The 57671-nt window shown below is 63.3% G+C and carries 51 protein-coding genes (2 of these 51 cut by a window edge); 43 read left to right on the top strand and 8 right to left on the bottom strand.

What is annotated here, in order from left to right; genetic code table 11:
• The 4 genes from YQ44_RS00255 to YQ44_RS00270 form a co-directional block, all read left to right on the top strand.
• Nucleotides 1-443, top strand: the 3' end of a protein-coding gene (locus tag YQ44_RS00255) for a molybdopterin-containing oxidoreductase family protein (RefSeq protein WP_071321660.1). Its footprint begins 1633 nt before the window's first position; the window shows 443 of its 2076 coding nt (coding positions 1634-2076); its start codon lies off the left edge, out of view; its stop codon occupies nucleotides 441-443.
• A 1-nt stretch (nucleotide 444) separates the two neighbouring features.
• Nucleotides 445-1494 (top strand): aminopeptidase, encoded by a 1050-nt coding sequence (locus tag YQ44_RS00260; RefSeq protein ID WP_232251015.1) that lies wholly within the window; start codon nucleotides 445-447, stop codon nucleotides 1492-1494.
• 275 nt (nucleotides 1495-1769) lie between these two features.
• A complete protein-coding gene (locus tag YQ44_RS00265; RefSeq protein WP_071321661.1) occupies nucleotides 1770-3452 on the top strand; it encodes a long-chain fatty acid--CoA ligase in 1683 nt (560 codons plus the stop codon).
• Nucleotides 3453-3512: 60 nt separating this feature from the next.
• On the top strand, nucleotides 3513-5195 hold the full coding sequence (locus YQ44_RS00270; protein ID WP_071321662.1) for a long-chain-fatty-acid--CoA ligase: 1683 nt from the start codon (nucleotides 3513-3515) through the stop codon (nucleotides 5193-5195).
• Here YQ44_RS00270 and YQ44_RS00275 read toward each other — a convergent pair.
• Nucleotides 5192-6364 carry an acyltransferase family protein gene (locus YQ44_RS00275; protein ID WP_071321663.1) on the bottom strand — a complete coding sequence of 391 codons (1173 nt, stop codon included), beginning with the start codon at nucleotides 6362-6364 and terminating at the stop codon, nucleotides 5192-5194. The two genes, YQ44_RS00270 and YQ44_RS00275, sit on opposite strands and share 4 nt — an antisense overlap.
• Before the next feature lie 161 nt (nucleotides 6365-6525).
• On the opposite strand from YQ44_RS00275, the gene YQ44_RS29240 reads away from it, so the two are divergent.
• Nucleotides 6526-7068, top strand: coding sequence for a hypothetical protein (locus YQ44_RS29240; protein ID WP_198043849.1), 543 nt, complete (start codon nucleotides 6526-6528; stop codon nucleotides 7066-7068).
• 18 nt (nucleotides 7069-7086) lie between these two features.
• Nucleotides 7087-7398 (top strand): LytTR family DNA-binding domain-containing protein, encoded by a 312-nt coding sequence (locus YQ44_RS29245; RefSeq protein ID WP_198043850.1) that lies wholly within the window; start codon nucleotides 7087-7089, stop codon nucleotides 7396-7398.
• Nucleotide 7399: 1 nt separating this feature from the next.
• Here the strand turns inward: YQ44_RS29245 and YQ44_RS00285 are convergent, their stop codons facing one another.
• On the bottom strand, nucleotides 7400-8992 hold the full coding sequence (locus tag YQ44_RS00285; protein ID WP_071321664.1) for an alkaline phosphatase D family protein: 1593 nt from the start codon (nucleotides 8990-8992) through the stop codon (nucleotides 7400-7402).
• Between the two features lie 24 nt (nucleotides 8993-9016).
• A complete protein-coding gene (locus YQ44_RS00290; RefSeq protein WP_071321665.1) occupies nucleotides 9017-9457 on the bottom strand; it encodes an acyl-CoA thioesterase in 441 nt (146 codons plus the stop codon).
• Between the two features lie 61 nt (nucleotides 9458-9518).
• On the opposite strand from YQ44_RS00290, the gene YQ44_RS00295 reads away from it, so the two are divergent.
• The 12 genes from YQ44_RS00295 to YQ44_RS00345 all read left to right on the top strand — a co-directional run bounded on the left by YQ44_RS00295 (nucleotide 9519) and on the right by YQ44_RS00345 (nucleotide 21600).
• Nucleotides 9519-11372 (top strand): ABCB family ABC transporter ATP-binding protein/permease, encoded by a 1854-nt coding sequence (locus YQ44_RS00295; RefSeq protein WP_071326159.1) that lies wholly within the window; start codon nucleotides 9519-9521, stop codon nucleotides 11370-11372.
• Between the two features lie 196 nt (nucleotides 11373-11568).
• A complete protein-coding gene (locus tag YQ44_RS00300; protein ID WP_071321666.1) occupies nucleotides 11569-12525 on the top strand; it encodes an amino acid ABC transporter substrate-binding protein in 957 nt (318 codons plus the stop codon).
• A 99-nt stretch (nucleotides 12526-12624) separates the two neighbouring features.
• Entirely contained in the window at nucleotides 12625-13374 is a 750-nt protein-coding gene (locus tag YQ44_RS00305; RefSeq protein ID WP_071326160.1) for an amino acid ABC transporter permease, read from the top strand.
• Between the two features lies 1 nt (nucleotide 13375).
• On the top strand, nucleotides 13376-14068 hold the full coding sequence (locus YQ44_RS00310) for an amino acid ABC transporter permease (protein ID WP_071321667.1): 693 nt from the start codon (nucleotides 13376-13378) through the stop codon (nucleotides 14066-14068).
• 41 nt (nucleotides 14069-14109) lie between these two features.
• Nucleotides 14110-14835, top strand: a complete 726-nt coding sequence (locus YQ44_RS00315) for an amino acid ABC transporter ATP-binding protein (RefSeq protein WP_071321668.1) — start codon at nucleotides 14110-14112, stop codon at nucleotides 14833-14835.
• Between the two features lie 39 nt (nucleotides 14836-14874).
• Nucleotides 14875-16335 (top strand): amidohydrolase family protein, encoded by a 1461-nt coding sequence (locus YQ44_RS00320; protein WP_071321669.1) that lies wholly within the window; start codon nucleotides 14875-14877, stop codon nucleotides 16333-16335.
• Nucleotides 16336-16486: 151 nt separating this feature from the next.
• Nucleotides 16487-17551, top strand: coding sequence for a dihydroorotase (gene pyrC / locus YQ44_RS00325; RefSeq protein WP_071321670.1), 1065 nt, complete (start codon nucleotides 16487-16489; stop codon nucleotides 17549-17551).
• Nucleotides 17552-17558: 7 nt separating this feature from the next.
• A complete protein-coding gene (locus YQ44_RS00330) occupies nucleotides 17559-18362 on the top strand; it encodes a DUF3025 domain-containing protein (RefSeq protein WP_071321671.1) in 804 nt (267 codons plus the stop codon).
• A 34-nt stretch (nucleotides 18363-18396) separates the two neighbouring features.
• Nucleotides 18397-19386 carry a Gfo/Idh/MocA family protein gene (locus tag YQ44_RS00335; protein WP_071321672.1) on the top strand — a complete coding sequence of 330 codons (990 nt, stop codon included), beginning with the start codon at nucleotides 18397-18399 and terminating at the stop codon, nucleotides 19384-19386.
• Between the two features lie 11 nt (nucleotides 19387-19397).
• Nucleotides 19398-20612 carry an MFS transporter gene (locus tag YQ44_RS00340; RefSeq protein ID WP_083411566.1) on the top strand — a complete coding sequence of 405 codons (1215 nt, stop codon included), beginning with the start codon at nucleotides 19398-19400 and terminating at the stop codon, nucleotides 20610-20612.
• Nucleotides 20612-20737, top strand: a complete 126-nt coding sequence (locus YQ44_RS29650; RefSeq protein WP_257786871.1) for a hypothetical protein — start codon at nucleotides 20612-20614, stop codon at nucleotides 20735-20737. Before YQ44_RS00340 ends, YQ44_RS29650 begins: the two co-directional genes overlap by 1 nt.
• Nucleotides 20738-21108: 371 nt before the next feature.
• On the top strand, nucleotides 21109-21600 hold the full coding sequence (locus YQ44_RS00345; RefSeq protein WP_071321673.1) for an REP-associated tyrosine transposase: 492 nt from the start codon (nucleotides 21109-21111) through the stop codon (nucleotides 21598-21600).
• Between the two features lie 296 nt (nucleotides 21601-21896).
• Here YQ44_RS00345 and recG read toward each other — a convergent pair whose 3' ends face one another.
• The gene (gene recG / locus YQ44_RS00350) at nucleotides 21897-23987 is read right to left on the bottom strand and encodes an ATP-dependent DNA helicase RecG (RefSeq protein ID WP_071321674.1); all 2091 of its coding nucleotides are present in this window, start codon (nucleotides 23985-23987) and stop codon (nucleotides 21897-21899) included.
• A 199-nt stretch (nucleotides 23988-24186) separates the two neighbouring features.
• On the opposite strand from recG, the gene queA reads away from it, so the two are divergent.
• The 9 genes from queA to YQ44_RS28515 all read left to right on the top strand — a co-directional run bounded on the left by queA (nucleotide 24187) and on the right by YQ44_RS28515 (nucleotide 32582).
• Nucleotides 24187-25242, top strand: a complete 1056-nt coding sequence (gene queA / locus YQ44_RS00355; RefSeq protein ID WP_071321675.1) for a tRNA preQ1(34) S-adenosylmethionine ribosyltransferase-isomerase QueA — start codon at nucleotides 24187-24189, stop codon at nucleotides 25240-25242.
• A 1-nt stretch (nucleotide 25243) separates the two neighbouring features.
• A complete protein-coding gene (tgt, locus tag YQ44_RS00360) occupies nucleotides 25244-26383 on the top strand; it encodes a tRNA guanosine(34) transglycosylase Tgt (RefSeq protein WP_034745502.1) in 1140 nt (379 codons plus the stop codon).
• Nucleotides 26384-26578: 195 nt separating this feature from the next.
• Complete coding sequence (gene yajC / locus YQ44_RS00365) at nucleotides 26579-26911, top strand: preprotein translocase subunit YajC (protein ID WP_071321676.1); 333 nt, start codon at nucleotides 26579-26581, stop codon at nucleotides 26909-26911.
• A 96-nt stretch (nucleotides 26912-27007) separates the two neighbouring features.
• Nucleotides 27008-28873 carry a protein translocase subunit SecD gene (gene secD, locus YQ44_RS00370; RefSeq protein WP_071321677.1) on the top strand — a complete coding sequence of 622 codons (1866 nt, stop codon included), beginning with the start codon at nucleotides 27008-27010 and terminating at the stop codon, nucleotides 28871-28873.
• 90 nt (nucleotides 28874-28963) lie between these two features.
• The gene (gene secF, locus YQ44_RS00375; RefSeq protein WP_071321678.1) at nucleotides 28964-29986 is read left to right on the top strand and encodes a protein translocase subunit SecF; all 1023 of its coding nucleotides are present in this window, start codon (nucleotides 28964-28966) and stop codon (nucleotides 29984-29986) included.
• 73 nt (nucleotides 29987-30059) lie between these two features.
• Nucleotides 30060-30809 carry a hypothetical protein gene (locus YQ44_RS00380; RefSeq protein ID WP_156894638.1) on the top strand — a complete coding sequence of 250 codons (750 nt, stop codon included), beginning with the start codon at nucleotides 30060-30062 and terminating at the stop codon, nucleotides 30807-30809.
• On the top strand, nucleotides 30806-31507 hold the full coding sequence (locus YQ44_RS00385) for a helix-turn-helix transcriptional regulator (protein WP_071321680.1): 702 nt from the start codon (nucleotides 30806-30808) through the stop codon (nucleotides 31505-31507). Before YQ44_RS00380 ends, YQ44_RS00385 begins: the two co-directional genes overlap by 4 nt.
• Nucleotides 31508-31581: 74 nt before the next feature.
• Complete coding sequence (locus YQ44_RS00390) at nucleotides 31582-32208, top strand: glutathione S-transferase family protein (protein ID WP_071321681.1); 627 nt, start codon at nucleotides 31582-31584, stop codon at nucleotides 32206-32208.
• Between the two features lie 203 nt (nucleotides 32209-32411).
• Nucleotides 32412-32582: a hypothetical protein gene (locus tag YQ44_RS28515; protein WP_156894639.1), complete on the top strand. Its 171-nt coding sequence runs from the start codon at nucleotides 32412-32414 to the stop codon at nucleotides 32580-32582.
• On the opposite strand, the gene YQ44_RS00395 is transcribed toward YQ44_RS28515, so the two are convergent.
• From YQ44_RS00395 to YQ44_RS00405, 3 genes are all read right to left on the bottom strand, one after another.
• On the bottom strand, nucleotides 32579-33427 hold the full coding sequence (locus YQ44_RS00395) for an HDOD domain-containing protein (protein WP_071321682.1): 849 nt from the start codon (nucleotides 33425-33427) through the stop codon (nucleotides 32579-32581). The genes YQ44_RS28515 and YQ44_RS00395 overlap by 4 nt on opposite strands.
• 232 nt (nucleotides 33428-33659) lie before the next feature.
• Nucleotides 33660-33944: a hypothetical protein gene (locus YQ44_RS00400; protein ID WP_070290811.1), complete on the bottom strand. Its 285-nt coding sequence runs from the start codon at nucleotides 33942-33944 to the stop codon at nucleotides 33660-33662.
• A 44-nt stretch (nucleotides 33945-33988) separates the two neighbouring features.
• Nucleotides 33989-34423 carry a MarR family winged helix-turn-helix transcriptional regulator gene (locus tag YQ44_RS00405; RefSeq protein ID WP_071321683.1) on the bottom strand — a complete coding sequence of 145 codons (435 nt, stop codon included), beginning with the start codon at nucleotides 34421-34423 and terminating at the stop codon, nucleotides 33989-33991.
• Between the two features lie 132 nt (nucleotides 34424-34555).
• Between YQ44_RS00405 and YQ44_RS00410 the strand changes: the two genes are divergently transcribed.
• The 10 genes from YQ44_RS00410 to YQ44_RS00455 all read left to right on the top strand — a co-directional run bounded on the left by YQ44_RS00410 (nucleotide 34556) and on the right by YQ44_RS00455 (nucleotide 49545).
• Nucleotides 34556-35500 (top strand): GlxA family transcriptional regulator, encoded by a 945-nt coding sequence (locus tag YQ44_RS00410; protein ID WP_071321684.1) that lies wholly within the window; start codon nucleotides 34556-34558, stop codon nucleotides 35498-35500.
• Between the two features lie 140 nt (nucleotides 35501-35640).
• Nucleotides 35641-36882, top strand: coding sequence for an acetylornithine/succinylornithine family transaminase (gene astC / locus YQ44_RS00415; protein ID WP_071321685.1), 1242 nt, complete (start codon nucleotides 35641-35643; stop codon nucleotides 36880-36882).
• 94 nt (nucleotides 36883-36976) lie between these two features.
• Complete coding sequence (locus tag YQ44_RS00420; RefSeq protein WP_071321686.1) at nucleotides 36977-38008, top strand: arginine N-succinyltransferase; 1032 nt, start codon at nucleotides 36977-36979, stop codon at nucleotides 38006-38008.
• 13 nt (nucleotides 38009-38021) lie between these two features.
• The gene (gene astA, locus YQ44_RS00425; protein ID WP_071321687.1) at nucleotides 38022-39074 is read left to right on the top strand and encodes an arginine N-succinyltransferase; all 1053 of its coding nucleotides are present in this window, start codon (nucleotides 38022-38024) and stop codon (nucleotides 39072-39074) included.
• Nucleotides 39067-40548: a succinylglutamate-semialdehyde dehydrogenase gene (gene astD / locus YQ44_RS00430; protein ID WP_071321688.1), complete on the top strand. Its 1482-nt coding sequence runs from the start codon at nucleotides 39067-39069 to the stop codon at nucleotides 40546-40548. The genes astA and astD overlap by 8 nt, the downstream gene beginning before the upstream one ends.
• Before the next feature lie 24 nt (nucleotides 40549-40572).
• Nucleotides 40573-41913, top strand: coding sequence for an N-succinylarginine dihydrolase (gene astB, locus YQ44_RS00435; protein ID WP_071321689.1), 1341 nt, complete (start codon nucleotides 40573-40575; stop codon nucleotides 41911-41913).
• A gap of 148 nt (nucleotides 41914-42061) precedes the next feature.
• A complete protein-coding gene (locus YQ44_RS00440; protein WP_071321690.1) occupies nucleotides 42062-46789 on the top strand; it encodes an NAD-glutamate dehydrogenase domain-containing protein in 4728 nt (1575 codons plus the stop codon).
• A complete protein-coding gene (locus YQ44_RS00445) occupies nucleotides 46789-47814 on the top strand; it encodes a succinylglutamate desuccinylase (protein ID WP_071321691.1) in 1026 nt (341 codons plus the stop codon). The genes YQ44_RS00440 and YQ44_RS00445 overlap by 1 nt, the downstream gene beginning before the upstream one ends.
• Nucleotides 47815-47962: 148 nt before the next feature.
• Nucleotides 47963-48934, top strand: coding sequence for a DUF2167 domain-containing protein (locus YQ44_RS00450; RefSeq protein WP_083412084.1), 972 nt, complete (start codon nucleotides 47963-47965; stop codon nucleotides 48932-48934).
• Between the two features lie 101 nt (nucleotides 48935-49035).
• Nucleotides 49036-49545, top strand: a complete 510-nt coding sequence (locus YQ44_RS00455) for a DUF1993 domain-containing protein (RefSeq protein WP_071321692.1) — start codon at nucleotides 49036-49038, stop codon at nucleotides 49543-49545.
• Here the strand turns inward: YQ44_RS00455 and YQ44_RS00460 are convergent.
• Nucleotides 49542-50108, bottom strand: a complete 567-nt coding sequence (locus YQ44_RS00460; protein WP_071321693.1) for a glycine zipper 2TM domain-containing protein — start codon at nucleotides 50106-50108, stop codon at nucleotides 49542-49544. The genes YQ44_RS00455 and YQ44_RS00460 overlap by 4 nt on opposite strands.
• 162 nt (nucleotides 50109-50270) lie before the next feature.
• Here YQ44_RS00460 and YQ44_RS00465 point away from each other — a divergent pair, with 162 nt between their 5' ends.
• From YQ44_RS00465 to YQ44_RS00490, 6 genes are all read left to right on the top strand, one after another.
• Nucleotides 50271-51383 carry an NADH:flavin oxidoreductase/NADH oxidase gene (locus YQ44_RS00465; RefSeq protein ID WP_071321694.1) on the top strand — a complete coding sequence of 371 codons (1113 nt, stop codon included), beginning with the start codon at nucleotides 50271-50273 and terminating at the stop codon, nucleotides 51381-51383.
• Nucleotides 51384-51578: 195 nt separating this feature from the next.
• On the top strand, nucleotides 51579-53162 hold the full coding sequence (locus YQ44_RS00470; RefSeq protein ID WP_071321695.1) for an ATP-binding cassette domain-containing protein: 1584 nt from the start codon (nucleotides 51579-51581) through the stop codon (nucleotides 53160-53162).
• Nucleotides 53163-53417: 255 nt separating this feature from the next.
• Entirely contained in the window at nucleotides 53418-53876 is a 459-nt protein-coding gene (locus YQ44_RS00475) for a RidA family protein (protein WP_071321696.1), read from the top strand.
• Nucleotides 53877-53992: 116 nt separating this feature from the next.
• Entirely contained in the window at nucleotides 53993-55423 is a 1431-nt protein-coding gene (locus YQ44_RS00480) for an amino acid permease (RefSeq protein ID WP_071321697.1), read from the top strand.
• Between the two features lie 418 nt (nucleotides 55424-55841).
• Complete coding sequence (locus YQ44_RS00485) at nucleotides 55842-57314, top strand: amino acid permease (RefSeq protein WP_083411568.1); 1473 nt, start codon at nucleotides 55842-55844, stop codon at nucleotides 57312-57314.
• Between the two features lie 67 nt (nucleotides 57315-57381).
• Nucleotides 57382-57671, top strand: partial view of a S9 family peptidase gene (locus tag YQ44_RS00490; protein WP_232251016.1) — the 5' end (the start) only. 1672 nt of this gene lie beyond the right edge of the window; 290 of the gene's 1962 nt are visible here — the first part of the coding sequence; it begins with the start codon at nucleotides 57382-57384; its stop codon lies off the right edge, out of view.

A 57671-nucleotide genomic window follows, 5' to 3' on the forward strand; every position in this document is an offset into this window, starting at 1 on the left:
CGCAAGCAGGACTCGATCCCTTGCCCACGTATATCGCGCCGTACGAATCGCTGGCCAGCAATCCCGCGCTGGCGGCCCGTTATCCGCTGGCGATGATTTCGCCGCCGGCCCGCAATTTTTTGAATTCCACTTTCGTCAACGTGACCAGCCTGCGCGCGGCCGAAGGCGAGCCGCACCTCGATATCCATCCCGAGGATGGCGCCGCGCGCGGCATCGCGGCCGGCGACATGGTGCGCATCTTCAATGACCGCGGCAGTTTTGTGGCCAAGGCCAGGGTGACGGACAAGGCAAGAAAAGGCCTGGTGGTGGGCTTGTCCGTGTGGTGGAAGAAACTGGCCAGCGATGGCAAGAACGCCAATGAAGTGACGAGCCAGCGCCTGACGGACATGGGCCGCGCTCCCACCTTCTACGACACGCTGGTCGAAGTGGAAAAGGCCGGCTGACATGGCGCGCTGGCCGGCCCGGCTGCTGGCAGGCATGCTGTGCCTGTCGCTGGGCGGCTGCACGCAGCTGCGCTATTACGCGCAGGCGGCGCAGGGACAGTATGCGTTGTGGTCCGGCGCGCGTCCCGTCGACGACTGGATGAACGACCCTGCCACCGAGCCGCGCCTGAAGGCCCGCCTGCTCAAGGCGCAGCAGATCCGCCGTTTTGCCGTCAGCGAACTGGACTTGCCGGACAATGGCAGCTACACGCAATACGCCGCCTTGTCGCGGCCGTTCGTGCTGTGGAACGTGGTGGCCACGCCGGAACTGTCGCTGCAGCCGCTGCAATGGTGTTTTCCCGTCGCCGGCTGCGTTAGCTACCGCGGCTATTACAGCAAGGACGAGGCCCTGGCCTACGCCGACGAACTGCGGGCCCAGCATTACGACGTGCAGGTGGGCGGCGTGCCCGCGTATTCCACGCTGGGCTGGTTCGACGACCCGCTGCTGTCGACCTTTATCCATTACAACGATGCGGAGCTGGCGCGCCTGGTCTTCCACGAACTGGCGCACCAGGTGGTGTACGTGCCCGGCGATTCTGCCTTCAACGAATCGTTTGCCGGCGCCGTGGAAGAAGCGGGCGTGCAGCGCTGGCTGGCGCGCGAGGGCAATGACGCCATGCGCGACGCCTATGCCCGGTATGCGGCGCGGCGCCAGGATTTCCTCGCCCTGCTGCTGCACTACCGGGGCGAACTGGAAGCCGTGTATGCGGGCGACGCCAGCGATGCGCAGAAGCGGGCGCGCAAGGCGCAGCTATTTGCCGAGTTGAAAGAGGCGTATCAGGTGCTGCGGCAAAACTGGGGCGGTTTTGCCGGCTATGACCGCTGGTTCGAGCAGCCATTGAGCAATGCGCACCTGGCTTCCGTGTCCACCTACAATGAATTTTTGCCTGCCTTCAAAAAATTGCTGGAAGAAAAAAAGAACTTTCGTGCTTTTTATGCTGCAGTGCACACAATGTCTCAGATCAAGAAGCCTGAGCGCAGGCGTGCGCTGGAACAATTGTCCAGCCCCTGACCCGTAAAGATTGCCCCGTACGCCGAGGCGAGCGATCCTGCAACGGCGTATTTATCATGCTGCAATGCAGCACAAAACTGCCCTAGAGTTGCTGCTCGAATACTGTTGAAAGCGCTTGCATGGAAGCGCGGCGACCGATAGCATCGCGTTAGTAGCATAGAGCAATTGCTCGTCAGAATGCTCAAACCGACTGCAGGACGACAGAATCCGCAGCAATGATCCGCGCCGGCAAGGTGCGCCGGCTCCCCACGATTATTCGAGACAAGAGGCACAGGATGGAAAAAATTTGGCTGAAGTCGTACCCTCCCGGCGTACCTGCCGACATTAATCCTGATCAATATCGTTCGCTGGTGCATGTGCTGGAAGAAGCGTTTCAAAAATATGCGGACCGCAATGCCTATGTCTGTATGGACAAATTTCTCACCTATGCCGAACTCGATACCTATTCGCGCCAGCTGGGCGCCTGGCTGCAAAGCCGGGGCTTGAAAAAAGGGGCCAGAGTCGCCCTGATGATGCCGAACGTGCTCCAGTATCCGGTGGCGATTGCCGCCGTGCTGCGCGCCGGCTACACGGTGGTCAACGTCAATCCGCTGTACACGCCGCGCGAACTCGAGCACCAGCTCAACGATTCGGGCAGCGAAGCCATCATCGTGCTGGAAAACTTCGCCCATACGCTCGAACAGGTGTTGAGCAAGACAGCCGTCAAGCACATCATCGTTGCCAGCATGGGCGAGATGCTCGGCGGCTTGAAGGGCATGATCGTCAATTTTGTCGTGCGCAACGTCAAGAAGATGGTGCCCGCGTATTCCCTGCCGAACGCCATGCGTTTCAAGCAGGCGCTGGCGCTGGGCAGCCGCATGAAACTCACGCCGGTCGAGCTGAGCATCAACGACGCCGCCTTCCTGCAATACACCGGCGGCACGACGGGCGTGTCGAAAGGCGCGACCTTGAGCCACCGCAATGTGATCGCGAATGTGCTGCAGAGCGAAGCGTGGTCGGGCGCGGCGCTCGACCAGAACAGCAAGGAGCAGCTGATCATCGTCTGCGCCTTGCCGCTGTACCATATCTTCGCGCTGACGGCGTGCGCGATGTGGGGCACGCGCGTGGGCGCGCTGAATATCCTGATTCCGAATCCGCGCGATATCCCGGGCCTGATCAAGGAACTGGGCAAGTACAAATTCAACTTGTTGCCGGCAGTTAATACGCTGTACAACGCGCTGGTGAATCACCCCGACTTTGCCCGGCTCGACTTCTCGGGCTTGAAGATCGCCAATGGCGGCGGCATGGCGGTGCAGCAATCCGTCAACGACAAATGGCTGCAGGCGACGGGCGTCTCCATCATCGAAGGCTATGGTTTGTCGGAAACATCACCGGTTGCTACCTGTAACCGCGCCGACACCACGGTGTTTTCCGGCACCATCGGCTTGCCCGTGCCGTCGACCGACATCGCCATCCTCGACGATGACGGCAAGGAAGTGCCGCTGGGCCAGACGGGCGAGATCGCCATCCGCGGCCCGCAAGTGATGACGGGCTACTGGAACCGCCCCGACGAGACGGCCAAGGTGATGACACAAGACGGTTACTTCAAATCGGGCGACGTGGGCATCATGGACGAGCGCGGCTATGTGAAGATCGTGGATCGCAAGAAAGACATGATCCTCGTCTCCGGCTTCAATGTATATCCGAACGAGGTCGAAGCCGTCATCGCGGCCCATCCGGGCGTGCTCGAGTGCGCCTGCGTGGGCGTGCCGGACGAACATTCTGGCGAAGCCGTGAAAGTGTTCGTCGTGCGCAAGGACCCGAACCTGACCCAGGAAGTGCTGGCCGCATATTGCAAGGAACAGTTCACGGGCTACAAGCGGCCGAAATACATCGAATTCCGCGATGAACTGCCGAAGACCAACGTTGGCAAGATTTTGCGTCGCGCCTTGCGCGACGAGAAGAAGATAGCAGCATAAACAGTGCCGGGGGCGCCCAAGGCTGCGCCCCCTTTAATACAGATAAAGATGAGGCAATTGATGGACAAGATTTGGTTGAAGTCGTACCCGGACAGCGTTCCCGCAGAGATCGACTGCACGCAGTATCGTTCCGTCACGCATTTGCTGGAAGAATCGTTCCAGAAATACGCGGACCGCAACGCTTTCGTGTGCATGGATAAATTCCTCACCTACCGCGAACTCGACAAGCTGTCGCTGCAGATGGGCGCCTGGCTGCAAAGCAAGGGCCTGAAGACGGGCGCGCGCGTGGCGATCATGTTACCGAACGTGCTCCAGTATCCGGTGGCGATGGCGGCGATCTTGCGCGCCGGCTACACAGTCGTCAACGTCAATCCGCTGTACACGCCGCGCGAATTGCAGCACCAACTGATCGATTCGGGCAGTGAAGCGATCATCGTGCTGGAAAACTTTGCCACCACGGTCGAGCAGGTATTGCCGCATACCCAGGTCAAGCATGTGATCGTTGCCACCATGGGCGACTTGCTGGGCGGACTGAAAGGCACGATTGTCAACTTCGTCGTGCGCAAGATCAAGAAAATGGTGCCCGCGTTTTCCTTGCCTGGCGCCATCAGCTTCAACAAGATGCTGGCCGAGGGAGCGCGCCTGACCTTGACGCCCGTGCAGCAGGGCCATGACGATATCGTCTTCCTGCAATACACGGGCGGCACGACGGGCGTGTCGAAGGGCGCCATGCTGCTGCACCGTAACGTGATCGCCAACGTGCTGCAAAACGAGGCGTGGATTTCGCCCGTGATGACCAAGGAAATGCGCGCCACCTCGATGGGCTTCATGTGCGCCTTGCCCCTGTATCACATCTATTCGCTGACGGTCAGCGCCCTGATGGGCATGCGCGTGGGTGGCTTGAACGTGCTGATCCCGAACCCGCGCGACATTCCCGGTTTCGTCAAGGAATTGTCCAAGCACAAGATCGTCGTCTTCCCGGCCGTCAATACGCTGTACAACGCGCTGCTGAACAATGCCGAGTTTGCCAAGCTCGATTTCTCCAGCTACAAGGTGTGCAATGGCGGCGGCATGGCCTTGCAGCGCAACGTGGCCGAGCGCTGGCTGAAACTGACGGGCTGCCCGCTGATCGAAGGCTATGGCATGTCGGAAACGTCGCCCGTGGTGACGGGCAACCGCGTCGACATCACGGAATTCACGGGCACCATCGGCTTGCCTTTCCCGTCGACGGAAGTGGCGATCCTGAACGACGACGGCGTGGAAGTACCGCTGGGCGAACCGGGCGAGATCGCCGTGCGCGGCCCGCAAGTGATGGCCGGCTACTGGCAGCGTCCGGACGAGACGGCCAAGTCGATGACGGCGGACGGCTATTTCAAGACGGGCGACGTGGGCGTCATGGACGAGCGCGGCTATGTGAAGATCGTGGATCGCAAGAAAGACATGATCATCGTCTCCGGCTTCAATGTGTATCCGAACGAGGTGGAAGACGTGGTCGCGTCGTGTCCGGGCGTGCTCGAATGCGCGTGCATCGGCGTGCCCGATGCGAACTCGGGCGAAGCCGTGAAAGTGTTTGTCGTGCGCAAGGATCCGAACCTGACGGTGGAACAGATCCGCGAGCATTGCAAGCATGAACTGACGGCCTACAAGAAGCCGAAATACATCGAATTCCGCGATGAATTGCCGAAAACCAACGTCGGCAAGATCTTGCGCCGGCAATTGCGTGACGAAAAGAAAGCTGCTTAATTTGCAGGCAAGGCTGTGTCCGCTGCTACGGCTCTTTGTGGCAGGGCGGGCAAGCCGAAGCAGGGACGCAGCCAGCTCACCTTGCTGATCAACAGCGACGTCCCCAGCCAGCAGAGCGCCACCGTGCCGGCCAGTATCAGCAATGGCTCGAGCACGGGACCCAGCCGCAGCGGCACCAGCCAGTACGCCAGCAGCACGATCGCGCTCTGGTGCAATATGTACCAGGGAAAGACCGCCTGGCGCGCCCATGGCAGCCAGGAAAAGGGCCGGTTCAGCAAGGTGTGCGACCAGCCCAGGATGGCGCAGATGGCCAGCCACATGTACAGGTTGCGCATGGGCCAGGAGCCGGCCGAAGCCCAGGTCAGCAGGTTTTCCGAATACACGAGGTCAAAGCCCAGATACACGGCAAACGCGCATGGCGCCAGCAACAGCGCATGCCAGCGCAGCCGGGCCAGTTCCTGCCACACTCCCTTGTCGTTGCCCAGCCACCAGCCATACAGGTACATGGTGAAATAGATGGCGTGCGCGTACCAGTCCTTGAGCAGCGCGTGGTTTTCCGGATAGCGCAGTTTCAGGAAGACGGTTGCCGCCAGCGTTGGCAGGGCGGGCAGGATCAGCAGGCGCCAGCCGCGCAGTCTCGTGAACAGCGGCCTTGCCTGGGCCAGCAGTGGCTGCAGTGCCGCCAGCACGAGGGTGTACAGCAGCAGATACACGAGATACCACAGATGGTTCCAGGTAAAACTGGTTTTCCAGCCCGTAAATGCGCCGGCCGGCCAGGCGTAGCCGCCAAAATAATGCAGCAGGAATTGTCCATAGCCAGGCTCGACCAGGCCGTTGCTGACGCCTTCGCAATACGGCTGCACGGGCACCACCAGCAGCACGCCAAACAGCAGGGGCAGCAGCAGGCGCGCGAGCCTGCGCCGTAGGAAAGCGCCACGGGACGCTTGCGTCATCATGGCGCACGACACGCCGGAAATGAGGAAGACGATTTCCATGCGCCAACGGTTGATAAAGACCATGGGGAAATTCAACGTTTCCGTCAAGTACGTGCTTTTCATATGGAAGGCGGCGCCGTCCAGATACAGCATGGCCGTGTGGTAGGCGATCAGCAGGCTGAAGACAAGAAAGCGCAAGGCGTCGATATCGTAACGGCGAGAATGGATGCTCATGATGGGCGATGGGGGCGTTGGTGTAGGAATGCCCGAGCATAGGCAGGTCGCGGCGGCCGACCCAGTGAAAAGTGACCAATTGCGGGCAGTTTGTGACAAGCGGCGACGCCGGGACGGCGGTGGGACATTACAATCATGCAACTCATTCACCGTCCGCCACCATGCGCCTTTCTTCCACCGATTTGTTGCAACGATATCAACGCTGGCGCAAGCTCGCCGAGCCAGCTTTCTGGATCGTCCTGTATCTGCTGCAAACTTCGCTCAACTGCTGGATCAGCTGGGCCGACCGCGTGCGCGCCGGGCTCGCGACGCCATTCTGGGAAGTGGCCGTGTGGGAATGGAGCAGCAACCTGGTGTTGCTGGCGCTGGTACCGGTGGTGATCCTGGCCAACCAGCTGCGTCCCCTGCACCTGGTGTTCCAGCGCCGGAACCTGCGCTGGCACCTGGCCGCGTCGCTCGTCTACAGCCTGGTGCATGTGCTGGCCATGGTGGCCTTGCGCAAGCTCGCGTACTGGAGCCAGGGCAGCGATTACGATTTCGGCGACTGGTGGCGCGAATTGCCATACGAGTATGTCAAGGATGTGCGTACTTACTTCTCCATTTTATTGTTCACCGGTTTTTACCAGTTGCTGCTGATGCGCTGGCAAGGCGAGGCGACCTTGCTGGGCGAACCCGACGCAGGGGCGGCCGTGGAACCGGTGTAGCAGCCGGAACGCTTCCTGGTGCGCAAGCTGGGCAAGGATTTCCTGCTGCCCGCGGCCGACATCGAATGGATACAGGCCTGGGGCAATTATGTGAACCTGCATGTGCGCGGCCACGACTACCCGCTGCGCTCGACCATGGCGGCCATCGAGCGCCGCCTCGATGGCAAGCGCTTTGTGCGCGTGCATCGCAGCTATATCGTCAACCTCGATTTCGTGCAAACGATCACGCCGCTGGAGTCGGGCGAGGCGCGCATCGGCCTGAGCACGGGCGGCGAGGTGCCCGTCAGCCGGCGCTACCGCGACGCCCTGAAACAGCTGTCGATGGCGTGATTCAGCTTTGCTGCAGGCCGGGGATACCGTCGCGCACGGTAAAACTGGCCAGCGGCGCGATGGCGGAGGCGCGGTCGCGCACATTTTCCAGGCCCTGGAACACGGTCGTGGTTTTCTCTGGCGTGATATCCATCCACATATAGCCGCGCTTGTCGCTGCGTCCGTAGCGGATGTGCGGATTCATCGCCACGTACTGGTCCGTGCGCGCCTGTGGGCGGGAACTCGAGGTGATGGAGGTGCCGCAAAACTCGGTGGCCAGCACGGGATTCGCCTTGCCAATGGAACGCGTGGCGTTGCGGCTCAGCTCCGTCGCATAAAACGTGTGCACGTCGCCCGATAGCACCAGCGGGTTGCGGGCCTGGCTGTTGTGCAGGGCGTCGAGCAGGTGCTGGCGCGCTAGCGGATAGCCATCCCAGCCATCGGTCCAGATGCGCTCGTCGCCGGGACGCACGATCGGCACCTGGCTCGATTGCGCCATCAGTGTTTGCTGGGCCAGAATGTTCCAGTGCGCGGGAGAATTGTCGAGCCCGGCTTGCAGCCAGTGCTGCTGTTCTTCGCCCAGCATGGTGCGACCCGGTTTCAGCAAGTCGGGGCAGTTGCGCGTCGTGACGGAATTCGAGCCGCCGCGGCCCGGCCTGGCGCACGCGTGGTAGGCGCGGTACTGGCGGTCGTCCAGCACATGGAAGCGCGCCAGGCGGCCCCAGTCGTAGCGCTGGTAGATGCGCATGTCGACGAAGCCGCGCCGTCCCAGCGGCAGCAGGCGCAGCGGCATGTGCTCATAGAACGCCTGGTAGGCGGCCGCGCGGCGCGCAAGGAACGACGGCGTGAGCAATTCGTTGCGGTCATTGCCGTAATCGTTGGCCACCTCATGGTCATCCCAGGTGACGATCCACGGCGCGGCCAGGTGCGCGTCCTGCAGATCCTGGTCGCTCTTGTACTGCGCATAGCGGGCGCGGTAGTCGGCCAGGGTGAAGCTTTCATGCGTGCGCATGGCCCGGTCCGGGTGCTGCAGCTGGTACGGCCCCCATTCGTAGATATAGTCGCCGAGGAAGGCCACCAGGTCGGGCGCGGCCGCGGCGATATGCCGGTGCGCCGCGTAGGCACCAAATTCCCAGTGCTGGCACGAGGCCACGGCCAGTTTCAGCGAGGCGGGCAGGGCATCGGCGGCCGGCGCCGTGCGCGTGCGGCCCACGGGGCTGACGGCGTCGCCCAGCATGAAGCGGTACCAGTACCAGCGTCCGGGCGCCAGGCCGCCCGCATCGACGTGCACGCTGTGCGCGAGCGCCGGCGTGGCCGTCGCTTGCCCCTTGGCGGCGATGCGCCGGAACGCTTCGTCCTCGGCCACTTCCCAGCGCACGGTGAGGGCGATGGCGGGCGTGGCGGCCGCGTGCAGCGGGTCGTAGCAGATGCGCGTCCACAGCACGACGGCATCGGGCAGGGGCGAGCCGGAAGCGACGCCGAGCGCGAATGGATAGCCGCCGCCATTCAGGCGCGTGGCGGCGCGTGCGCCGGAACCGGACAGCATGCCGCCGGCGGCGGCCAGGGCACCGATGCGGGCGGCGCTGTGCAGGAAGATGCGGCGCTGGCTATCCATGCCGGCGGAGCCTGCGGAGTGGAATTATTGCGACAGCAAGGTTTCGATCGGCGGCACCTTGCGCGGCTTGCGGTCGGAATCGGTGGCGACATAGATCAGGGTGGCTTCCGTGACTTTCACGATGCACGCCTGCAGGCGGTTGCGCTCGGCATACACTTCGACATTGACGGTGATCGAGGTATTGCCGACCTTGACGATATCGGCGTAGAAGGACAGCAGATCGCCGACGAACACGGGATTTTTGAAGACGAAGGAGTTGACGGCGATGGTGGCGACGCGGCCGTTGGCGCGTCGCGTGGCCGGCAGGGAGCCGGCGATATCGACTTGCGACATGATCCAGCCGCCGAAGACGTCGCCGTATACATTGGCGTCCGACGGCGCGGGCATCATGCGCAGTTCGGGCATTTTTCCGGCGGGCAGGCCGGAGGCGAGGCAGTTATCGGGGCGGGCGGGGGAGGTGCTCATCTTTTATTCTCATGAAAGGCTACAATTGCCCCGATTGAACCATAAAAAGCCGACCTTCGCCATGCGCCGTTCCCAGACTCCCCCTCCGCCCCGCTCGCCAGCTTCCGCCAGCCACAGCGATTTCGCCACCATCAAGACCCTGCTGCCGTACTTATGGGTCTACAAATGGCGGGTGCTGCTGGCGCTGCTCTGCCTGGTGGGCGCCAAGCTGGCCAACGTGGGCGTGCCCCTGATCCTGAAAAAACTCGTCGACGCCATGACCATCACGGCGGCCCATCCGCAAGCGCTGCTGGTATTGCCGGTGGGCTTGCTGGTGGCCTACGGCTTGCTGCGCCTGTCGACCACCTTGTTTACGGAGCTGCGCGAATTCCTGTTCGCCCGGGTCACGCAGCGCGCCGTGCGCACCATCGCGCTGCAAGTGTTCCGCCACCTGCATGCGCTGTCCTTGCGCTTTCATTTGAACCGCCAGACGGGCGGCATGACGCGCGACATCGAACGGGGTACGCGCAGCGTCGGTTCGCTCATTTCCTATACCTTGTTCAACATCTTGCCGACCCTGGTGGAAATCACCCTCGTGCTCGGCTATCTGGTCTTGCATTACGACATCTGGTTCACCGTCATCACGGCGGTGGCGCTCGTGTCGTATATCGCGTTTACCGTGCTGGTGACGAACTGGCGCACGCATTTCCGCCGCACCATGAACGACCTCGATTCCAAGGCGAATACCAAGGCCATCGATTCGCTGATCAACTATGAAACCGTGAAATATTTCGGCAACGAGGATTACGAAGCGAAGCGCTATGACGAGGGCTTGCAGCGCTATGAAAGCGCGGCCGTGAAATCGCAGACTTCCTTGTCCCTGCTCAATACGGGCCAGTCGCTGATCATCGCCACGGCCGTCACATTGATCCTGTGGCGCGCCACGGTGGGCGTGATCGCCGGCACCATGACCCTGGGCGACCTGGTGCTGGTGAACGCCTTCATGATCCAGCTGTACATTCCGCTCAATTTCCTTGGCGTCATCTACCGCGAAATCAAGCAGAGCCTGGCCGACATGGAGCGCCTGTTCTCGCTGCTGAACGAAAACCGCGAAATCGCCGATACGCCGGAAGCCAGGCCGCTCGTCACGCGGGGCGCGGCCGTGCGTTTCGAGCATGTGGATTTCAGCTATGAAGCCAAGCGGCAAATCCTGTTCGACGTGGATTTCCAGATCGCCGCCGGCACCACGACGGCCGTGGTGGGCCACAGCGGTTCGGGCAAGTCGACCCTGTCGCGCCTGTTGTTCCGCTTCTATGAAGTCGATGGTGGCGGCATCACCATCGACGGCCAGGACTTGCGCAGCATCACGCAGGATTCCTTGCGCGCCGCCATCGGCATCGTGCCGCAAGACACGGTGTTGTTCAACGACACCATCGAATACAACATCGCCTATGGCAAGCCGGGCGCCAGCAAGGACGCCATCGTGGCGGCGGCGAAGGCGGCGTCGATCCATGATTTCATTGAAAGCTTGCCCGATGGCTACAACTCCATGGTGGGCGAGCGGGGCTTGAAGCTGTCGGGCGGCGAAAAGCAGCGCGTGGCCATCGCCCGCACCTTGCTGAAGGATCCGGCCATTTTGATCTTCGATGAAGCCACCTCGGCGCTCGATTCGAAGGCCGAACAGGCGATCCAGGCGCAGCTGAAGGACATCGCCAGGAACCGCACCACGCTGGTGATTGCGCACCGGCTGTCGACGGTGGCCGACGCCCAGCAAATCCTCGTGCTCGACCATGGCCGCATCGTCGAGCGCGGCACGCATCCGCAATTGCTGGCCGCAAATGGCCTGTATGCGCAGATGTGGCAACGCCAGCAGGCGAATATGGACGATGAGACGGAAGAGGACGACGCGCTGGCGGGCTTGGCGCCAGTAAAATAAATCGGGAATGGGAAATCAGTAGGAAAAATGCTACAGCCACGCCCCTTCAGGCGCGCGTATAGCGCCTATTTGAGGGCAATCGCAGAAAACGGCTAGTCCGGCGCTGAAAATGAAATAAAATTAATTCCATTGGTGGCGTCTGCACCACAGTTGTTTCGTCCGGAGTCGCATCCGGTTTGTCCGCCCAGGAGAATTTATGAAATTGACCAGAATCGTCGCCACGCTGCTCAGCGTTGGCGTCCTTAGCAGCATGTCGCCAGCCCAGGCACAGGAATTGACCGGCACATTGGCCAAGATCAAGAAAGCCGGTTCCGTCACCCTCGGTGTGCGTGACGGCTCCGTGCCCTTCTCCTATCTCGATGACAAACAGCAATACCAGGGTTATTCGATCGACCTGTGCATGAAGGTCGTCACGGCCCTGCAAAAACACCTGGGCCTGAGCGAACTGAAAGTGGTGATGAGCCCCGTCACGTCGGCCAACCGCATCCCGCTGATGGCCAACGGCACCATCGACCTCGAATGCGGCTCGACGACGAACAACCTCGAGCGCCAGCAGCAGGTGGCATTCGCGCCCACCATGTTCGTCATCGGCAACCGCGTGCTGTCGAAGAAAAGCTCGAACATCAAGACCCTGGAAGACTTGCGCGGCAAGACCCTGGTCGCCACGGCCGGCACGTCGACCATCAAGCAGATGACCATCCTCAACAAGGAAAAGAACCTGGGCATGAACATCGCCGTCGGCAAGGACCATCCCGAATCGTTCCTGATGCTGGAAACGGGCCGCGCGGTGGCCGAAGCCAACGACGATATCTTGCTCGCCTCGCAAGTGGCCAATTCGAAAAATCCGAACGACTACGAAATCACCAAGGAAGCGCTGTCCGTCGAGCCATACGGCATCATGCTGCGCAAGGGCGACCCGGCCTTCAAGAAGGTGGTCGACGACGCCCTGATCCGCCTGTACAAGAGCGACGACATCAACCGCATCTACGCCAAGTGGTTTACCTCGCCGATCCCGCCGAAAAACATCAACCTGAAATTCCCCATGCCGCCGCAATTGAAGGCGGTCTTCACGAATCCGACCGATTCGGGCGACCCGGCCGCGTATGCGGCCGTGCCGGAAGCGCAGAAGACGTCGGACAAACGGAAAAAGTAACAAGAGTGCGTAAAAACCGGGGGGCGCAAGCCTCCCGTTTCATTTGCGGGGCGGGCGGCGGGCAAGCCGCCGTCCTTGGGCCGCATGGGAAGGATGATCATGAATTACAACTGGAATTGGCGCATCTTCTGGGAGATATCTCCCGACGGCGTCGGCACGTATATGGACACCCTGTGGTCCGGCTTGATATGGACCCTGGCCACGGCCGGCACGGCCTGGATCATGGCCCTGATCCTGGGCCTGGTGATCGGCACCATCCGCACCCTGCCGAATAAATGGATCGTTGGCGTGGCCAACGCGTATGTCGAATTGTTCCGCAACGTGCCGCTGCTGGTGCAGATGTTTCTCTGGTATTTCGTCATGCCGGAGCTGCTGCCCACGGACATGGGCAACTGGGTCAAGTCGCTGCCGAATGCGCCGTTCGTCACGGCGGTTCTGTGCCTGGGATTTTTCACTTCCTCGCGCGTTGCCGTGCAGGTGACGACGGGCATCGAGGCGCTGCCGCGCGGGCAGAAACTGGCCGGCACGGCGCTGGGCCTGACCCTGCCGCAAACCTACCGTTTCATCCTGCTGCCGATGGCCGCGCGCGTCATCATGCCGCCGCTGACCAGCGAGTTCCTGAACATCATCAAGAACAGCTCCGTGGCGCTGACCATCGGCCTGATCGAACTGACGGCCAGCGCGCGCGCCATCCAGGAATTCTCGTTCCAGGTCTTCGAAGCGTTTTCGGCCGCCACCATCATCTACGTCGTCGTCAATCTGCTGGTGGTGGTGCTGATGCACCTGATCGAGAAAAAGGTCGCCATCCCGGGCTTCATCGTCGCCGGCGCCAAGACGGGAGGACACTGACATGTTCGGTAATTTCGACTTCGATGTCATCTCCCGCTCGTGGGTCTACCTGTTCCAGACCGGCATGGTGTTTACCCTGAAACTGACGGCGCTGTCCATGGTGGGCGGCATCGTGCTGGGCACCCTGCTGGCGCTGATGCGCCTGTCCAGCAACCGCATCCTGTCCGGCGTGGCGTCGAGCTATGTCAACCTGATACGCTCGATCCCGCTGGTGCTGGTGATCTTCTGGTTCTACTTCCTGGTGCCGTACATCGCCGCCTGGATCATCGGCGCCGCCGAGCCCGTGAAAGTGGGCGCGTTTTCCTCGGCGCTGATCACCTTCATCATGTTCGAGGCGGCCTACTATTGCGAGATCATGCGCAGCGGCATACAGTCGATCCCGCGCGGCCAGGTATGGGCGGGCCAGGCGCTGGGCATGAACTACCGGCAAACCATGGGCAGCATCGTGCTGCCGCAGGCGTTCCGCAACATGATCCCCGTGCTGCTGACGCAAACCATCGTGCTGTTCCAGGACGTCTCGCTCGTGTACGTGCTGTCGATTCCCGATTTCGTCGGCGCCGCCTCGAAAATCGCGCAGCGCGACGGCCGCCTGGTGGAGATGTACGTGTTCGTCGCCGTCGTGTATTTCGTGCTGTGCTATGCCTTGTCGTTCCTGGTGAAACGCCTGCAAAAGCGCGTCGCCATCATTCGCTAATCCATTCCAGCCTGATGCTCGGGAAAACAAGAAAGAAGACCATGATTGAACTGAACAAAGTAAGCAAATGGTATGGCCAGTTTCAGGTGCTGACCGACTGCACCACGCAAGTGGCCAAGGGCGACGTGATGGTCATTTGCGGACCGTCCGGCTCCGGCAAGTCGACCCTGATCAAGACCGTCAACGGCCTCGAGCCGATCCAGCAGGGGCAGATCATCGTCGACGGCATCGCCGTCAACGACCCGAAAACGAATCTGTCGAAACTGCGCGCGCGCATCGGCATGGTGTTCCAGAATTTCGAGCTGTTCCCGCATTTGTCGATCCGCGAAAACCTCACCATCGGCCAGATCAAGGTGCTGGGCCGCAGCGCCGACGAAGCCAATGCCAAGGGCCTGAAATACCTGGACCGCGTGGGCCTGCTGTCGCAGCAGGACAAATTTCCCGGCCAGCTGTCGGGCGGCCAGCAGCAGCGCGTGGCGATCGCCCGCGCGCTGTCGATGGACCCGATCGCCATGCTGTTCGACGAACCGACATCGGCGCTCGACCCGGAAATGATCAACGAAGTGCTCGACGTGATGGTGGGCCTGGCGCAGGAAGGCATGACGATGATGGTCGTCACGCATGAAATGGGCTTTGCCAAGCGCGTGGCCAACCGCATCGTCTTCATGGACCAGGGCAAGATCATCGAGGATTGCAGCAAGGACGATTTCTTCAACACGACGCGTTCGGACCGCGCGCGCGATTTTCTCGCCAAAATCATCCATTAATTTTTTATCTGTTGAACTGGAATGACATTGAAATTGGTAATGCTGCCTGTACTGAAAAAAATGGCCGGCGCGATGCTGGCGCTGGGCTTCCTGGCACAGGCCCACGCGGCCGACAGGATCGCCGTCGACATCGCCCTGCGCGACGCCACCGTGATCGACGTTGCCGCCGGCCGCGCCATCACGGGACAATCCGTGCTGCTCAAGGGCGACAGCATCGTCGCCGTCGTCGATGACGCGCAGCTGCGAAGCTATGCGCCGAAGCGGACCATCCGCCTGCCCGGCAAATACCTGATGCCGGGCCTGTGGGACACGCATGTGCATTTCGGCGGCGGCCCCGAGCTGATCGACGAGAACAAGCAGCTGCTGCCGCTGTATCTGGCGCACGGCATCACCACGGTGCGCGACTGCTCGGGCGACTTGCCCGACACGGTGCTGGCCTGGCGCCAGCAGATCAACGCGGGCCAGCTGCAGGGGCCGACGATTTTTACCTCCGGCGCCAAGCTGGAGGGCATCAAGCCGCTGTGGAAGGGCACCATCGAAGTGGGCACGCCGCAGGAAGTCACGCGCGCGCTCGACGGCCTGCAGGCGCAGCACGTCGACTTCGTGAAGATCACGGAAAACACCCTGAAGCCGGAGCTGTACCTGGAAGCGCTGCGCCAGGCGCGCGAGCGCGGCATGCGCACCTCGGGGCATATCCCCGTGCAGCTGACATTGGGACAGATGGCCGACGCGGGCCTGGGCACGATCGAGCACCAGTCCTACCTGCTGCGCGCCACCACGCCGCGCGAACAGGAACTGACGGACCAGGTGGCCGCCGGCAAGCTGACGGGCAAGGAGGCGATGCGCGCAAGCGTGCAAAGCTATGACGAACCGACGGCGCGCAAGGCCTTCAGCTACCTGGCCGCGCGCGGCACGGCCATCGTGCCGACCCTGTGGGGTTCGCGCGTGACGGCTTACCTGGACCGCGAAGACCACACGCACGATCCGGCCCTGCAATACATCGGCAAGGGGCTGCGCGCCACTTACGACTGGCGCGTGCAGCGCGCCGCCAAGGATGGTCCGGAAGCCATCGCCCAGCGCCATGCGCAGTTCGAGCAATCGGCAAAGCTGCTGCCGATCTTGCAGCAGCAGGGCGTGAGCATCATCGCCGGCACCGATGCGGGCTTCCTCAATTCCTTCGACTATCCGGGACAGGCCCTGCACGATGAAATCGGCCTGTATGTGCAGTATGGGCTGACGCCGCAGCAAGCCTTGCAGTCGGCCGTCATCAACGGCCCCCGCTTCCTGGGCAAGCTGGAGCGCTACGGCAGCGTGGCGGCCGGCAAGGCGGCCGACCTGCTGGTGCTCGACGCCAACCCGCTGCAGGACATCGGCGCCACGCGCCAGATCCGCCTGGTGGTCAGCCGTGGCCACGTGTATGACCGCGCCGCGCTGGACCGGATGCTGGCCGATATCCGCGCCTGGGTGGCGAAGCAGGAGGCGCCGCCTGCCAAATCCTGATGCGCATGCGCTCCTGATATGCAAAACGGCCAGCGCACACTGGCCGTTTTACCGTCAGGGCGGCAGCGCATACGGGCTTTCCCGGCGGGCGAGGCGGCCCGGCGGCTGGTAAAATGGCGCTATTCGCAATGACCGCCTGAGAGCAGCCGCCATGTCCACACCCGATCACACCCCGACCGCCGTTCCTTCGTCCATCACCATCACCCGTCCAGACGACTGGCATCTGCACCTGCGCGACGGCGCCGTCATGGCCAGCGTGCTGCCGCACAGCGCGCGCCAGTTCGGCCGCGCCATCGTCATGCCGAACCTGAAACCGCCCGTCACCACCACCGCCGACGCAGCCGCCTACCGCGAACGCATCCTGGCGGCCGTGCCGGAAGGCGTGAACTTCGACCCGCTGATGGTGCTGTACCTGACGAACAACACCTCGCCCGATGAAATCCGCCGCGCGCAGGACAGCGGCATCGTGCAAGCCGTGAAACTGTATCCGGCCGGCGCCACCACCAATTCCGATGCGGGCGTGACGGACCTGAAAAACTGCTACAAGGTGCTGGAAGTGATGCAGGAAGTGGGCATGCCCTTCCTCGTGCACGGCGAAGTGACGGACCCGGAAATCGACATTTTCGACCGCGAAGCCGTCTTCATCGAACGCGTGATGCGTCCGCTGCGCAGCGCCTTCCCGGCCCTGTCCGTCGTATTCGAGCACATCACCACCAAGGACGCGGCGCAGTACGTGGCCGAAGCGGAAGGCCCGATCGCCGCCACCATCACGGCGCATCACCTGCTGTACAACCGCAACGAGATCTTCAAGGGCGGCATCCGCCCGCATTACTACTGCCTGCCGATTCTCAAGCGCGAAGAGCACCGCCTGGCGCTGATGACGGCCGCCGCCAGCGGCGACGAACGCTTCTTCCTCGGCACAGATTCGGCGCCGCACGCGCAAGGCGCCAAGGAAATGGCTTGCGGCTGCGCCGGCTGCTACACGGCCCTGCACGCGATGGAAATGTATGCCGAGGCGTTCGAGCGCGCCGGCGCGCTCGACAAGCTGGAAGCGTTTGCCAGCTTCCACGGCCCGGCCTTCTATGGCGTGGCGCGCAACACGGACACCATCACCCTGAAGCGTGAAAGCTGGACCCTGCCAGCCTCTCTGCCGCTGGGCGACAGCCATGTCATTCCGCTCAATGCCGGCGAGCAGATCAACTGGAAAATGGTGTAAGCGCTTCATGCTGCCATCGATAGACTGGACCCGCCCCTGGTATGCCACGGTGCTGCCGGCGCGACGGCAGCTGGACCTGCAGCGCGACACGGTCATCGCCGCGCTGAACGGGCAGGCGCGGGCGCTGGACTTGCGCAATCCATCGGGCTTGCCGCTGGCCTTCGTGCCGCAAAGCGAGCTGCCCGAAGGCGTCGCGTATGAAGAATTCATCGGCGCCACGGGCGGCGTGCCCACGCGCGACAATCTGCATGACTTTTTCAATGCGCTCGTATGGCTGACCTTCCCGCGCATCAAGCGGCAGCTGAATGCCTTGCAGGCGGCGCAGATCGCCCTGTCCGGCGTCGGCAAGTCGCGTGGCCCGGCACGCGACGGCGCCACCATTTTCGATGAAAATTCGGCCTTGCTGGTGCTGCGCGACAGCGATGCGGGGCGCGCGCTGGAAGCGACGTTGCGCGGACACGACTGGCGCGGCGCCTTCATCGCGCAGCGCGGCAAGTTTGGCGCCGGCGGCGACGCCGAAGTCTGCCTGTTCGGCCACGCGCTGATGGAAAAACTGGTGGCGCCGTACAAGGCCATCACGGCGCACGCGCGCGTGATCTTTGCCGGCGACGCCTACTTCGCGCTCGACGATGCGGCGCGGCGCGCCTGGCTCGACGAGCGCGTGGCGCAGGACCTGGCCAGCGGCGGCCTGACGACGGCCGATTTTACGCCGCTGCCCGTGCTGGGCCTGCCCGGCTGGAGCGAAGGCCAGGACGACGATTTTTACAATGACGCTACGGTGTTTCGTCCGAAACGCAAGGCGTCAACTTAACGCATGCCGCCGCGGCGGCCAAAGGGATCGATGCATGGATAAGGTGATACGCTGGGGCATCCTCGGCACGGGCAAGATAGCGCGCGCAATGGCCATCGGCTTGCGCGATGCGCCGGGTGCGCAACTGGTGGCGGTGGCCTCGCGCAGCGATGCCGGCGCGCTGGCCTTCGGCGCCGAATTCGGCATCGAACGCTGCCACGGTTCGTACCAGGCGCTGGCCGACGACGCGGACGTGGACGTGATCTACATCGCCACGCCGCACACCCTGCATGCGGAAAATGCGCTGATGTGCCTGGCCGCCGGCAAGCACGTCGTGTGCGAAAAGCCGTTCACCATGAATGCGCGCGAAGCGCAGGCCGTGGTCGACATGGCGCGCGAGAAAAAGCTGTTCCTGATGGAAGCCATGTGGAGCCGCTTCCTGCCGGCCGTGCAGGAAGCCAAACGCATCATCGCCAGCGGCGAAATCGGCGTGCCGCAGCAGGTGCAGGCCGATATCGGCTTTGTCGCCAGCTTCCCGCCCGAGCACCGCATGTTCAATCCTGAATTGGGCGGCGGCGCGCTGCTCGACGTGGGCATCTATCCGCTGTCGATGGCGGCCTTCTTCCTCGGACCCGTGTCGGCCGTGCAGGCGCTGGCCGAGATGGGCGCCACCGGCGTCGATGAGCAAGTCGTCTTCTCGCTGCTGCATGCTGGCGGCGGCACCTCGTCCTGCGCCTGCAGCCTGCACGCGCTGACGCCGACGGAAATGACGATTTCCTGCAGCCTGGGGCGCATCCGCCTGCCCAACCGTTTTTACAAGCCCGATTCCTTGATCGTCGAAGCGATGGACGGCGAACGCCGCGTGGTCGCCGCGCCCTGCCTGGGCAATGGCTACACGCACGAAGCGCTGGAAGCGATGCGCTGCATCCGCGCCGGCCTGCTGGAAAGCCCCGTCATGCCGCACGCCGACAGCGTGGCGCTGATGCATAATCTGGACACCATGCGCGGCCAGATCGGCCTCGTTTACAGCGCCGACCAGGCGTAATCAGGAACCCCATGACATTGCCCTCATCCCGTCCCAGCCTGAAAACCGTCCTGATCGCCAGCGGCGTCGTCCTGACCCTGGCGATGGGCGTGCGCCATGGCCTGGGCTTCTGGATGCAGCCGATTTCGCAAGCCAATGGCTGGACGCGCGAAACGTATTCGCTGGCGCTGGCCATGCAAAACCTGATGTGGGGCGTCTTCGGCCCGTTCGCCGGCATGGCGGCCGACCGCTTCGGCACCATGCGCGTCGTCATCGTCGGCGCCATCAGCTACATGGCCGGCCTCGTGTGGATGGCGCTCGTCACGCAGCCCACGCTGTTCATTGTCGGCTCGGGCATCTTCATCGGCCTGGCGCTGGCCTGCACGGCGTTTGGCGCCATCAGCGGCATCATCGGCCGCAGCGCACCGCCCGAGCAGCGTTCGTGGGCCTTCGGCATCTCGTCGGCGGCCGGCTCGTTTGGCCAGTTCCTGATGATGCCGGTCGAGCAGCAACTGATTTCCGCCGTGGGCTGGCAAAACGCCTTTTACGTGCTGGCCGCGCTGGTGCTGCTGGCCATGATCCCGATGGCCTTTTACCTGCGCGAGCCGCCCGTTACGCACGCCAGCGGTCCGCAGCAAAGCGTCGGCGCCGCCTTCAGCGAAGCCGTCGCCAGCCGCTCTTTCTGGCTGCTGCTGGCGGGGTATTTCGTGTGCGGCTTCCAGCTGGTGTTCATCGGCGTGCACTTGCCGGCCTACCTGAAGGACCAGGGCCTGATGAATCCGAATATCGCCGTCACGGCGCTGGCGCTGATCGGCCTGTTCAATATCGTCGGCTCCTACTACGCGGGCAAGCTGGGCGGAAAAATCGCCAAGCGCTATCTGCTGTCGGCCATCTACGTGGCCCGCGCGGTGGTCATCACGCTGTTCCTGCTGGCGCCCTTGTCGTCATGGTCGGTGTACCTGTTCGCCGCCGGCATGGGCGTGCTGTGGCTGTCGACCGTGCCGCTGACGAATGGCATCATCGCCGGCATCTTCGGCGTGAAGCACCTGTCGATGCTGGCCGGCATGGTGTTTTTCTCGCACCAGGTGGGCAGTTTTCTCGGTGCATGGCTGGGCGGCTACCTGTACGAGCACCAGGGCACGTACCACGCCGTGTGGATGATCACCATCGGCCTGGGCTTGCTGGCCGCGCTGATCAACCTGCCGATCGACGAGCGCGCCGTCAAGCGCGCGGCGGTGGCGGCGTAATGGGCAGCTGGCGCGCGTGGCTGTGGCGCCTGCTGGGCGCCGCGCTGCTGGCCATCGTCTTCATGGCGTATCTGCGGCCCGATTTCATGCTCGACCTGGCGAATCGCTTCTGGATGTGCATGTAGGCTGCGCGGACGCAAGGTCGATTGCGAAAAGCCGGCTTATGCTGGAAGTCGGATTACGCCACGCTAATCCGACCTACCCGACCTGCCGCCGCATATGTGCGTAGGTCGGATTAGGCCGAAAGGCCGTAATCCGACAACACCGGGAACCAAGAAAAGCCATAGCGATTAGGCCGCAAGGCCGTAATCCGACAACACCCGGAAACAAGCAATGCCAATAGTGTGCAGGCCGTAGGCCGTAATCCGACAACACCGGGAACCAAGAAGAGCCATAGCGATTAGGCCACAAGGCCGTAATCCGACAACACCCGGAAACAAGCAATGCCAATAGTGTGTAGGCCGCAAGGCCGTAATCCGACAACACCCATGAAACTATGCGATACCGACGCGCATTCCAGCCAGGCGGCAGCTTTTTTTTCACGGTGGTGACGGCACACCGCCGGCCCGTTTTTGCTACTGCCACTGCCGTGGATTTTCTGCGGCACGCTTTCCGCACCGTACGCCATAAACGGCCATTCAATATCGACGCTATCGTTATCCTGCCCGATCACCTGCATTGCATCTGGACCCTGCCTGAAGGCGATGCCGATTTCATGACGCGCTGGAGGCTGATCAAGACATGGTTCAGCAAGCATGCAGGCATTAAAGATACTTGGCAGCACCGCTTCTGGGAGCATGTGCTCCGCGACGGACGCGACCTCGCCAATCATGTCGATTACATCCATTACAACCCGGTCAAGCATGGTTTGGTGGAGCAAGTCATCGATTGGCCGTATTCCAGTTTTCATCGGTATTTAAAGCAGGGATGGTGTGCCGCGGATTGGGGCGGGGAGGGCGTGGACGTGGCGGGTATTGGGCGGGAGTGAGCAGCGCCAACAATGTTGTCGGATTACGCTACGCTAATCCGACCTACCCGACCTAACGTTGCGTATTTGCGTAGGTCGGATTAGGCCGTAGGCCGTAATCCGACAACACCCGGAAACAAGCAATGCCAATAGTGTGCAGGCCGTAGGCCGTAATCCGACAACACCCGGAAACAAGCAATGCCAATAGTGCGTAGGCCGTAGGCCGTAATCCGACAACACCCGGAAACAAGCAATGCCAATAGTGTGCAGGCTGTAGGCCGTAATCCGACAACACCCGTCAATCGGCAATACCAGATCTACACCTTCAAAAATTCCTCTTTCCCGCCGAGCCAGCGCGCCAGGTGGGCTTCCACGGTGGTGGCGGCCGCCGCCGTGGTGGCGTGCAGCAGGTCGTGCGCCACGTCGCGCGCCTGGTCTACCAACCATTGGTCCGTTTCCAGGTCGGCGAAGCGCAGCATGGCCTGGCCGGACTGGCGCGCGCCGAGGAACTCGCCGGGGCCGCGGATTTCCAGGTCGCGGCGGGCGATCTCGAAGCCGTCCGTCGTTTCGCGCATCGTCATCAGGCGCTGGCGGGCCACGCCGCCCAGCGGGCCCTGGTACAGCAGCAGGCAGACGCTGGCCGCCGAGCCTCGGCCCACGCGGCCGCGCAGCTGGTGCAGCTGCGACAGGCCGAAACGCTCGGCGTGCTCGATCACCATCAGCGAGGCATTCGGCACGTCGACGCCTACCTCGATGACGGTGGTGGCGACCAGCACGTGCAGCTGGCCGGCGATGAAGGCGTCCATCACTTCCTGTTTTTCCGCCGGCTTCAGGCGCCCGTGCACGAGGCCCACCTGCAGCGCGGGCAGGGCCTCGGCCAGCATCATGTAGGTGTCGGTGGCCGTCTGCAGCTGCAGCGCCTCCGATTCCTCGATCAGCGGACAGACCCAGTACACCTGCCGGCCTTCCAGCGCGGCCGCGTAGACGCGGGCGATGACTTCGTCGCGCCGGTTCTGGTCGATGGCGCGCGTGACGATGGGGCTGCGCCCGGGCGGCAGCTCGTCGATCACCGACACTTCCAGGTCGGCGTAATAGGTCATGGCCAGGGTGCGCGGGATCGGCGTGGCCGACATCATCAGCTGGTGCGGCACGGCCGCGCTGTCGCCCTTGTTGCGCAGGGTCAGGCGCTGGCCCACGCCGAAGCGGTGCTGTTCGTCGACGATCACCAGGCCCAGTTTGGCGAACTGCACGTTGTCCTGGATCAGCGCATGCGTGCCGATCACCAGCTGCGCTTCGCCCGATTCGATCAGGGCCAGCGCGGCCGTCTTTTCCTTTTTCTTCAGGCTGCCCGTCAGCCAGGCCACCTTCACGCCCAGCGGTTCCATCCAGGCGGCGATCTTGCGGAAGTGCTGTTCGGCCAAAATCTCCGTGGGCGCCATCAGCGCGGCCTGGTAGCCGCTGTCGATGGCCTGCGTGGCGGACAAGGCCGCCACCACCGTCTTGCCGCTGCCGACGTCGCCCTGCAACAGGCGCTGCATCGGATACGGCTGGCGCAGGTCGGCGCGGATTTCGTCGAGCACGCGCGCCTGCGCGCCCGTCAGCTTGAAGGGCAGGGCGGCGCCAAAGGCTTCCGACAACGTGCCGACGATGGGCAGCGAGGCGGCGCCTTTCGAGCGGCGCGCGCGCTGGGCGCGTTTCAGCGACAGCTGCTGCGCCAGCAGTTCATCGAATTTCATTCGCACCCAGGCCGGGTGCGAGCGGTCCATCAGCGCGCTTTCATCGATGTCCTGCGGCGGATAGTGCAGCAGGTGCACGGCGGCGCGGAATGGCGACAGCTGCATCTCGTGCAGCAGCGGCTCGGGCAGGGTGTCGTGCCAGTCGATGCGGCGCATGGCGTCGGCGATCTCGCGCCGCAGGACGTGCTGCGACAGGCCTTCGCCGGACGGGTAGACGGGCGTCAGGGCCGTGGGCAGCGGCGCGCCCTCGTTGACGACCTTGTAGGTCGGGTGCACCATCTCGGCGCCGAAAAAGCCGTGTTTGAGTTCGGCGCGCGCGCGTACCCGCGTGCCTTCGGCCAGTTGCTTGACCTGGCTGCCGTAGAAATTCATGAAGCGCAGCAGCAGGTTGCCCGTTTCATCGGCGATCGTCACGAGCAATTGCTTGCGCGGCTTGAAACTGACTTCGCACTTGGTGACGACGCCCTCGACCTGCCACGACTCGCCGCCGCGCAGGCAGGCGTCGCGTATCGTGTAGACCTTGGTTTCATCTTCGTAGCGCATCGGCAGGTGCAGCACCAGGTCCATATCGGTACGCAAGCCCAGCTTGGCCAGGCGGCTTTCCGTGCTGACCACCTTTTTGGCCGCTTTCGGCTTGGCGGCGGGGGGAAGATCGGGCGTTGGATCGGGCATATGCAAGGTTTTGGTGCCGCTGGCGCAAGTTTCAGTGCCGCTAGCGTAAAATAGAGGGTTGTCCGGCACACCCTGTGCGTACCGCAGTCATCGTTTGTTGCGGCGGATTATTGTAATGCCTGTATAGGCGCACAGTATAGTGCCAGATCTTCCATTGCGCACTCCTAATCATTTTTGACGTATTTTTGAAGCAAAACGCATGTATTCGCTTTCCGATTTCGATTTTAATTTGCCGCAAGAAAACATTGCGCAAACTCCGCTGGCCGAGCGCAGCGCCTCGCGCCTGTTGCATCTGGACGGCGACGCCCTGGTCGACCGCCAGTTCGCCGACATCGTCGGACTGCTGCAAGCGGGCGACCTGCTGGTGATGAACGACACGCGCGTGCTGAAAGCGCGTTTCTTTGGCGTCAAGGAAAGCGGCGGCAAGATCGAGGCGCTGGTCGAGCGCGTGCTCGATGAGCGCACCGTGCTGGCCCAGGTGCGCGCCTCGAAGTCGCCGCCACCCGGCTGCCGCATCCGCCTGGCCGACGCCTTCGACGTGACGGTGGGCCAGCGCGCCGGCGAATTCTTTACCCTGCATTTCGAGGCCGACGTGTTCGAGCTGATCGAGGCGCATGGCCGTTTGCCGCTGCCGCCGTATATTGAGCATGACGCGGATGCCTTCGACGAGACGCGCTACCAGACCGTGTTCAACAAGGTGCCGGGCGCCGTGGCCGCGCCGACGGCGGGCCTGCATTTCGACCAGGCCCTGCTCGACCAGCTGAAGGCCAAGGGCGTCAACTTCGCCTATGTGACCCTGCACGTGGGCGCCGGCACCTTCCAGCCCGTGCGCACGGAAGTGTTGTCCGAGCACAAGATGCATACCGAGTGGTACACCATGCCGCAGGACACCGTGGACGCCGTGCGCGCCACGCAACGGGCCGGACGCGACGTGGTGGCCGTCGGCACGACCAGCCTGCGCGCGCTGGAATCGGCCTCGCAAAGCGGCCAGCTGGTGGCCGGCAGCGCCGATACGGCCCTGTTCATCACGCCCGGCTATGCGTTCAAGACGGTGACGCGGCTGATCACCAACTTCCATTTGCCGAAATCGACCCTGCTGATGCTGGTGTCGGCCTTTGCCGGCTATGAGCCGATCCGCCATGCCTACGCGCATGCGATCGCGCAGAACTACCGTTTCTTCAGTTATGGCGACGCGATGCTGCTGACCACGCAATCGCGCGCTGCGCTGAACCTCCATACTCCCGTGAAAGACTGACATGCTGGAATTTACATTACTCAAGACCGACACGAGCGGCCTGACCAAGGCACGCCGCGGCACCTTGAAACTGAACCACGGCGTCGTGCAGACGCCGATCTTCATGCCAGTGGGCACTTACGGCTCCGTGAAAGCCATGTCGCCGCTGGAACTCAACGAGATCGACGCGCAGATTATCCTGGGCAACACGTTTCACCTTTGGTTGCGTCCTGGCAACACCGTCATGGAGAAATTCGGCGGCTTGCACGGCTTCATGGGCTGGAACAAGCCGATCCTGACGGATTCCGGCGGTTTCCAGGTGTTTTCGCTGGGCGCCATGCGCAAGATCACGGAAGAGGGCGTGCATTTCAATTCGCCCATCAACGGCGATAAATTGTTCCTGTCGCCGGAAGTGTCGATGCAGGTGCAGCGCGTCTTGAATTCCGACATCGTCATGCAGTTCGACGAATGCACGCCGTACGAGATCCAGGGCCGCCCGGCCACCATCGAGGAAGCGGCCAAGTCCATGCGCATGTCCTTGCGCTGGGCGCAGCGCTCGAAGGACGAGTTCCACCGCGGCGAGAACCCGAATGCGCTGTTCGGCATCGTGCAGGGCGGCATGTTCGAAATGCTGCGCGACGAGTCCTTGGCCAAGCTGGAAGAGATCGACTTTCCCGGCATCGCCATCGGCGGCCTGTCCGTCGGCGAGCCGAAGGAAGACATGATGCGCATGCTGGCCCACGTGGGCCCGCGCCTGCCGGCCAACAAGCCGCATTACCTGATGGGCGTGGGCACGCCGGAAGACTTGGTGGCGGGCGTGTCGAACGGGATCGACATGTTCGATTGCGTCATGCCGACGCGAAATGCGCGCAATGGCTGGCTGTTTACCCGTTTCGGCGACATCAAGATCAAGAACGCCAAGTACAAGGAAGACCAGGCGCCGCTGGACGAGACGTGCAGCTGCTACGCCTGCCGCAATTTCTCGCGCGCGTATCTGCACCATCTGCACCGCTCCAAGGAAATCCTCGGCGCGCGCTTGAATACCATCCACAACCTGCATTACTACCTGGACTTGATGCGCCAGATGCGCGAAGCGCTCGACGAAGACCGTTTCCACGCGTTTACGCTGCAATTCCATGCGGAACGCGCACGGGGAACTTAAGAAATCCTTATGTCGATGGCCACTGGCGCCATGGCCTGATGTTTTATATATTGGTGCTTGGACTGGGGCTATAAAGCATTGCATAATGCCTTTTTAGCCCCATTTAAAGTTGCCATGCCTGCAATTAGGGTAATGGTCTATCGCCAATGCTAGAATACAGCGCTATTTTTCAAACTGATTAGAACTGGAGTCACCGTGTTTTTCATTTCCAACGCTTATGCGCAAGCCCCTGCCGATGCCCTGGGTTTCGGCGGCAACCTGACCAGCTTCCTGCCGCTGGTATTGATGTTCGTGGTCATGTACTTCCTGATGATCCGCCCACAGCAAAAACGCGCCAAAGAACAAAAGGCGATGATGGACGCGCTGACCAAGGGTGACGAAGTCGTCACCGCCGGCGGCATGCTGGGCCGTGTTGTCAAGGTAGTGGACGCTTACGTCACCATCGAAGTGGCGACCGGCACCGAAATCACGGTGCAAAAGAGCTCCATCACCACCTTGCTGCCTAAAGGCACCCTGAAGGCGCTGTAATTCCTCGCTGCCATTGCCACGGCAATGACTGACCGGGGCGGCTATCCGCCGCCCCCCGCGACGCCTCCGACGCTCAACACTGAACGCTGAATCAATATGAATCGCTACCCTGCCTGGAAATACATCATCATTGCCGTCGCCTTATTGCTGGGCGCACTCTATACGGCGCCCAATTATTTCGGTGAATCACCGGCGCTGCAAGTAACCAGCGGCAAGTCGACCGTCAAAGTGACGGGCGAGTTGATGACGCAAGTCGAGCAAATATTGACGAAAGAGAGCGTCAAGTCGGAAGGTATCACCATGGACGGCGTCGGCAACCTCGCCTCCGTGCGCGTGCGTTTCGCCGATCCGGATACCCAGTTCAAGGCCAAGCTGGTACTGGAAAAGGACCTGAACACGGATCCGAGCGACCCGACCTACGTGGTGACGGTCAATCTGCAAGCGAATACCCCGCAATGGATGCAAAAATTGCATGCCTTGCCCATGTTCCTGGGCCTGGACTTGCGCGGTGGCGTGCACTTCCTGATGCAGGTCGACGCGAAAGCCGTGCTGACCAAGAAAGTCCAGGGCATCCAGTCCGCCGCGCGCAGCGTGTTGCGCGACAAGAATATCCGCCACGCCGGCATCGAACGCGTGGGCGACAGCATCGACATCAACTTCCGCGACGCGGAAACGCGCCTGAAGGCAAAAAATGTGCTGTCCGACCAGATGTCGGAGCTGGCCTTTGCCGATGCCGGCAGCGGCAGCGATCTGAAACTCGTCATCACCCTCAAGCCGGCGGCCCTGAAAGCCACCATCGATGAAGGCGTAAAACAGAATATCTCGACGCTGTCCAAGCGCGTCAATGAACTGGGCGTGGCCGAGCCGCTGATCCAGCAGCAAGGTCCCGACCGCATCGTGGTGCAATTGCCCGGCGTGCAAGACGTGGCCCGCGCCAAGGCCATCATCGGCCGCACGGCCACCCTGGAAGTGCGCCTCGTCGACGAAAGCATCGTGCCTGGCACGGAGCTGTCGAGCGCCATCCCGTTCAATTCCGAACTGTTCACCGTCGGCAAGGGCGTGCCTGTCGTGCTGTCGAAAGACGTGATCCTGACGGGCGACTATATCTCCAGCGCCACGGCCAGCTTCGACCAGAACCAGCAAGCGGCCGTGTCCATCGACCTGAACGGCGACGGCGGCCGCAAGATGCGCGAAGCGACCCGCGAACGTGTGGGCAAGCGCATGGCCATCGTGCTGTTTGAAAAAGGCAAGCCGGAAGTGCTGTCGGTCGCCACCATCCAGCAGGAACTCGGTTCGCGCTTCCAGATCACCGGCATGGGCGGCGCGGAAAACGCCAACGAACTGGCGCTGCTGCTGCGCTCGGGCGCCTTGTCTGCACCGATGACGGTCATCGAGGAACGCACGATCGGACCGCAGCTGGGCGCTGAAAACATCGCCAAGGGCTTGCATTCGACGATGTACGGCTTCCTTGCCATCGCCGTCTTCATGATCGCCTATTACATGATGTTCGGCGCCTTCAGCGTGCTGGCCCTGGCCTGCAACCTGTTGCTGCTGATCGCCCTGCTGTCGATGATCCAGGTCACGCTGACACTGCCAGGTATCGCCGCTATCGCGCTGGCGCTGGGTATGGCGATTGACGCCAACGTGCTGATTAACGAACGTATCCGTGAGGAGCTGCGCGCCGGCAGCACGCCGCAGGCGGCGATCGCCGCCGGCTTCGACCGCGCCTGGGCGACGATTCTGGACTCGAACGTGACCACCCTGATCGTCGGTATCGCCCTGCTGGCCTTCGGCAGCGGTCCGGTGCGCGGCTTCGCGGTGGTGCACTGCCTGGGTATCCTGACCTCGATGTTCTCCGCCGTCTTCGTTTCGCGCGGCGTGGTCAACCTCTGGTATGGCCGCAAGAAAAAGCTGACCACGCTGTCGATCGGCACGGTCTGGGTGCCAGGCACGAGCAAATAAGCCAGCGCCCCGTCCTACTCAATAGCGTCAACAGCGATAGCGTCCGGTGGCCCAGCCGCCGGACGCACAGAACAGAACTCAGAGGATTTCATGGAATTTTTCCGGATCAAAAAAGATATTCCCTTCATGCGCCATGCGTTGATTTTCAACGTGATTTCGGCGCTTACCTTCGTGGCGGCCGTGTTCTTCCTGCTGCACAAGGGCTTGCACCTGTCCGTGGAATTCAAGGGCGGCACCGTGATGGAGGTGAAATACCCCAAGGCGGCCAATCTCGAAGGCATACGCGGCACCCTGATCGGCATGGGCTATGAAGAGCCGGGCGTGACCAGCTTCGACACGGCGCGCGACGTGATGATCCGCCTGCCGGTGGAAAAGGGCGTCACCGCCGCGAATACCTCGCTGCGCGTGTTCGAGGCGCTGTGCAAGGCCGAGCAAGGCACGACCAAGGGCATCGACACGGTCACCGAAAAGGGCGAGCACGTGCTCAAGAGCGCCTGCCTGGATGCGGCCGGCAACGAGGCGCTGGTCTTGCAGAAAGTCGAATTCGTCGGCCCGCAAGTGGGCGAGGAACTGGCGCAGAACGGCTTGAACGCGCTGGTGATGGTGATCATCGGCGTGATGATCTACCTGGCCATCCGCTTCGAATGGAAATACGCGGTGTCGGCCATCGTCGCCAACTTGCATGACGTGGTGATCATCCTGGGCTTCTTCGCCTACTTCCAGTGGGAATTCTCGCTGACGGTGCTGGCGGCGATCCTGGCGGTGCTCGGCTACTCCGTCAACGAATCGGTGGTGATCTTTGACCGTATCCGCGAAAACTTCCGCAAGCACCGCAAGGCCAGCGTGCATGAAGTGATCGACAATGCGATCACCAGCACCATCTCGCGTACCATCATCACCCACGGCTGTACCCAGATGATGGTGCTGTCGATGCTGTTCTTCGGCGGCCAGACCCTGCATCACTTTGCCATCGCGCTGACCATCGGTATCTGCTTTGGCATTTACTCGTCTGTGTTCGTCGCCGCGGCCATCGCCATGTGGCTGGGCGTGAAACGCGAAGACTTGATCAAGCCAGTCAAGGAAAAAGACGAGACCGACGGCGCCGTGGTGTAAGCGCGGGTCGTTGCATGTCGATTCAAAGACGATCACCGTTCGCGGTGGTCGTTTTTTTTTGTAACGGATGACGATGAAGCGTTTTTTATGCATGGGCATCATGGCCGGCGCGACCGCGCTGGCCGGCGCCGCCGATTTCAGCCGCATGGCCGATGGCAGCATCGCCATGCGCGGCGCGATCGCCGAGGGCGACGTGGACAGGCTGCGCCAGCTGGCCCCGCGCGAAGCGACCCTGTTGCGCGTGAATAGCGACGGCGGCGACGCGCAGGCCGCCATGCTGCTGGCGCGCCTGGTCCGCCAGCAGGGGTTCGACATCGCCATCGACACCGTCTGCACGGGCAGCTGCGCCAGCTATGTCTTCCCGGCCGCGCGGCGCAAGCGCATCCCGGCCGACGGCGTGCTGGCGCTGCAGGAATCGGCCTTCCTGCGCGCGCAGGCGAGCCCGGCGCAGTTGCGGCGCACGCTGGTCGAGGCGGGCGTGGCGGCCGAGGACCTGGAAACGGAAACCGATGCGCTGGCCGCGCAGCTGGCGGATGCGGCGGCGCTGGAAGCGGCATTTTCCCGCGACCTTGGCATCGCGCCCGCCTTTTACCGCGACTTCCGGCAGGTCGCGGCGCAGGCCGAGGCCACGCGCCAGCGCTTTCCCGACCAGGATGCCGCCGTCTTCTGGTGGCCGGCGGCCAAACGCCTTGAACGTTGCTACGGCATCGCGGCTGTCGACGAGGGCGCCCGCGCGGCGCGCCTGGCACCGGGCGGCTACCTGTATGTGCCGGCCCTGTCCGCGCTCGTCATGGGCGACCAGGGCTTGCAGGCCTGCCCATGAGCCGCAGCGGCCGTTTGTTCCTGCTGATGGACGCCATGCGCGCGAAACGGGTGCCGGTGACGGCCGCCCAGCTGGCGCAGCAGCTCGGCGTTTCCGAGCGCACGATTTACCGCGATATCCAGACCCTGGCCGAACTCGGTGCGCCGCTGCAGGGCGAAGCCGGCATCGGCTATGTGCTGCGCCGTGGCGTTTTTTTGCCGCCGCTGATGTTCGGTCCCGACGAACTGGAGGCGCTGGTGCTGGGCGCGCGCTGGGTGCGCCGCCAGGGCGATGCGGGCCTGGCGCAGGCAGCGTCCGCCGCGCTGGCGAAGATCGCCGCCGCCTCGCCGCGCGACCTGCGCGACAACATGGCCGAGACCAGCCTGTGGGTGCCGCTGGGCCGCCCCGCCGATGGCACGGAACCGGCCGACCGGTATGTGCAGCCGGTGCGCGAAGCCATCCGCTACGAGCAGAAACTCACGCTGGGCTACCAGGATGAGCGTGGCAGCGCCACGCAGCGCACGGTCTGGCCGTTTGCGCTGGCCTTTTTTGAGGGCAAGCGCCTGCTGGCCGCCTGGTGCGAGCTGCGCGGCGACTACCGCCATTTCCGCATCGACCGCATCGCCAGCGTGGACAACTGCGGTGAGCGCTATCCCACGCGTCGCCACGTCTTGCTGGAAACCTGGCGCAAGGCGCACGATATCGACCCGGAAACATAGAGTACGCTCCTGACAAAAACTGTCAGTGACGGCCCGTACGATGGTGGCTTCTTCACTCACCGGAGCTAGCCATCATGCGCCTCTACCACCACCCCATGTCCTCGAATGCCCGCCGTGCCCTGATGACGGCGATTCACCTTGAACTGCCGCTGGAACTGGCCGAAGTCGACCTGATGAATGCGGATGACCGCCGGCGCCTGGGCGAACTGAACCCGAACGGCAAGGTGCCCGTGCTGGCCGATGGCGATTTCCTGCTGTGGGAATCGTGCGCCATCATGCAATACCTGGCCGAGCAGGTGCCGGGCCAGACGATTTATCCGTCGGCGCCGCAAGCGCGTGCCGATGTCAACCGCTGGCTGTTCTGGGCCGCGCAGCATTTCGCGCCCGCCATCGGCGTGCTGGCGTGGGAGCGCGCGTGGAAAGGCATGACGGGCGGCGGCCCCGCGGACCCGCTGGAAGAGGCGCGCGGCGAGCGCGAACTGCATGCGTGCGCCGTGGTGCTCGACGCGCACTTGGCAAGGCGCAATTGGCTCAGCGGCGAAGACGTGACCCTGGCCGATTTTGCCGTGGCCGCGCCGCTGATGTACAGCGAGGCGGTGCGCCTGCCGCTGGGACAGTATGCGCATATCCAGGCCTGGTTCGGGCGCGTGCGGCAGCTGCGCGCCTGGCAGGCAACGCAAGTCGATCTGAGCGTCGGATAAATGTGCGCGCTAAGTGTGCCAGCGCACGGAGCCGTTTCCACGCACCGCATAAGATAGGGCTGTCTCTTTCAGGACATCCCTAGCTTTGGACTTTACCCGCTTTCGAGCGGGTTTTTTTTGTCCTGTTTTTTTGTACCGTTGGAACTTGAAAAGTTGATAAGTGCTCCGCATGTGGGCCGTACTCTCTCTCAAGAAGGCCCGCCATGTTCATGCCCCGCCATCCGAAGCCGCTGCTGAGTACCAAGGCCGTCGCCACGCTGGTGGTCCAGCATCGGCAGCAACGCCAGGCGGTGGACAAGCATGTGCTGATCGTCGAGACCGCCAAGGCCGCGCTTATCGCACCCGCACCCGCACCGAAGGCGGGCAGCGATTAATGCACGAGTACCTTCAGCAGCGACTGCACTTCATCGTCCGATTCTTCCATGATGCGCGACAGGGTCAAGTCATCGCCGATGACGCAGTCGATGCTGCGCGCGGCGCGGGCGGCCCGCACGGCGATGGCGGCCGGGCTTTCGTTGAGCGGCGACGCCACCGGCGCCAGGTCGTTGGCCAGCAGCAAGGTGTCGCCCAGCGACTCGGGCGGGATGGCGCGCAAGCCTTCCCACAGGGAGCCAATGGCTTGCATCACGGCTTCCGGCACCTTGAGCTTGGTCAAGACGCCGTGGCCGATGGCTTGCTCGCCATGTTCGACCCAGTCCTGCGGCTCGCCTTCCAGGATGCCGGGAAATTCGGCCGCGCGCGACAGCATGTAGAAACCGCCCACTTCATGCATGATGCCGGCAAACAGCGCGGTATCGGGATCGACCTTGGTGACGCGGCGCGCCAGCACCTGCGACAGCGCCGCCACGTGGGCCGTATGTTCCCACAGCTGGTTGGCCTTCGCTTGCAGCACGGGATCGGTGATGGTGCTGCCCAGCTGGCGCACGATCAGCGACGCCACCACCGATTGCAGGGTGCGCACGCCGAGCCGTTGCACGGCATTGCGCACGCTGGTGATTTCGTTGCCGGAGCGGTTGAAGGCCACGGAATTGGCGATGGCCACCGTGCGCGCGGCCAGCAGCGGATCGGCCTGCACCAGCTTGGCCGCCGCCTCGATATGGCAGTCGGGATCGGCCAGCGCCTGCTGCAGCTTGAGCGAAGCGTCCACATTGGCGGGAAAGGTCAGCTCGCCGCGACCGGCAAGTGCGGCGATACTTTTAAAGGCGTCGAGTCTGTTCATTGAAAAAATTATACTCGCAATATTTCCGTACGGAACTTTTTAAGCGTGATCTTTTCGCAAACAGCCTGGCAAAAGGCAAGCAAAGCCTCGTAAACGCCAAAAGGGCACGCCACTGTATCAGCGGCATGCCCTTTTTTAATGACAGCGATCGTTAAAGCGCTGGACAGGACCATCGCGAGCGGATCATCGCAGGCCGCAAAGACCACCGCGCAGCAGGTCCCGTCAAGCGCTACTACAGAGATTCGCTGAAGATGGCATCGCAGCCTTCGACCAGCTCGTCGCTGTCTTCCAGTTCATCCGTCAAGCCCAGGTCGAACAATTCCTCGACGGCGTTCATGAAGCTGTTGTGCTTGGTTGCGCCGATCAGGCGGTAGATTTCGCCATCTTCGTTGCGCACGCCGATGATCAGTTTTTCCTGGCGCACCAGTTCAGGCGTGCTGGCGTTGAGCAAGAGGTTGCCGATGATGTGTTTGTCGAAATGAGCGGGCTTTTTGCCTTCGAGCAGTGTGGTTTTCAACTTGTTTCCTTTGTCTTGTTTGAATGTCTGTGCTTGATGAAATGTCAGCTGTGACCGTTGGCGATGGCATGTTTCAAGCCTGTCAGGGTCGTTTCCAGGCGACTGAAATCGTCGTCCGTATAGTGCGCAAACAGGCGCTGGCCCTGCGTGGTCAGCTTGGGGAACACGTCATGGAACACGTGCTCGCCCTCGCAGCTCAGGCGCACGAAATAGGAGCGCTTGTCGCGTGGACAACGCTCCCGTATCACCAGCCCCTTCTGTTCCAGCCGGTCCACCACACCCGTCAAGGTCCCCTTGGTGATCAGGGTTTTCTGGCCCAGTTCCTTGTAGGACATGCCGCAGGTGTTGCCGAGCGTGGCAATGATGTCGAATTGCGCATGCGTCAAGCCGTACTGGCGCACGAAGTCGCCTGAAAACCGCTCGAAGCCTTGCATGCACTCGGCCAGCAGCCGGATACTTTTTAAATATCGTTCACCCATAGGGCGTGATTATATCCTTCTGTCCCGCTTTTTTCCGCCGCGTCAGGATGCGCTGTTGCATGAGGGTCTGGATGGGGCTGAAGTCCGGTATCATGTGTGCAACTCAGCCCTTGCCCCTATCCCGCCTCGCCGATGTCTTTCGCTAATCTTTCCCGTATCGGCCTCGACAAACCGCTGCGTTTGCTGCTGGTCCATGCCGGCGATGCCGAGTCGATTACCTGGGCCGGCCTGGTGCAGCCGCTGCGCCTGTGCGCGCGGGCGCTGGGCCCCGAGGCGCTGCAGCTCGAGGTGCGCACGCCCGAACAGGTGGCCGCGCAGGGCGGCAACTGGCATATCGCGCTGCTGGTGGCCGACGAGACGGAAGCACCGCTGCGTGCCGAGCTGTGCCGGGCCGTGATCGAGCGCTGCCGCTCGGCGCCGTTCTGGGGCGGCGTCGGTGCGGCCGTGCTGTGGCTGGCCGACGCGGGTGTCATGGATGGCGTGCGCATCGCCTTGCCGTGGGCCCTGTATGCCGATGCGGAGGCGAAAGCCGAGCGGGCCATCCTGACGCCGCACCTGTTCGACATCGACGGTCAGCACATCACGTGCTGCGGCGGCGCGGCCAGCATCGACTTTTCGCTGACCCTGATCGAAACCGTGTTTGGCGCCGACGTGCAGGCGCTCGTCAAGGAAGCGCTGTGCGTGGACAAGGTGCGCGGCAAGGAAGAGCGCCAGCGCGTGGCCCTGCAGGCGCGTTTCGGCGTGCTGCAGCCGAAACTGTCGGAAGCCGTCACCTTGATGGAGGCCAATATCGAGGAGCCGCTGTCGACGGACGACATCGCCAGCCTGGTGGGCCTGTCGCGGCGCCAGCTTGAGCGGCTGTTCAAGCAATACCTGGGCAGCCTGCCGTCGCGCTATTACCTGGAGCTGCGGCTGCAACGCTCGCGGCAACTATTGCTTGATACACATTATTCCATCGTGCAAGTGGGCCTGATGTGCGGTTTTTCTTCCGGTTCGCACTTTTCCACAGCATTTGGCACCCTGTTTGGCAATACGCCGCGCGAAGAGCGGCAAAGAAAGCTCATGCCCCCACCTTAATTGAGGCAAGCCCGGCTGTGATGAATTGTGAAAATCCTTGTCGCAGATTCAAAAGAGTTTTAGCATCCCGCTTTTTATAATGCTGTACACACGTGGCTGTCGTAGCTGCGGGAGTACCTAACATATTGATGGGGAATGCTATGAATGCCAAGCTTGATTCGACCGTAACGGCTCGTCCAGTCACCCGGGAAACCTTTGACCAGGTCCTGGTTCCTACCTACGCTCCCGCTGCCATGGTTCCCGTGCGCGGTACCGGACTGGATCTGTGGGACCAGTCTGGCAAGCATTACCTCGATTTCACCTCCGGCATCGCCGTCAACAGCCTGGGCCACTGCCATCCAGCCCTGGTCGACGTGCTGACCAAGCAAATCAACAACCTGTGGCATTTGGGCAACGGCTACACCAACGAGCCCGTGCTGCGCCTGGCGCTGGCCCTGACGGAAGCGACCTTCGCCGACCGTGCCTTCTTCTGCAACTCGGGCGCGGAAGCCAATGAAGCGGCCCTGAAACTGGCGCGCAAGTATGCGCACACCAAGTTTGGCGCGCACAAGTCGCGCATCATCTCGTGCTTCAGCTCCTTCCACGGCCGCACCTTGTTTACGGTCTCCGTCGGCGGCCAGGCCAAGTACACGGAAGGCTTCGAGCCGCTGCCGCAAGAAATCAACCACATCGCCTACAACGACATCGAAGCGGCACGCGCCGCTATCGGTGACGACGTATGCGCGGTGATCGTCGAGCCGGTGCAAGGCGAAGGCGGCGTGGTGCCAGGCAATCCGGAATTCCTCAAGGAGCTGCGCGCCCTGTGCGACAAGACCGGCGCCCTCCTGATTTTCGACGAAGTCCAGTGCGGCATGGGCCGCACTGGCGCGTTGTTCGCGTACATGGGCTATGGCGTCACGCCGGACATCCTGACGGCCGCCAAGGCGCTCGGCAACGGCTACCCGATCGGCGCCATGCTGACCACCGACGCGCTGGCGCAGACGCTGGCCGTCGGCACCCACGGCACCACCTACGGCGGCAACCCGCTGGCCGCCACCGTGGCCCTGAAAGTGCTGGAAACGATCAACACGCCGGCGTTCCTGGCGCGCGTCAAGGACGCCAGCGTCAACACCATCGCCATGCTGCAAGGCTTGATCAGCGACTACCCGCAAGTGTTCTCCGTGGTGCGCGGCAGCGGTTTGCTGCTGGGCCTGGTAGTCACCGATGCCTACAAAGGCCGCGCGAAAGACATCCAGAAAGCGGCCGAAGCGCAAGGCTTGATGGTGCTGATCGCAGGCATGGACGTGGTGCGCCTGGCGCCGGCCCTGATCGTCTCGGATGAGCAGATCGCCGAGGCAGGCCGCTTGCTGCGCGTGGCCATCGACGGCTTGCTGAAAGCCTGACGCTGGCTTCGCTCCCTGTTTGATCACCGGCCCGCCGCTTTGCTGCGGGCCGGCTTGGTTCTACCCTAGGATTGTCCGCATTGAAGGAGTACCCATGTATGTTGTCCGTCCGGTAGAAATTGCGGATATTGCAGCCCTCGAAGCGCTGGCCGCGGTAACCATGCCGGGTGTCCATACCCTGCCGAAGACGCGCGAGAAAATCGCCGCCTCCGTCGAGCGCTCCATCGCCTCGTTTGCCGCCCATGTCGACATCCCCAGCGAAGAGTCGTATCTCTTCGTGCTTGAATCCCTGCTCGACAAGAGCATCGCCGGCACGGCCGCCATCTTCGCCTCGGCCGGCTCGAACGGTACCTATTTTTCCTTCCGTAACGACGTCATCCAGCAAGTCTCGCGCGACCTGAACATCAGCCACAGCGTGCATGCGCTGACCCTGTGTTCCGAGCTGACGGCGTACTCGCAGCTGTCCGGTTTCTATGTACGCAATATGGACCAGGCGGGCCTGGAAGCGGCCCTGCTGTCGCGCGCGCGGCTGCTGTTCGCCGTGCTGGCGCCGCACCGTTTCGGCGACCGCTTCTTCGTCCCGCTGGCCGGCATCACGGATGCCGACGGCCAGTCGCCGTTCTGGGATGCGCTGGGCCGCAAGTTCTTCCAGATGGATTTCCTCGATGCCGAAAAGGTCATCGGCGGCGCGCGCAACCGCACCCTGATCGTCGAGCTGATGCCGCATTACCCCGTGTACGTGCCGCTGCTGCCCGGCGACGCGCAGGCGGCCATGGGCCAGATCCACCCGAGCGGCGAACTGGCGTTCAACCTGCTGACGGAAGAAGGTTTCGAGGCCGACGACTACATCGACATCTTCGACGGCGGCCCGATCCTGCAGGCGCACAAGAATTCGCTGCGCTCGTTTACGGGTTCGCTCACGCGCCGCGTCGTCGCGGGCGTCACGCCCAGCCGCACGGGCCTGAAAGTCAATTACGCGATCGCCTCGGGTGCCGAGCGCAATTTCCGCGCCGTCACCTTCACCTGCGATGCGCTCGAAGCGCAGGACACCATCGGCTTGCCGGCCGAACTGCTCGAAGCGCTGGCCGTGGCCGAAGGCGACAGCGTCATTTGCGTGCGTATCTAAGGGAGTCAATTTTATGTTAGTAGTACGCGCCATCAACGCCAACGACCTCGATGCCCTGTATGGCCTGGCCAGCCAGGTCGGCACCGGCATGACCACCCTCAAGCCGGACATGAAAATGCTGGGCGACCGCCTGGCCATCGCCTGCGCCTCGTTCGCCGAAACCATCCCGCCCGAAAAGCGCGACTACATGTTCGTCATGGAGGATACCGACACGGGCCGCCTGGCCGGCGTGTGCGCGATCAAGGGCGCCGTGGGCCTGGAAGAACCGTTTTATAACTATCGCATCGGCACCCTCGTGCATTCGAGCCGCGAGCTCGACGTGTTTACGCGGATGGAAACGCTGTACCTGTCGAACGACCTGACGGGCAGCACGGAACTGTGCTCGCTGTTCCTGCACCCCGATTACCGCAGCGGCAACAACGGCAAGCTGCTGTCGAAAAGCCGCTTTCTCTTCATCGCCCAGTTCCCGCACCTGTTCACGGAAAAGCTGATCGCCGAAATGCGCGGCTACCAGGCGCCGGACGGCAGCTCGCCATTTTATGAGGGCCTGGGACGCCACTTCTTCAAGATGGATTTCCACCACGTCGACGATTTGACGAGCCTGGGAAAAAAATCCTTCATCGCCGAGCTGATGCCGCGCCAGCCCATGTACGTGGCCTACCTGCCCGACGAAGCGCAGGAAGTCATCGGCAAGGTGCATCTGAGCACGGCGCCCGCGCGCCGCCTGCTGGAGCAGGAAGGCTTGCACTTCGAAGGCTATGTCGACATTTTCGACGCCGGTCCCGTGCTGCAGGCGCGCGTCTCCGAGCTGCGCGCCATGCGCGACAGCATGCTGGCCGTTCTCGATGCCGGGGCGGCGCCTGAAGCCTGTGGCGACCTTGCCCAGGCCGAACCATACCTGGTGTCGAACACCGACCTGAAAGATTTCCGCATGATCGTCACCGGCGCCAATCCGCATAGCGGCAAGATCGCGCTGGACGACGCCGAACTGCACCTGCTGCGTAGCCACAACGGCGACACCGTGCGCACGCTGTCACTCAACCCGAGGAAGCATCCCCATGTCTAATGTGAATACCACGCAATCGAACTTCATCAACGGCGCCTGGCTGCCAGGCACGGGCCGCGAACTGCTCACCATCGATCCGTCGAACGGCAAGCAGACCTGGGCCAGCCTGGAAGCGACGCCAACGCAGGTTGAACAGGCTTGCCAGGCGGCCCGCGCCGCCTTTGAAGCATGGGCCGACACGCCCGTCGAAGAGCGCATCGCCATCTGCGTGCGCTTTCGCGAACTGCTGAAGGAACATGCCGAAGCGCTGGCGCTCCTGATCTCGGAAGAAGTGGGCAAGCCTTTGTGGGAATCGCGCACGGAAGTGGCCACCATGGCCAACAAGATCGATATCTCGGTGCAGTCGTATCACGCGCGCACCGGTGTCACGCAAAGCAAGATCGCCGATGGCGATGCCGTGCTGCGTCACCGCCCGCATGGCGTGTTCGGCGTCTTTGGTCCGTACAACTTCCCCGGCCACCTGCCGAACGGCCATATCGTGCCAGCCCTGATCGCCGGTAACACCATCGTCTTCAAGCCCAGCGAATACGCACCGCGCAGTGCCATCAAAACCGTGCAGCTGTGGCAGCAGGCGGGCTTGCCGAACGGCGTCGTCAACCTCGTCAACGGCGGGCGCGACACGGGCGTGGCCCTGGGCGCGAATGCGCACCTCGACGGCGTACTGTTTACGGGTTCCTGCCAGACGGGCATCAGCCTGCACCGCCAGTTCGGCGGCCAGCCGGGCAAGATGCTGGCGCTGGAAATGGGCGGCAATAACGCTTTGGTGGTGTGGGACGTGAAAGACGTGGACGCCGCCGTGCACCACGCGATCTTCTCCGCCTTTGTCTCGGCCGGCCAGCGCTGCACGTGCGCGCGCCGCCTGGTGGTGCAGGACAATGCCGCCGGCGCCGCCTTTGTCGCGCGCCTGGTGGAAGTGGCGGCAAAACTGGGCATCGGCGCTTCCGACGCCCAGCCGCAGCCGTTCATGGGCCCGGTCGTATCGAGCGCCGTGGCCGCGCGCCTGGTGCAGGCGCAGGCGGACATGGTGGCCAAGGGCGGCACCACCCTGCTGCAGATGCGCCAGCTGAATCCCGAGGCCGGGTTTGTGACGGCCGGTATCGTCGACGTCACCAACGCCAGCGGTATTCCCGACGAGGAGTGGTTCGGCCCCTTGCTGCAGGTGATACGCGTGGCTGATTTCAACGCCGCCCTGAAGGTCGCCAACGCCACCGAATTCGGCCTGGCCGCCGCGCTGCTGTCCGATGATCCGGCCCTGTGGCAAACCTTCCAGGTACGCGCGCGCGCCGGCATCGTCAACTGGAACCGTCCGACCACGGGCGCGGCCAGCACGGCGCCGTTCGGCGGTATCGGCAAGTCGGGCAACCACCGTCCGAGCGCGTACTACGCGGCCGATTACTGCGCCTATCCGGTCGCCTCGATCGAGAACGGCGCCCTGGAAATGCCGGCCAAGCTGTCGCCCGGCCTGAATTTTTAAGTTTAAGGTTTATAAGGAATACCCATGCACAGCACGCGCGAATACAACTTTGACGGCCTGGTGGGCCCATCGCATAACTATGCGGGGCTCTCGTTCGGCAACGTGGCCTCGTTCAGCAATGTGAAAAGCGCTTCGAATCCGAAGCAGGCCGCCTTGCAGGGCCTGGCCAAGATGCGCGCGCTGGCCGCGCGCGGCTTTGCACAGGCCTTGCTGCCGCCGCAGGACCGTCCGAATTTCTGCCTGCTGCGCTCAATCGGCTTTACCGGCAGCGATGCGGAGGTATTGGCGCGCGCGTACAAGGAATCGCCCGTCATCCTCGCGTGCGCGTATTCCGCTTCGCCCATGTGGACGGCGAACGCCGCCACGGTCAGCCCGTCGGCCGACACGCAGGATGGGCGCGTGCATTTCACGGCCGCCAACCTGAATAACAAGCTGCACCGCGCCTTCGAGCATGCGCAGTCGGCGCGCAGCCTGCGCGCCATTTTCAAGGACGACAAGCACTTCGCCGTGCACGATGCGCTGCCGTCGACGCCCGCCTTTGGCGACGAGGGCGCGGCCAACCACACGCGCCTGGGCGCGGGCCACGGCGCGCCATCGGTTGAATTGTTCGTGTATGGTCGCGTGGAGTTCGACCCGTCGGCCCCGAGTCCGAAGCGCTACCCGGCGCGCCAGACCCTGGAAGCGTCGCAAGCCGTGGCGCGCCTGCATGGCCTGGACGCGAAGCGCACCGTGTACGTGCAGCAGAACCCGGACGTGATCGACCAGGGTGTGTTCCACAACGACGTCATCGCCGTCGGCAACGGCAATGTGCTGTTTTATCACGAGCAGGCGTTTGCCGATGAAGAGGCGAGCCTGTCGCAGCTGCACCGCGCCGTCGCCGGCACGGGAGCGGACCTGCAGGCGCTGCGCGTGGACACGGGCCAGGTGCCGATCGCGGACGCCGTCAGCAGCTACCTGTTCAACAGCCAGCTGCTGACGAAGGAAGACGGCAGGATGGCGTTGGTGATTCCGCAGGAGTGCCAGGAAAACCGCGCCGTGTCGCGCTACCTGGCAAGCCTGGTGGCCAGCGGCGGCCCCGTCGATGAACTGATTCATTTCGACCTGCGCCAGAGCATGCGCAACGGCGGCGGGCCCGCCTGCCTGCGCTTGCGCGTGGCGTTGACGGAAAACGAAGCGCGCGCCATGCACCAGGGCGTGATCATGACGGAAGCGCTGTACCATCGGCTGGTGCAATGGGTGGAGAAGCACTACCGCGACCACCTGGAACCGAGCGACCTGGCCGACCCGCAGCTGGCGCTGGAAGTGCATGCGGCGCTTGAAGAATTGACGATCATCCTCAACTTACCTGGATTGTACGACTTGTAGGCGATAGAAAAACACACAGAAAATCCGAGACAGACCATCCGTAGCACAGAATTGGACGGGCGACCCCCGTCTCTTGACACCGCTGCCGCGCAGCCACAAGCCCGAACGACAGCGTTGGACATTCACATTACCGTAATGGAGATGCAAGATGAATCACACGCCACAAGATTTGCGTACACAAACGCTGGAGCTGGTCAACGCAGTGAGCAATGCAGGCAAGGCGGCAGCGCCGGTCGTGCAGCTGGTGCAGGCATGGCTCGACTCGCTCGACGCCGAAGACCTGGCCGACATCGCGCCCGGCAGCCTGGCGCCGGTACTGGTGGACGGTTTTACGCAAGCGGCCAAGCGCACCGGCAGCGGTTGCCAGATCGCCACCCTGCGTTATGCGGATGGCCGTGGCGGCATGGCGAGCGCCTTGCTGATCCTGAACGAAGACATGCCTTACCTGGTCGACTCCATCGTCATGGCCATGCGCCGCCAGCACCTGGCCGTGCGCGGCGTGATGAACACCGTGCTGCCCGTGCGCCGCGCCGCTGACGGCAGCGTGGAAGCCGTGCGCCAATCCGGCGATCCGCTCGAATCGTATGTGCTGGTGCTGCTCGGCGAAGAACTGGCGCCCGACGCGCTGGCCGCGCTGGTCGCCGCCATCGACATGGTGGCGCGCGACGCCTTTGTGGTGCGCCGCGACAGTGCCGTCATGGGCGAGCGCCTGGCGGCTGTCGCCACGGCCGCATCGCAGCATGGCGAAGAGGGCGCGGAAGTTGCCGCCTTCCTGGAATGGGCCCGCAGCGGCGGCTTTGAAGTCTTCGGCTACGCCTACTACCGCGTCAAGCCGGGCGTGCGCGAACTGGAACGCGATATCCCGAGCCGCGTCGGCGTGCTGCAGGATACGGCGCACCCTGTGTACGGCACCTGCCTGGCGAATATCCCGGGCGACTTCGACACCCTGGCCAAGCGCGAATCGGCGCTGTCCATCGTCAAGGCGGACGTGGCAGGCACTCTGCACCGCGACCAGCAGCTCGACTTCATCGGCGTGCGCGACACGGACGCGCAAGGCGCGATCCTGGGCGAGCATTGCTTCGTCGGCCTGTTCACCCGCGCCGGCAATTCCACCCCGCTGGCGGCGCTGCCTTTCGCGCGCGGCCGCGTGGCCAAGGTACTGAGCCTGGCCGGCGTGCGCCAGCAGGGCTTCCGCGCCGAGAAATTCCGTGAAATCCTCGAATCGCTGCCGCGCACCGAAGCGCTGGAAGCGGACCTCGACTGGCTGGCGCAGGTATGCGGCGCCGTCGTCTCGCTGTACAAGCAGCCGCGCACCAAGGTCTTCGCGCGCCGCGACGTATATGCGCGCCACCTGAACGTGCTGGTGTACCTGCCGCGCGAGCGCTACAGCGCCAGCGTGGCATCGAGCCTGGCGAAGGCCCTGCAGGCCAGCTCCGGCGCCACGCATGTGAGCACGCAGACCCTGGTGGCCGACGGCCCCCTGGCGCGCGTCTACCTGATCGCCCATGCCGCGCGCTACCCGCTGGACCTGGAAACGGATATCGAGCAGCCGCTGCTGGGCGTGCTCGATGGCTGGCATAACGGCTTCGCCGCCGTGGCCGACGCCGTGCCCGACGTGGCACTGCGCACCAGCCTGCGCAAACTCTGCGCCACCCTGCCGCTCGATTACGTGGCCGCCACGGCGCCGGCCGTCGCCTTCCGCGACCTCGACACCATCCTGCGCAACACCGACCCGTCGCACGTGGCCGTGCGCATCGAGACGGGCGCCGTCACCACCATCCGCCTGTACTCGGCCAACCGCGTGCCATCGCTGTCGACCATCCTGCCGGCCCTGCATAACGCGGGCGTGGCGATCGACCGCGAACAGGCGTATTCGATTTCGCCGGCCGAAGGCACGCGCTATTTCGTCACCAGCCTGACGGTCGATGCCGCCAGCGCGGCGAAACTGGCGCAGCCATCCGTCGTCGCCGTGGCGCAGGAACTGTTTGCCGCGCTGTTCAACGATGACGCCGAAGACGGCCGCCTGAATGGCCTGGTCATCGAAGGCGGCCTGTCGACGCGCGAAGTGCAGCTGGTGCGCGCCTACACCAGCTACTGGCGCCAGACGGGCAGCCGCTTCTCGGTGCGCTACATCGCCGAAAGCCTGCGCAAGCAGCCGGCCCACGTGAAAGCCCTGGTCGAAGCCTTCCTGCAGCGCTTCGATCCATCGCTGTCCGACGCGCAGCATGCGGCGGCCCTGGAAAGCATCGCTGCCATCAAGGCCGGCCTGCCGTCCGTGAACCACGCCGATACCGAGGAAATCCTCGGCGCGCTGGCCGATTTGATCAGCGCCACGCTGCGCACCAGCTACTTCCAGAACAAGCAGCAGGGCGACAAGATCATCTTCAAGTTCGACACCAGCAGCCTGGCGCTGGTGCCGGAACCGCGTCCTTACCGCGAGATTTTCGTGTTCTCGCGCCGCTTCGAAGGCGTGCACCTGCGCGGCGGCCCCGTCGCCCGCGGCGGCTTGCGCTGGTCGGACCGCATGGAAGATTACCGCACCGAGGTGCTGGGCCTCGTCAAGGCGCAGATGGTGAAGAATGCCGTCATCGTGCCGGCCGGCGCGAAGGGCGGTTTTGTCTGCAAGATGATGCCGAAGGACGCCGTGCGCGAAACCATCGCGGCAGAAGGCGAAGCCGTCTACCGCCTGTTCATTTCCAGCCTGCTGGAAGTGACGGACAACCGTTCGCTGGGCAATATCGTTCCGCCAGTCGACACCGTGTGCTTCGACGACGCCGATCCTTACCTGGTGGTGGCTGCCGACAAGGGCACGGCCACGTTCTCGGACATCGCCAACGGCATCGCCGTGCAGCGCGGTTTCTGGCTCGGTGACGCGTTCGCCTCGGGCGGCTCGAACGGCTACGACCACAAGAAGCTGGGCATCACGGCCAAGGGAGCGTTCGAAGCCGTGAAACGCCATTTCTATGAAATGGACCACGACCTGAACACGACGCCGATCACCATGGTCGGCGTGGGCGACATGTCGGGCGACGTGTTCGGCAATGGCGTGCTGTTGTCGCGCCAGCTGAAACTGGTGGCCGCGTTTGACCACCGCCACATCTTCCTCGACCCGACACCGGACGTCGCCGTCTCGTTCGAGGAGCGCGCGCGCCTGTTCGCCTTGCCGCGTTCGTCGTGGGACGACTACAACAAGGGCTTGATTTCGGCCGGCGGCGGCGTGTATCCGCGCTCCGCACGCACGATCGAGCTGTCGCCGCAGATCCGCGCCGCGCTCGATATTGCAGAGACCTCGCTGGCGCCGGAAGAACTGATGCACCGCATCCTGAAGTCGCCCGTGGACCTGTTCTACAACGGCGGCATCGGCACCTACATCAAGGCGTCGACGGAAACCCATGCGCAGGTGAAGGACCGCGCGAATGACCATATCCGCGTCAACGGCAATGAGCTGCGCGTGAAGGTCGTGGCCGAAGGCGGCAACCTCGGCGCGACGCAGGCGGGCCGCATCGAGTTCGCGCTGACGGGCGGTCGCATCTTCACCGATGCGATCGACAACTCGGCCGGCGTGGATTGCTCGGACCATGAAGTCAACGTGAAAATCTGGCTGGACGTGGAAGTCAACGCCGGCAAGCTGACAGAGGAAGAACGCAACCGCGAGCTGTATGCGATGACGGACGACGTCGAGCGCCTGGTCTTGCGCGACAACACGCAGCAGACGCATTTGCTGGTGCGCGAATTGCAGGCGCAGGGCGAGAGCGCCGTGCAGGATGGCTACGCCGCCCTGATCGCCAGCCTGGAAGAAGAGGGCGCCCTGTCGCGCGAACTGGAACAGCTGCCGTCGGTGGCCGAACTGGCGCGCCGCAAGGCCGACGGCCGTGGCCTGACCACGCCGGAGCTGGCGGTGGTGATCGCCAACGTGAAGAACCGCTTCAAGCGCATCCTGTCCGCGCTGCCGCTGACGGATGCAACGTGGGCCGAGCCGGTGCTGAAACCCTACTTCCCGTCCTTGCTGGTGGAAACCCGTTCTGCGCTCGACCACCCGCTGGCCAACGCCATCCTGGCGACCGTGCTGGCCAATGAAGTGATCAACCGCTGCGGCCCGCTGATGATCCGCAACCTGGCGGCGGAACATGGCGTCGACGAGTCGGCCGTGATCCTGGCCTGGGGCCAGGCCTGGGTGGCGCTGAACCTGGCGCCCGTGTTCGACGCGCTCGATGCCGATGCCCTGACGATTCCACGCGAAGTATCGATCAAGGTCGATGCGCAGACGCGCGTGCTGCAGCAAACCATGATCGCCGGCGTGCTGTCAGTGCCGGCCGAGCAGCTGCGCGGCGCCGGCCTGGCCGAGCTGACCCGCCTGTTTGGCGCGGAATCGAAGCGCGAACTGCTGCAAGCCGTCGGCATCAAGTCCGAAGCGGCGCTGGTGCCGGGCCTGAAGCCGGCATTCGTGCAGGCGTGGGATGCGGTCGATGCGCTGGAAGTCGTCGCCGGCTTCCTGTTCCCGGCCTTGTCCGTGCCGCGTCCTGCCTCGATGGACCTGGCGGCCTTCCTGCAACTGGGCCTGGCCCTGCGCAGCCAGGCCGGCATCGACACCTTGGAACGCGGCCTGAAGCTGGCGGCGCAAGGCAAGTCGCAGGAACAGCTGCGCAACTACGCGCAGCAAGCCCTGCGCCGCACGCAACAGCGCCTGCTGACGCAAGTGCTGGCGCGCGCCGAGCAAGGCAATGCGGGCCAGGCCGTCGATGCGGTGACGGGCGCGCTGGGCCTGTCGGCCTATGTGGCGGCAACGGAACTGGAGCAAGCCATGCTGGACGTATGGACGCTCTCCGAAGCCGTGAATAAAATCACGGCGAAAGCCCCAGCGGAAGCGGCGGTGTAATGACGCAAGCAGCAACACAAGGAGCAGCGCAGGCCGTACCGGGCGCCGGCGGCTTGCCGCCGGCCGTGCAGGCGCTGGCGCAAGCCGATTTCAGCGCCGTGGCGCAGCTGTTCGCCAACGCCGGTTTCACGGTGGCCTTGCCTTCGCCCGGCATGCTGCAGGTGCGCAAGCCGGGCGAAGGCCGCGCCAGCGTGGCCGTCTCGGTGGGCGTGCATGGCGACGAGACGGGGCCGATCGAAGTGCTGGCGCATCTGCTCGACGCCCTGTCGCGCGATGCGTCGGCACTGGCCGTCGACCTGCTCGTCTGCGTGGGCAACGTCGATGCGATCCGGGCCGGCAAGCGTTTCATCGACGCCGACCTCAATCGCATGTTCCGCCCCGTGCGGGGGAGCCTGGCGCAGGCGGCGGAAAGCGCGCGCGCCGATGAAATGATCGCCGCCACGGCAGCGTTCTTCGGCGCGGCCGGCCCCGTGCGCTGGCACCTGGATTTGCACACGGCCATCCGTCCTTCCGTGTATCCGACGTTCGCCATCGTGCCGGACCTGGTGGCCGACGACGCCAAGGCGCAGCTGATAGCCTGGCTGGGCCAGGCGGCCATCGGCGCCATCATCATGAACCCGCAGTCGGCCGGCACCTACAGCTATTATTCGGCCGAGCATTTCGGCGCGGCCGCCAGCACGGTGGAGCTGGGCCGCGTGGGCACTCTGGGGCAGAACGACTTGTCCCTGTTCGACGACGTGTCGCGCGCGCTGGACGGCTTGCTGCGCGGCCTGCCGGCGCAACCCGTCAAGGCGGCGCCGCACGTGTTCAAGGTGGCGCAGGAAATCATCAAGCATAGCGATGAATTCCGCATGGCCTTCGACCGCAGCACGCAAAACTTCACGTCGCTGCCGCAGCATGCCGTGATCGCCAGCGATGGCGAGCATGTCTATACGGTGCAGCATGCGGAAGAGCTGGTGGTGTTTCCGAATCCCGACGTGCGCGTGGGCTTGCGCGCGGGATTGATGGTGGTACGTACCTCCTGAGTGTCCGGCCAAGACACTGCATCAGGCGCCAGCCGGGGAAACCCGCCTGGCGCTTTTTTCATGAAAAAAATGCCGCACAGAAATAATTATCCATTAGGCAATCATCTGGGCTAAAATATTTGCCCTTTTGCAATTCTTTGGATCGATCATGTTGAAACGCCTGCTGGCAGCCCTGCTGTGCCTGACCCTCTCCGGCCTGATGGCCGCCGCCCATGCCGAAGAGAAGGCATCCGCAACGGAAATGACGGCCGAGCAATTCCTCGACCAGTTGCACCTGCAGCGCGGCAAGATCACCTTGCCAGGCGGCATTGCCACCCTGGACTTGCCAGCCAACTTCCGCTACCTGTCGCCGGCCGATGCCGAGCGCGTGCTGGTCGACGCCTGGGGCAATCCACCGGGCATGGAATCGCTGGGCATGATCGTGCCCGCCAAGATCAGCGTGCTCGAGCGCGATAGCTGGGGCGTGGTGGTGACGTATGAAAAGGAAGGGCACATCAAGGACGACGACGCGGACAGCATCAAGTACGACGAGTTGTTGAAGGATATGCAGGCCTCGGTGCTGGAAAACAACGCGGAGCGCAAGAAGCAGGGCTATCCCGGCATCCATTTGATGGGCTGGGCGGAAAAACCCAGCTATGCCAAGGAGACGCACAAGCTGTACTGGGCCAAGGATCTGATGGTCGATGGCGGCGAGCACTCGCTGAACTACAACGTGCGCGTGCTGGGCCGCGAAGGCGTGCTGAACCTGAATGCCATCGCCAGCATGCAGCAGATCGCGACGATCAAGCAGGAAATGCGGCAAGTGACGGCATTCACGGAATTTACCGAGGGTAACCGCTACGCGGACTTTGACAGCAAGACGGACAAGGTGGCCGAGTATGGCCTGGCGGCGCTGGTGGCTGGCGGCGTGGCCAGCAAGATGGGCCTGTTTGGGAAATTGCTGGCGCTGCTGCTGGCCTTCAAGAAAGTGCTGATCCTGGCCGTGGTGGGCGCCGGTGCCGCCATCGTCAAGTTCTTTGGCGGCAAGCGCAAGGAAACGCAGCCGCAGCCAGCGCCGCAGCCGGACGCGGACGAACAGTCCGGCCATGCGCCGGATGGCAAGGTGAATCTGGATAAATAGGACGAACTGGGCCGATCCGTGTGCTGGCGCACATGCGTGCGCAGCCACAGGATGGCGCCTCGGGTACACTGGCTCATCGTTCAATTTACCAGGAGTCCGCCATGTCCGTGTCCATGTATCAGGCAACCATTCCCGTCTTCATCCGCGGCTTGCGCGTCGTTTCGGCCTTGCTGGAAAAGGGCCAGGCGCACGTGGAGGAAGACGGCATCGTGCCCGAGATCTTACTGGGCGCGCAGCTGGCGCCCGACATGCTGGACTTGACGGCGCAGGTGCAGCGCGTCAGCGATACGTCGAAGATGTCGGTCGAGCGCCTGAGCGGCGTGCCGGCGCCGAAGTTCGAGGATAACGAGGCATCGTTCGAGCAATTACAGGAACGCATTGCCAACACCATCGCCTATATCGACAGCGTGAATGCGGGCCAGATGGCGGGCAGCGCGCAGAAGGAAGTCGTGCTGAACTGGACTGACGAGGGGACGACCTTCTCGGGCGACGATTACCTGCTCAGCTTTGCCTTGCCGAACTTCTATTTCCATGTTTCCATGGTCCACGCCATTTTGCGGAACAATGGCGTGGCCGTGGGCAAGCTCGATTATCTGGGACCATACGATTAACGTTGCGGCTGCTGTACCTGGTTCTGTACTGCATTGCCCAGCATGCCGCCGCCGATGACGCCGGCCACGGTCGCCAGCGCCTTGCCGCGGCCGCCACCTACCTGATTGCCGATCAAGCCGCCGATGACGGCGCCCGTGCCGATGCCCACGTAGTTGGGCTGGGCCGGGGCCGGCGCCGGTTGTTGCTGGCGTACCGGTTCGCGATAGGCCGTCTCGCGGTAGCCATCGTTGCTGTCATTGTAGGCGGGGCGCGCCTGCGCCACTTGCGTGTGGTGCACGACGCGCTTGTGCACGACGGGCGCCGGGGCTGGCGCCGGGGCGGCTTGCGCGACGACAGGCGCGGCGAGCGGTGCCGGCACGGGAGCCGTCGCGGGAGCGGCCAGGGCAGCGGCGCTGGCCGGCGTCATGGCCGCCACATCGGCAGGCACGGCTGGCGCATTCGCGCGCGAATTGGGCAGGATGCCGGCGATGGACGCCGCGCCCACCAGGCACAGGACCGTGACGGAAATGGCGGCGCCGGCCATCAAGGGGTGGATGCGGTTGGCGGTGGTCGTCGTGTTCATGTGTTCTCCTGGGTGTGGCACTGCGGGTGTTGTTGATGTGGCCAGATTAACGGTCTCCTCGCCGCAAGGCTAGACGCTGCGCTGTATCAAACGTAAGCAGGTGTAAGGCCCCGATCGCCAAAGCGCAGTAGAATCGGTGCTTCCCCTTTTCCGGAGTGCGCCATGAGTCAGCTCTTCACGCCATTCGCGCTGGGCCCCCTGCAGGTGGCCAACCGCATCGCCATCGCGCCCATGTGCCAGTACTCGGCCGACAACGGCAACGCCACCGACTGGCACATGATCCACCTGGGCCACCTGGCCCTGTCCGGCGCGGGCGTGCTGATGACGGAGGCGACGGCCGTCTCGCCCGAGGGACGCATCTCGGCCGAGGACCTGGGCCTGTGGTCGGACGCCAACCAGGCGGCGCTGGCAAAAGTGGTGCAGGCGATCCGCCGCCATGCGCCTGTCCCGCTGGTGGTGCAGCTGGGCCATGCGGGACGCAAGGCGTCGAGCCGCGCGCCATGGGAGGGGGGCGCCTGCGTGCGCCTGGCCGATGGCGGCTGGCAAACGGTGGCGCCGTCCGCCATCGCCCACGCGCCGGGCGAGACGGTGCCGCTCGCCCTCGACGAGATGGGCTTGTTGCAGATCAAGGGGGCCTTTGTCGCCGCCGCCCAGCGCGTGCATGCGCTCGGCATCGAAGGCATCGAACTGCACGCGGCGCATGGCTATCTGCTGCACCAGTTCCTCTCGCCCCTGTCGAATCATCGCACGGATGCGTATGGCGGCAGCCTGGACAATCGCATGCGTTTTCCGCTGGAAGTCTTCGACGCCGTGCGCGCCGCCGTGCCCGCCAGCGTGGCCGTGGGCGTGCGCCTTTCCGCCACGGATTGGGTCGACGGCGGCTGGGAGATCGAGCAAAGCGTGCGCTTCGCACAGGAACTCAAGCAGCTGGGCGCCGATTTCATTCACGTCTCCAGCGGCGGCATTTCTCCGCAGCAGCAAATTCCCGTCGGCCCCGGCTACCAGGTGGCGTTTGCCGAGCGCATCAAGCGCGACAGCGGCTTGCCCACCATCAGCGTGGGCTTGATCACGGAGGCGCAGCAGGCGGAAGACATCATCGCGCAGGGCCAGTCCGACATGGTGGCGCTGGCCCGGGCCATCCTGTTCGACCCGCGCTGGCCCTGGCATGCGGCGGCCCAGCTGGGTGCGCAAGTGCAGGCGCCACCGCAGTACTGGCGTTCGCAGCCGCGCGAATTGAAGCAGCTGTTCGGCGACACGACCCTGGGCCAGCGCTGACAGGCCGATGCTGGCGTGCCGCGCGTGCCGCGTCGGCAACGCGCGCCATCTTCTGCTAGACTCACGGCTCCTTCCAACATTCCTCCAGGACGCTTCGACATGCGCCATTGATACTGCCGTGCTGTGCACGGCCTTGCCCTTCCCGCCAGCGCGCTGCGTGCCGCGCGGGTTCGCCAGCCTGCCCAAGGAGTATCCATGCCCGCTTTGCTACAACTCGACCGTCTTTCCTTTGCGCTGCCCGATGGCCGCGCCCTGTTTTCCGATCTGCAATTTACTTTTGCCCCGCAGCGTATCGGCCTCGTCGGCGATAACGGCGTGGGCAAGAGCGTGCTGGCGCGCCTGCTGGCCGGCCTCGAACAGCCCACCAGCGGCGCCGTGCGTGGCGACGGCACGCTCCATTGCGTGGCGCAGGAGCTCGACCCGCAGCGCTATCCCACCGTGGCCGCGCTTGCCGGCATGGATGGCTTGCTGGCCGCGCTCGAACGTATTGCCGCCGGTTCCGTCGATGCCGACGATTACGCGCTGGTGGGCGAGCGCTGGGATGCGCCGGCCAAGCTGCGCCAGGCGCTCGACGAGATCGACTTGCCGCATGTGGAAGCCGGCACGCCGACGGCCAGCCTGAGCGGCGGCGAACGCCAGCGCATCGCCCTGCGGGGGGCCTGGCTGTCGCAGGCGGACTGGTTGCTGCTCGATGAGCCGAGCAACCATCTCGATGCGCGCCAGCGTGCCCGCCTGGTGGCGCAGATCGCGCGCTGGCCGCGCGGCTTGCTGCTGGTCAGCCATGACCGCGGCTTGCTGCAGCACGTCGATGCCATCGTCGAATTGTCGAGTCTGGGCTTGCGCAGCTATGGCGGCAACTATGCGTTTTACGCGCAGCAGCGCGCGCAGGAGCAAGCTGGTTTTGTTGCCGCCCTGCAGGCGGAGAAGGCGGGCGCCAGGCGCGGGCAGCGCGAGGCGCAGCAGCAGGCGGAGCGCCAGCAGCGCAGAGTCGGGCGCGGCGAGAGGGAAGGGCGCGAAGGCAATCAAAGCAAGCTGCTGCTCGATGCGAAAAAGGAAAAGAGCCAGGATAGCCAGGGCAAGCTGCGCCTGCGCGCGCAGGAGGCGCTGCAGGCGCGCCTGCAGCGGGTGCTTGAAGCCCGCGCCCGTTGCGCGCCCGACGCCGAACGCCTGCTGCTGGCGCCGGACAGCGTCGTCCCCAACGGCAAGTTGCTCCTTGAGCTGCGCGCGCTGGTCTTGCCGTATGGCCAGGCGCAGCCGCTGGACTTGCAGCTCAGCGGCCCGCGCCGCCTGGCCGTGACGGGAAACAACGGCAGCGGCAAGTCGACCCTGCTGCGCGTGATCGCGGGGCAACTGGCGCCCGCCGGCGGCGAGTTGCGTTGCCATGCGCGGGTGGCCTGGCTGGACCAGCACGCGGGCGCCCACGCCGGTGGCTTGAGCGCCGTGCAGCGTTTGCAGGAGCGCAACAGCACCCTGGCGGAAGGGGAGTTGCGCACGCGGCTGGCGCTGCTGGGCATCGCCGGCGCGCGCGCCACCATGCCCAGCCACCTGCTCAGCGGAGGCGAGCGCATGAAGCTGGCGCTGGCGGCCGAACTGTACGCGCAGGCGCCGCCCCAGTTGCTGCTGCTCGACGAACCCGACAATCACCTGGACCTGGCCAGCCTGCAGGCGCTGGAACAGATGCTGCTGCAATATCAGGGTGCGTTACTTGTGGTATCGCACGACCAGGCGTTTCTGAATGCGATAAACCTTGATCCAGCGGGCTTGACATTGCTTAAGTGATAATTGAATGAAAAAATACACGCTCGATGCCTGTAGAGCATGCTTCATGAAACGATGCTGAATTTTGTTTGATTGTCGGTATAATCCACTGAATAACCGGGCCTATTTGTGAACTAAAACTGCTGGTTCACCAATATGATGACGTTTAATCTGGCACTGTTGACGGTCTATGGCCGCGCGGCCAGGGCAGCGTTATCCCAGCCCAGCCGTTCATGAATTTCGGTTTCGTTTATATTGTTTTCTTGGAGAAATAGCATGTCGTTTTACGAAAAACTCAAAGCCCTCAACATCGAATTGCCAGTCGTTGCCGCGCCAGCCGCCGCCTATGTGATGCATGCCCGCACCGGCAATACCGTGTTCCTGTCCGGCCACCTGGCCAAGAAGGATGGCAAGGTCTGGGTCGGTCAACTGGGCAAGGATGTCAGCACGGAAGAAGGCAAAGTGGCCGCGCGCGGCATCGCCATCGAACTGATCGCCACCCTGCAAGACGCTTGCGGCGGCGACCTGAACAAAGTCAAACGCATCGTCAAGGTCATGAGCCTGGTCAATTCCACCTCCGAGTTCACGGAACAGCACCTGGTCACCAACGGCGCCTCGGAACTGTTCGTCGAAGTCTTCGGCGACAGCGGCAAGCATGCGCGTTCCGCCTTCGGCGTGGCGCAAATCCCGCTGGGCGCTTGCGTCGAGATCGAACTGATCGCCGAACTGGCCTGATCATCTGAGCATGCCGGCGATTGCCGCCGGCTCGCCCTTTCCTCCTTTCCAGCAAGAGCGGAACCGCCATTGGGGTGGAGGGATCGGTGTATTCAAGAAAAAAACGGAGACACGTAATGAAAACGAGTGAACAAGGCTTGCACCGCGGCCTGGGCGAGCGGCAGATACGCCTGATGGCGCTGGGTGCGGCGATTGGCGTGGGCCTGTTTCTGGGTTCCGGCAACGCCATCAAGATGGCCGGTCCCGGCATCATGCTGTCGTATATTATCGGTGGCGCGGTCATCTTCATGATCATGCGCGCGCTGGGCGAAATGGCCGTGCACAATCCGGTGGCCGGCTCGTTCAGCCGCTATGCCCAGGATTACCTGGGCCCGCTGCAAGGCTACCTGACGGGCTGGAACTACTGGTTCCTGTGGCTGGTCACTTGCGTGGCGGAAATTACCGCAGTCGCCATCTACATGGGCATCTGGTTCCCCGACACGCCGCGCTGGATCTGGGCCCTGGCGGCGCTGGGTTCCATGGGCGCGATCAACCTGCTGGCCGTGAAAGCCTACGGCGAATTCGAATTCTGGTTCGCCCTGATCAAGGTGGTCACCATCATCATGATGATCATCGGCGGCGCCGGCATGATCATCTTCGGTTTCGGCAACGACGGCGTGGCCATCGGCATTTCCAACCTGTGGACGCATGGCGGCTTCTTCCCGAATGGCGCGCAAGGCGTGCTGATGTCATTGCAGATGGTGATGTTTGCCTACCTGGGCGTGGAAATGATCGGCCTGACGGCCGGCGAAGCGGCCAACCCGAAGAAATCGATCCCGGACGCCATCAATTCGGTGTTCTGGCGCATCCTGATTTTCTATGTCGGCGCGCTGTTCGTCATCCTGTCGATCTATCCATGGAATGAAATCGGCACCACGGGCAGCCCGTTCGTGATGACGTTCGAACGCCTGGGCATCAAGACGGCGGCCGGCATCATCAACTTCGTCGTGCTGACGGCAGCCTTATCGTCGTGCAATGGCGGTATCTTCAGCACGGGCCGCATGCTGTACAACCTGGCGCTGCAAGGCCAGGCGCCGAAAGCGTTTGCGGAAACCACCTCGAGCGGCGTGCCGCGCCGCGCCATCCTGGTGTCCGTCTTCGCGCTGCTGCTGGGCGTGCTGCTGAACTACCTGGTGCCGGAAAAAGTGTTTATCTGGGTCACCTCGATCTCCACCTTCGGCGCCGTCTGGACCTGGGGCGTGATCCTGGTCACGCAGATTCAGTTCCGCAAGACCTTGACGCCGCTGGAAATCAAGAACCTGGCCTTCCGCATGCCGTTCGCGCCATACGGTTCCTGGATTTCGCTGGCTTTCCTGGCGCTGGTGATCGGTTTGATGGCGTATTTCCCCGATACGCGCATCGCCCTGATGGTCGGACCGGCCTGGCTGATCCTGCTGACGGTGCTGTACTACGTGCTGGGCCTGGCGCCGAAAGACCGCCGCGACGACGTGCCGCAAGGCTACGAAGCGGGCTGGCCACCGGCCGATGCGCCGCAGGGCAAGAAATAATCCGGCTCGGCTGAGCTGAACCGACAGCGCGCCCCTGCTCCTGCAGCGGCGCGCTTTTTCTTTCATATTGGCAACTCGATGCTCTCCTAGCGCCAGCGCGCGTTTTGCGGCGCACGCCTGGCGTTGTTTCCTTGCATCAAACTTCTGTTTAGCTGAGCCGATGAAAGCCCTATAATCGCTTAGTTTTGAAAATGGACGCGATCTTTCCGGTTTTTTGCCAGGTAGGGCCGGAGCGCCGTTTTTAAGTGTTTTTACCCGTCATGTTCCTAACAACATCTAGCAAAACCGTAGCGAGCGGGATGAGTTGTGGCCAAGAAGCGCAGCTGTGCGAATGCACGGCGAGCATCGCCGGCCGCGAATCACGACGCGCAGCAGGTTTTGCTCGGTGTGTAAGTGCATGCCTCATAAAGGAATGCTAGTGAGCCAAACCCTGGTCCAGAAACTTTGCCGCACCAAGCCGATCGATACCACGGTCGAGTATGGTGAGGGCCTCAGCAGCAGCGGCTTGAGCCGATCCATCGGCCTGTTTTCCCTCACCATGATCGGCGTCGGCGCCACCATCGGCACGGGCATTTTCTTTACCATGGTCGAGGCCGTCCCTAAGGCGGGCCCGTCAGTCATCCTGTCGTTCCTGATCGCCGCCATCACGGCCGGCCTGACGGCCCTGTGCTATGCGGAGCTGTCGTTCCGCATTCCTGCCTCCGGTTCCTCGTATTCGTTCGCCTATGCCACCGTGGGCGAGTTTCTTGCCTTCATCATGGCCGCCTGCCTGTTGCTCGAATACGGGTTGGCGGGCAGCGCCGTAGCCATCGGCTGGTCGTCCTATCTGAATAACTTCCTGGAAAATGCCTTCGGCTGGCATATTCCGGAAATGCTGCGCACGCCGATGATTGTTTCCGGCCCGCATGGCATGGAATTTCATGCCGGCCACATCAACCTGCCGCCCATCTTCCTGATCTGCATGTGCGGCTTCCTGCTGCTGCGCGGCGCCAAGGAATCGGCCCTGATGAATGCCATCATGGTCATCATCAAGCTGGCGATCCTCGTGTTCTTCATCGTCATCGCGTTTTCCGGTTTTAATGCCGACAACTTCTTCCCCTTCTTCAATGCCGACAACAGCAAGGGCTTTGCCGGCATGACGGGCGTGACGGCCGCCGCCGGCACCGTCTTCTTCTCGTTCATCGGCCTCGATACGGTGGCGACGGCGGGCGACGAGGTAAAAAATCCCACGCGCAATGTGCCGCGCGGCATCCTTGGTGCCTTGCTGATCGTCACCGTGTTTTATCTGCTGGTGGCCGTGGCCGCTCTCGGCGCGCAGCAGGCGAAACTGTTCGAAGGCCAGGAAGCGGGCCTGGCGGTGATTCTGCAAAACGTCACGGGCAAGACCTGGCCGGCGCTGGTGCTGTCGGCCGGCGCCGTTATTTCCGTCTTCAGCGTGACCCTGGTGACCATCTATGGCCAGACGCGCATCCTGTTTGCCGTCAGCCGCGATGGCCTGATTCCGAAATCGTTCCAGAAAATCCACCCGCGTACCCTGGTGCCGGTCAGCAATACCATCATCGTCTGCCTGGTGGTGGCCGTGGTGGCCGGCACGGTGGACGCGACCTATCTGTGGGACATGGTCAGCATCGGCACCCTGACGGCCTTCATGGTGGTGTCGATCGCCGTGCCCGTGCTGCGCCACAAGCAGGGCGCGAACCGCATCGAAGGCTTCAGCGTGCCGTTCGGCCCGTATGTGATTCCCGGCTTGAGTGTGATGGCTTGCCTGTACATCATGCGGGACTTGCCGCATACGACGTTTGTCGTGTTCAGCGTGTGGATGGCCGTCACGGTGGCTATTTATTTCCTGTATAGCGTGCGGCATTCTCACCTGGGAAAACAGGCCAAATGATGCTGTGTTGTTGACTCGAAACCGCCGCGCTTGCCGGCGGTTTTTTTTATTTCTAACCGGAAATTACATGATGAAAATAACTGATCTGGCCAGCTATGGCCTGCTGGCAAGCATGCTCCTTGGCGTGACGGTACAAGCAGCCCCCGCAGTGAAATCGGGCGCGGCCCCGGTCTTGCGCGACTATCGCGCCGTGGCCCTGTCGGGCAATGGCCAGCGCATCGTCGCCATCGAATCGAGCAAGGCTGGCGCCCAGCCGCAGCGCCCGCATGCGGCCATCGTCGTGCGCGATGCCGCCAACGGCGCCATCGTGCAAGAGTTCGACCCCTGCGCCGTGTGTTCTTACGACAAGCCCAGCTG

Origin of the sequence: Janthinobacterium sp. 1_2014MBL_MicDiv (assembly GCF_001865675.1) — a bacterium.
In the GTDB taxonomy this organism is placed as follows: Bacteria; Pseudomonadota; Gammaproteobacteria; order Burkholderiales; family Burkholderiaceae_D; genus Janthinobacterium.

Excerpts from the sequence above, each read along its gene's own strand:
- YQ44_RS00260 (WP_232251015.1), top strand. The coding sequence starts at position 445 with ATGGCGCGCTGGCCGGCCCGGCTGCTGGCAGGCATGCTGTGCCTGTCG.
- YQ44_RS00265 (WP_071321661.1), top strand. The coding sequence starts at position 1,770 with ATGGAAAAAATTTGGCTGAAGTCGTACCCTCCCGGCGTACCTGCCGAC.
- YQ44_RS00270 (WP_071321662.1), top strand. The coding sequence starts at position 3,513 with ATGGACAAGATTTGGTTGAAGTCGTACCCGGACAGCGTTCCCGCAGAG.
- YQ44_RS00275 (WP_071321663.1), bottom strand. The coding sequence starts at position 6,364 with ATGAGCATCCATTCTCGCCGTTACGATATCGACGCCTTGCGCTTTCTT.
- YQ44_RS29240 (WP_198043849.1), top strand. The coding sequence starts at position 6,526 with ATGCGCCTTTCTTCCACCGATTTGTTGCAACGATATCAACGCTGGCGC.
- YQ44_RS00285 (WP_071321664.1), bottom strand. The coding sequence starts at position 8,992 with ATGGATAGCCAGCGCCGCATCTTCCTGCACAGCGCCGCCCGCATCGGT.
- YQ44_RS00290 (WP_071321665.1), bottom strand. The coding sequence starts at position 9,457 with ATGAGCACCTCCCCCGCCCGCCCCGATAACTGCCTCGCCTCCGGCCTG.
- YQ44_RS00295 (WP_071326159.1), top strand. The coding sequence starts at position 9,519 with ATGCGCCGTTCCCAGACTCCCCCTCCGCCCCGCTCGCCAGCTTCCGCC.
- YQ44_RS00300 (WP_071321666.1), top strand. The coding sequence starts at position 11,569 with ATGAAATTGACCAGAATCGTCGCCACGCTGCTCAGCGTTGGCGTCCTT.
- YQ44_RS00305 (WP_071326160.1), top strand. The coding sequence starts at position 12,625 with ATGAATTACAACTGGAATTGGCGCATCTTCTGGGAGATATCTCCCGAC.
- YQ44_RS00310 (WP_071321667.1), top strand. The coding sequence starts at position 13,376 with ATGTTCGGTAATTTCGACTTCGATGTCATCTCCCGCTCGTGGGTCTAC.
- YQ44_RS00315 (WP_071321668.1), top strand. The coding sequence starts at position 14,110 with ATGATTGAACTGAACAAAGTAAGCAAATGGTATGGCCAGTTTCAGGTG.
- YQ44_RS00320 (WP_071321669.1), top strand. The coding sequence starts at position 14,875 with ATGCTGCCTGTACTGAAAAAAATGGCCGGCGCGATGCTGGCGCTGGGC.
- pyrC (WP_071321670.1), top strand. The coding sequence starts at position 16,487 with ATGTCCACACCCGATCACACCCCGACCGCCGTTCCTTCGTCCATCACC.
- YQ44_RS00330 (WP_071321671.1), top strand. The coding sequence starts at position 17,559 with ATGCTGCCATCGATAGACTGGACCCGCCCCTGGTATGCCACGGTGCTG.
- YQ44_RS00335 (WP_071321672.1), top strand. The coding sequence starts at position 18,397 with ATGGATAAGGTGATACGCTGGGGCATCCTCGGCACGGGCAAGATAGCG.
- YQ44_RS00340 (WP_083411566.1), top strand. The coding sequence starts at position 19,398 with ATGACATTGCCCTCATCCCGTCCCAGCCTGAAAACCGTCCTGATCGCC.
- YQ44_RS29650 (WP_257786871.1), top strand. The coding sequence starts at position 20,612 with ATGGGCAGCTGGCGCGCGTGGCTGTGGCGCCTGCTGGGCGCCGCGCTG.
- YQ44_RS00345 (WP_071321673.1), top strand. The coding sequence starts at position 21,109 with ATGCGATACCGACGCGCATTCCAGCCAGGCGGCAGCTTTTTTTTCACG.
- recG (WP_071321674.1), bottom strand. The coding sequence starts at position 23,987 with ATGCCCGATCCAACGCCCGATCTTCCCCCCGCCGCCAAGCCGAAAGCG.
- queA (WP_071321675.1), top strand. The coding sequence starts at position 24,187 with ATGTATTCGCTTTCCGATTTCGATTTTAATTTGCCGCAAGAAAACATT.
- tgt (WP_034745502.1), top strand. The coding sequence starts at position 25,244 with ATGCTGGAATTTACATTACTCAAGACCGACACGAGCGGCCTGACCAAG.
- secD (WP_071321677.1), top strand. The coding sequence starts at position 27,008 with ATGAATCGCTACCCTGCCTGGAAATACATCATCATTGCCGTCGCCTTA.
- secF (WP_071321678.1), top strand. The coding sequence starts at position 28,964 with ATGGAATTTTTCCGGATCAAAAAAGATATTCCCTTCATGCGCCATGCG.
- YQ44_RS00380 (WP_156894638.1), top strand. The coding sequence starts at position 30,060 with ATGAAGCGTTTTTTATGCATGGGCATCATGGCCGGCGCGACCGCGCTG.
- YQ44_RS00385 (WP_071321680.1), top strand. The coding sequence starts at position 30,806 with ATGAGCCGCAGCGGCCGTTTGTTCCTGCTGATGGACGCCATGCGCGCG.
- YQ44_RS00390 (WP_071321681.1), top strand. The coding sequence starts at position 31,582 with ATGCGCCTCTACCACCACCCCATGTCCTCGAATGCCCGCCGTGCCCTG.
- YQ44_RS28515 (WP_156894639.1), top strand. The coding sequence starts at position 32,412 with ATGTTCATGCCCCGCCATCCGAAGCCGCTGCTGAGTACCAAGGCCGTC.
- YQ44_RS00395 (WP_071321682.1), bottom strand. The coding sequence starts at position 33,427 with ATGAACAGACTCGACGCCTTTAAAAGTATCGCCGCACTTGCCGGTCGC.
- YQ44_RS00405 (WP_071321683.1), bottom strand. The coding sequence starts at position 34,423 with ATGGGTGAACGATATTTAAAAAGTATCCGGCTGCTGGCCGAGTGCATG.
- YQ44_RS00410 (WP_071321684.1), top strand. The coding sequence starts at position 34,556 with ATGTCTTTCGCTAATCTTTCCCGTATCGGCCTCGACAAACCGCTGCGT.
- astC (WP_071321685.1), top strand. The coding sequence starts at position 35,641 with ATGAATGCCAAGCTTGATTCGACCGTAACGGCTCGTCCAGTCACCCGG.
- YQ44_RS00420 (WP_071321686.1), top strand. The coding sequence starts at position 36,977 with ATGTATGTTGTCCGTCCGGTAGAAATTGCGGATATTGCAGCCCTCGAA.
- astA (WP_071321687.1), top strand. The coding sequence starts at position 38,022 with ATGTTAGTAGTACGCGCCATCAACGCCAACGACCTCGATGCCCTGTAT.
- astD (WP_071321688.1), top strand. The coding sequence starts at position 39,067 with ATGTCTAATGTGAATACCACGCAATCGAACTTCATCAACGGCGCCTGG.
- astB (WP_071321689.1), top strand. The coding sequence starts at position 40,573 with ATGCACAGCACGCGCGAATACAACTTTGACGGCCTGGTGGGCCCATCG.
- YQ44_RS00440 (WP_071321690.1), top strand. The coding sequence starts at position 42,062 with ATGAATCACACGCCACAAGATTTGCGTACACAAACGCTGGAGCTGGTC.
- YQ44_RS00445 (WP_071321691.1), top strand. The coding sequence starts at position 46,789 with ATGACGCAAGCAGCAACACAAGGAGCAGCGCAGGCCGTACCGGGCGCC.
- YQ44_RS00450 (WP_083412084.1), top strand. The coding sequence starts at position 47,963 with ATGTTGAAACGCCTGCTGGCAGCCCTGCTGTGCCTGACCCTCTCCGGC.
- YQ44_RS00455 (WP_071321692.1), top strand. The coding sequence starts at position 49,036 with ATGTCCGTGTCCATGTATCAGGCAACCATTCCCGTCTTCATCCGCGGC.
- YQ44_RS00460 (WP_071321693.1), bottom strand. The coding sequence starts at position 50,108 with ATGAACACGACGACCACCGCCAACCGCATCCACCCCTTGATGGCCGGC.
- YQ44_RS00465 (WP_071321694.1), top strand. The coding sequence starts at position 50,271 with ATGAGTCAGCTCTTCACGCCATTCGCGCTGGGCCCCCTGCAGGTGGCC.
- YQ44_RS00470 (WP_071321695.1), top strand. The coding sequence starts at position 51,579 with ATGCCCGCTTTGCTACAACTCGACCGTCTTTCCTTTGCGCTGCCCGAT.
- YQ44_RS00475 (WP_071321696.1), top strand. The coding sequence starts at position 53,418 with ATGTCGTTTTACGAAAAACTCAAAGCCCTCAACATCGAATTGCCAGTC.
- YQ44_RS00480 (WP_071321697.1), top strand. The coding sequence starts at position 53,993 with ATGAAAACGAGTGAACAAGGCTTGCACCGCGGCCTGGGCGAGCGGCAG.